This window comes from Pseudomonas sp. 9Ag, assembly GCF_902506445.1.
GTDB lineage: Bacteria > Pseudomonadota > Gammaproteobacteria > Pseudomonadales > Pseudomonadaceae > Stutzerimonas > Stutzerimonas stutzeri_AB.
In genome coordinates, this window is sequence record NZ_LR733836.1 from 2,619,792 (window position 1) to 2,676,758 (window position 56,967).

Annotated in this window: 51 protein-coding genes and 1 pseudogene (2 of these 52 running past the window's edge); 26 read left to right on the top strand and 26 right to left on the bottom strand. The window is 58.7% G+C overall.

Annotation, left to right across the window (positions count from 1 at the left end):
• A protein-coding gene (locus ALTERO38_RS11695; protein WP_159968494.1) for a VWA domain-containing protein crosses the window boundary here: on the top strand, window positions 1–450 show its end. 729 nt of this gene lie to the left of the window's left edge; the window shows 450 of its 1,179 coding nt (coding positions 730–1,179); its start codon lies beyond the left edge, outside the window; its stop codon occupies window positions 448–450.
• 36 nt (window positions 451–486) lie between these two features.
• Window positions 487–1,005, top strand: a complete 519-nt coding sequence (locus ALTERO38_RS11700; RefSeq protein ID WP_159968495.1) for a hypothetical protein — start codon at window positions 487–489, stop codon at window positions 1,003–1,005.
• Here the strand turns inward: ALTERO38_RS11700 and ALTERO38_RS11705 are convergent.
• Genes ALTERO38_RS11705 through ALTERO38_RS11715 form a run of 3 tightly spaced genes read right to left on the bottom strand, consistent with a single transcriptional unit; the run spans window position 980 to window position 2,807 of the window.
• Window positions 980–1,519 carry a DUF2937 family protein gene (locus tag ALTERO38_RS11705; RefSeq protein WP_159968496.1) on the bottom strand — a complete coding sequence of 180 codons (540 nt, stop codon included), beginning with the start codon at window positions 1,517–1,519 and terminating at the stop codon, window positions 980–982. The two genes, ALTERO38_RS11700 and ALTERO38_RS11705, sit on opposite strands and share 26 nt — an antisense overlap.
• Window positions 1,519–2,295, bottom strand: coding sequence for a class II glutamine amidotransferase (locus tag ALTERO38_RS11710; RefSeq protein ID WP_159968497.1), 777 nt, complete (start codon window positions 2,293–2,295; stop codon window positions 1,519–1,521). The genes ALTERO38_RS11705 and ALTERO38_RS11710 overlap by 1 nt, the downstream gene beginning before the upstream one ends.
• A gap of 50 nt (window positions 2,296–2,345) precedes the next feature.
• Window positions 2,346–2,807: an MFS transporter gene (locus tag ALTERO38_RS11715; RefSeq protein WP_159968498.1), complete on the bottom strand. Its 462-nt coding sequence runs from the start codon at window positions 2,805–2,807 to the stop codon at window positions 2,346–2,348.
• A 209-nt stretch (window positions 2,808–3,016) separates the two neighbouring features.
• On the opposite strand from ALTERO38_RS11715, the gene ALTERO38_RS11720 reads away from it, so the two are divergent.
• A complete protein-coding gene (locus ALTERO38_RS11720) occupies window positions 3,017–3,457 on the top strand; it encodes a universal stress protein (protein WP_159968499.1) in 441 nt (146 codons plus the stop codon).
• 31 nt (window positions 3,458–3,488) lie between these two features.
• Here the strand turns inward: ALTERO38_RS11720 and ALTERO38_RS11725 are convergent, their stop codons facing one another.
• Window positions 3,489–4,181, bottom strand: coding sequence for a hypothetical protein (locus ALTERO38_RS11725; protein ID WP_102834537.1), 693 nt, complete (start codon window positions 4,179–4,181; stop codon window positions 3,489–3,491).
• Window positions 4,182–4,314: 133 nt separating this feature from the next.
• Window positions 4,315–6,222, bottom strand: coding sequence for an ATP-binding cassette domain-containing protein (locus ALTERO38_RS11730; protein ID WP_159968500.1), 1,908 nt, complete (start codon window positions 6,220–6,222; stop codon window positions 4,315–4,317).
• A gap of 277 nt (window positions 6,223–6,499) precedes the next feature.
• On the opposite strand from ALTERO38_RS11730, the gene ALTERO38_RS11735 reads away from it, so the two are divergent.
• On the top strand, window positions 6,500–8,431 hold the full coding sequence (locus ALTERO38_RS11735) for a transglycosylase SLT domain-containing protein (RefSeq protein ID WP_159968501.1): 1,932 nt from the start codon (window positions 6,500–6,502) through the stop codon (window positions 8,429–8,431).
• Between the two features lie 98 nt (window positions 8,432–8,529).
• On the opposite strand, the gene ALTERO38_RS11740 is transcribed toward ALTERO38_RS11735, so the two are convergent.
• The 3 genes from ALTERO38_RS11740 to yegS form a co-directional block, all read right to left on the bottom strand.
• The gene (locus ALTERO38_RS11740; protein WP_159968502.1) at window positions 8,530–9,339 is read right to left on the bottom strand and encodes an MOSC domain-containing protein; all 810 of its coding nucleotides are present in this window, start codon (window positions 9,337–9,339) and stop codon (window positions 8,530–8,532) included.
• Between the two features lie 26 nt (window positions 9,340–9,365).
• On the bottom strand, window positions 9,366–10,298 hold the full coding sequence (locus tag ALTERO38_RS11745; RefSeq protein ID WP_159968503.1) for a chemotaxis protein CheV: 933 nt from the start codon (window positions 10,296–10,298) through the stop codon (window positions 9,366–9,368).
• Between the two features lie 123 nt (window positions 10,299–10,421).
• Window positions 10,422–11,351 (bottom strand): lipid kinase YegS, encoded by a 930-nt coding sequence (gene yegS, locus ALTERO38_RS11750; protein WP_159968504.1) that lies wholly within the window; start codon window positions 11,349–11,351, stop codon window positions 10,422–10,424.
• Between the two features lie 377 nt (window positions 11,352–11,728).
• Between yegS and ALTERO38_RS11755 the strand changes: the two genes are divergently transcribed.
• The 12 genes from ALTERO38_RS11755 (at window position 11,729) to tal (ending at window position 26,904) form a co-directional block, all read left to right on the top strand.
• The gene (locus tag ALTERO38_RS11755; protein ID WP_159968505.1) at window positions 11,729–13,165 is read left to right on the top strand and encodes an undecaprenyl-phosphate glucose phosphotransferase; all 1,437 of its coding nucleotides are present in this window, start codon (window positions 11,729–11,731) and stop codon (window positions 13,163–13,165) included.
• A gap of 159 nt (window positions 13,166–13,324) precedes the next feature.
• Window positions 13,325–13,762, top strand: a complete 438-nt coding sequence (locus tag ALTERO38_RS11760; RefSeq protein ID WP_159968506.1) for a low molecular weight protein-tyrosine-phosphatase — start codon at window positions 13,325–13,327, stop codon at window positions 13,760–13,762.
• Window positions 13,763–13,776: 14 nt separating this feature from the next.
• Entirely contained in the window at window positions 13,777–15,987 is a 2,211-nt protein-coding gene (locus tag ALTERO38_RS11765) for a polysaccharide biosynthesis tyrosine autokinase (RefSeq protein WP_148924948.1), read from the top strand.
• A gap of 169 nt (window positions 15,988–16,156) precedes the next feature.
• Window positions 16,157–17,215 (top strand): glycoside hydrolase family 5 protein, encoded by a 1,059-nt coding sequence (locus tag ALTERO38_RS11770; RefSeq protein WP_159968507.1) that lies wholly within the window; start codon window positions 16,157–16,159, stop codon window positions 17,213–17,215.
• Window positions 17,216–17,569: 354 nt separating this feature from the next.
• Window positions 17,570–18,826, top strand: coding sequence for a hypothetical protein (locus ALTERO38_RS11775; protein WP_159968508.1), 1,257 nt, complete (start codon window positions 17,570–17,572; stop codon window positions 18,824–18,826).
• Window positions 18,786–19,670 (top strand): glycosyltransferase family 2 protein, encoded by an 885-nt coding sequence (locus ALTERO38_RS11780; protein ID WP_159969697.1) that lies wholly within the window; start codon window positions 18,786–18,788, stop codon window positions 19,668–19,670. The genes ALTERO38_RS11775 and ALTERO38_RS11780 overlap by 41 nt, the downstream gene beginning before the upstream one ends.
• The gene (locus ALTERO38_RS11785) at window positions 19,660–20,421 is read left to right on the top strand and encodes a WecB/TagA/CpsF family glycosyltransferase (protein WP_102834549.1); all 762 of its coding nucleotides are present in this window, start codon (window positions 19,660–19,662) and stop codon (window positions 20,419–20,421) included. Before ALTERO38_RS11780 ends, ALTERO38_RS11785 begins: the two co-directional genes overlap by 11 nt.
• A 164-nt stretch (window positions 20,422–20,585) precedes the next feature.
• Window positions 20,586–21,617 carry a GDP-mannose 4,6-dehydratase gene (gmd, locus tag ALTERO38_RS11790; RefSeq protein WP_102834550.1) on the top strand — a complete coding sequence of 344 codons (1,032 nt, stop codon included), beginning with the start codon at window positions 20,586–20,588 and terminating at the stop codon, window positions 21,615–21,617.
• Window positions 21,618–21,898: 281 nt separating this feature from the next.
• Window positions 21,899–22,819 carry a GDP-mannose 4,6-dehydratase gene (locus ALTERO38_RS11795; protein ID WP_159968509.1) on the top strand — a complete coding sequence of 307 codons (921 nt, stop codon included), beginning with the start codon at window positions 21,899–21,901 and terminating at the stop codon, window positions 22,817–22,819.
• Window positions 22,820–23,368: 549 nt separating this feature from the next.
• Window positions 23,369–24,457 carry a polysaccharide biosynthesis/export family protein gene (locus ALTERO38_RS11800; protein ID WP_102834551.1) on the top strand — a complete coding sequence of 363 codons (1,089 nt, stop codon included), beginning with the start codon at window positions 23,369–23,371 and terminating at the stop codon, window positions 24,455–24,457.
• A 393-nt stretch (window positions 24,458–24,850) separates the two neighbouring features.
• Complete coding sequence (gene dusA, locus ALTERO38_RS11805) at window positions 24,851–25,855, top strand: tRNA dihydrouridine(20/20a) synthase DusA (RefSeq protein ID WP_159968510.1); 1,005 nt, start codon at window positions 24,851–24,853, stop codon at window positions 25,853–25,855.
• 122 nt (window positions 25,856–25,977) lie between these two features.
• Window positions 25,978–26,904 (top strand): transaldolase, encoded by a 927-nt coding sequence (gene tal / locus ALTERO38_RS11810; RefSeq protein ID WP_148924941.1) that lies wholly within the window; start codon window positions 25,978–25,980, stop codon window positions 26,902–26,904.
• A gap of 1 nt (window position 26,905) precedes the next feature.
• Here the strand turns inward: tal and rssC are convergent, their stop codons facing one another.
• Together rssC and rssB are read right to left on the bottom strand one after the other, a co-directional pair.
• Complete coding sequence (rssC, locus tag ALTERO38_RS11815; protein WP_102834554.1) at window positions 26,906–27,388, bottom strand: anti-sigma factor antagonist RssC; 483 nt, start codon at window positions 27,386–27,388, stop codon at window positions 26,906–26,908.
• Window positions 27,385–28,569: a two-component system response regulator RssB gene (gene rssB / locus ALTERO38_RS11820; protein WP_159968511.1), complete on the bottom strand. Its 1,185-nt coding sequence runs from the start codon at window positions 28,567–28,569 to the stop codon at window positions 27,385–27,387. The genes rssC and rssB overlap by 4 nt, the downstream gene beginning before the upstream one ends.
• A 204-nt stretch (window positions 28,570–28,773) precedes the next feature.
• Here rssB and ALTERO38_RS11825 point away from each other — a divergent pair, with 204 nt between their 5' ends.
• Window positions 28,774–29,073 (top strand): PilZ domain-containing protein, encoded by a 300-nt coding sequence (locus tag ALTERO38_RS11825; RefSeq protein WP_159968512.1) that lies wholly within the window; start codon window positions 28,774–28,776, stop codon window positions 29,071–29,073.
• 94 nt (window positions 29,074–29,167) lie between these two features.
• On the opposite strand, the gene ALTERO38_RS11830 is transcribed toward ALTERO38_RS11825, so the two are convergent.
• A complete protein-coding gene (locus ALTERO38_RS11830; RefSeq protein WP_159968513.1) occupies window positions 29,168–29,869 on the bottom strand; it encodes a VacJ family lipoprotein in 702 nt (233 codons plus the stop codon).
• Window positions 29,870–30,090: 221 nt separating this feature from the next.
• Between ALTERO38_RS11830 and ALTERO38_RS11835 the strand changes: the two genes are divergently transcribed.
• Window positions 30,091–30,360 (top strand): DUF4404 family protein, encoded by a 270-nt coding sequence (locus ALTERO38_RS11835; protein WP_102834558.1) that lies wholly within the window; start codon window positions 30,091–30,093, stop codon window positions 30,358–30,360.
• A 58-nt stretch (window positions 30,361–30,418) separates the two neighbouring features.
• Here the strand turns inward: ALTERO38_RS11835 and queF are convergent, their stop codons facing one another.
• The 3 genes from queF to ALTERO38_RS11850 form a co-directional block, all read right to left on the bottom strand.
• Window positions 30,419–31,249, bottom strand: a complete 831-nt coding sequence (gene queF / locus ALTERO38_RS11840) for an NADPH-dependent 7-cyano-7-deazaguanine reductase QueF (RefSeq protein ID WP_159968514.1) — start codon at window positions 31,247–31,249, stop codon at window positions 30,419–30,421.
• A 137-nt stretch (window positions 31,250–31,386) separates the two neighbouring features.
• On the bottom strand, window positions 31,387–32,166 hold the full coding sequence (locus ALTERO38_RS11845; RefSeq protein ID WP_159968515.1) for an ABC transporter permease: 780 nt from the start codon (window positions 32,164–32,166) through the stop codon (window positions 31,387–31,389).
• The gene (locus ALTERO38_RS11850; RefSeq protein WP_148924935.1) at window positions 32,163–33,095 is read right to left on the bottom strand and encodes an ABC transporter ATP-binding protein; all 933 of its coding nucleotides are present in this window, start codon (window positions 33,093–33,095) and stop codon (window positions 32,163–32,165) included. Before ALTERO38_RS11850 ends, ALTERO38_RS11845 begins: the two co-directional genes overlap by 4 nt.
• Window positions 33,096–33,355: 260 nt before the next feature.
• Between ALTERO38_RS11850 and ALTERO38_RS11855 the strand changes: the two genes are divergently transcribed.
• The 3 genes from ALTERO38_RS11855 (at window position 33,356) to ALTERO38_RS11865 (ending at window position 38,570) form a co-directional block, all read left to right on the top strand.
• A complete protein-coding gene (locus ALTERO38_RS11855; protein WP_159968516.1) occupies window positions 33,356–35,803 on the top strand; it encodes an acyl-CoA dehydrogenase in 2,448 nt (815 codons plus the stop codon).
• A gap of 283 nt (window positions 35,804–36,086) precedes the next feature.
• Window positions 36,087–36,494 (top strand): PA2817 family protein, encoded by a 408-nt coding sequence (locus tag ALTERO38_RS11860; RefSeq protein WP_148924933.1) that lies wholly within the window; start codon window positions 36,087–36,089, stop codon window positions 36,492–36,494.
• Window positions 36,495–37,259: 765 nt separating this feature from the next.
• Window positions 37,260–38,570, top strand: coding sequence for an MFS transporter (locus ALTERO38_RS11865; protein ID WP_102834564.1), 1,311 nt, complete (start codon window positions 37,260–37,262; stop codon window positions 38,568–38,570).
• Between the two features lie 113 nt (window positions 38,571–38,683).
• Here ALTERO38_RS11865 and arfB read toward each other — a convergent pair whose 3' ends face one another.
• Entirely contained in the window at window positions 38,684–39,097 is a 414-nt protein-coding gene (arfB, locus tag ALTERO38_RS11870) for an alternative ribosome rescue aminoacyl-tRNA hydrolase ArfB (RefSeq protein ID WP_148924932.1), read from the bottom strand.
• Window positions 39,098–39,232: 135 nt separating this feature from the next.
• On the opposite strand from arfB, the gene ALTERO38_RS11875 reads away from it, so the two are divergent.
• Window positions 39,233–40,276, top strand: coding sequence for a metal-dependent hydrolase (locus ALTERO38_RS11875; protein WP_159968517.1), 1,044 nt, complete (start codon window positions 39,233–39,235; stop codon window positions 40,274–40,276).
• Window positions 40,277–40,375: 99 nt separating this feature from the next.
• On the opposite strand, the gene ALTERO38_RS21810 is transcribed toward ALTERO38_RS11875, so the two are convergent.
• The 7 genes and pseudogenes from ALTERO38_RS21810 to ALTERO38_RS11905 form a co-directional block, all read right to left on the bottom strand.
• Window positions 40,376–41,248 (bottom strand): methyl-accepting chemotaxis protein, encoded by an 873-nt coding sequence (locus ALTERO38_RS21810; RefSeq protein ID WP_372239417.1) that lies wholly within the window; start codon window positions 41,246–41,248, stop codon window positions 40,376–40,378.
• Window positions 41,234–42,325: pseudogene (locus tag ALTERO38_RS21815) on the bottom strand (HAMP domain-containing protein); the annotation flags it as partial. The pseudogene ALTERO38_RS21815 and the gene ALTERO38_RS21810, both read right to left, overlap by 15 nt.
• A gap of 164 nt (window positions 42,326–42,489) precedes the next feature.
• Entirely contained in the window at window positions 42,490–44,271 is a 1,782-nt protein-coding gene (locus ALTERO38_RS11885; protein WP_159968519.1) for an ABC transporter ATP-binding protein, read from the bottom strand.
• Window positions 44,264–44,896, bottom strand: coding sequence for a DsbA family protein (locus ALTERO38_RS11890; RefSeq protein WP_159968520.1), 633 nt, complete (start codon window positions 44,894–44,896; stop codon window positions 44,264–44,266). Before ALTERO38_RS11890 ends, ALTERO38_RS11885 begins: the two co-directional genes overlap by 8 nt.
• A 56-nt stretch (window positions 44,897–44,952) precedes the next feature.
• Window positions 44,953–45,888 (bottom strand): rhodanese-related sulfurtransferase, encoded by a 936-nt coding sequence (locus ALTERO38_RS11895; protein ID WP_159968521.1) that lies wholly within the window; start codon window positions 45,886–45,888, stop codon window positions 44,953–44,955.
• Window positions 45,889–46,022: 134 nt separating this feature from the next.
• A complete protein-coding gene (locus ALTERO38_RS11900) occupies window positions 46,023–46,322 on the bottom strand; it encodes a BolA family transcriptional regulator (RefSeq protein WP_159968522.1) in 300 nt (99 codons plus the stop codon).
• A 15-nt stretch (window positions 46,323–46,337) separates the two neighbouring features.
• Entirely contained in the window at window positions 46,338–46,847 is a 510-nt protein-coding gene (locus tag ALTERO38_RS11905) for a DUF2059 domain-containing protein (RefSeq protein WP_148924925.1), read from the bottom strand.
• Between the two features lie 147 nt (window positions 46,848–46,994).
• Here ALTERO38_RS11905 and ALTERO38_RS11910 point away from each other — a divergent pair, with 147 nt between their 5' ends.
• The gene (locus tag ALTERO38_RS11910) at window positions 46,995–48,386 is read left to right on the top strand and encodes a class II fumarate hydratase (RefSeq protein ID WP_159968523.1); all 1,392 of its coding nucleotides are present in this window, start codon (window positions 46,995–46,997) and stop codon (window positions 48,384–48,386) included.
• 119 nt (window positions 48,387–48,505) lie between these two features.
• Here ALTERO38_RS11910 and ALTERO38_RS11915 read toward each other — a convergent pair whose 3' ends face one another.
• Complete coding sequence (locus ALTERO38_RS11915) at window positions 48,506–49,690, bottom strand: thiolase family protein (RefSeq protein ID WP_159968524.1); 1,185 nt, start codon at window positions 49,688–49,690, stop codon at window positions 48,506–48,508.
• 143 nt (window positions 49,691–49,833) lie between these two features.
• The gene (pap, locus tag ALTERO38_RS11920) at window positions 49,834–51,315 is read right to left on the bottom strand and encodes a polyphosphate:AMP phosphotransferase (RefSeq protein WP_045428234.1); all 1,482 of its coding nucleotides are present in this window, start codon (window positions 51,313–51,315) and stop codon (window positions 49,834–49,836) included.
• Window positions 51,316–51,497: 182 nt separating this feature from the next.
• Here pap and mnmC point away from each other — a divergent pair, with 182 nt between their 5' ends.
• Window positions 51,498–53,471, top strand: a complete 1,974-nt coding sequence (mnmC, locus tag ALTERO38_RS11925; protein ID WP_159968525.1) for a bifunctional tRNA (5-methylaminomethyl-2-thiouridine)(34)-methyltransferase MnmD/FAD-dependent 5-carboxymethylaminomethyl-2-thiouridine(34) oxidoreductase MnmC — start codon at window positions 51,498–51,500, stop codon at window positions 53,469–53,471.
• 53 nt (window positions 53,472–53,524) lie between these two features.
• On the opposite strand, the gene ALTERO38_RS11930 is transcribed toward mnmC, so the two are convergent.
• A complete protein-coding gene (locus tag ALTERO38_RS11930) occupies window positions 53,525–53,764 on the bottom strand; it encodes a DUF1127 domain-containing protein (RefSeq protein WP_159968526.1) in 240 nt (79 codons plus the stop codon).
• A 95-nt stretch (window positions 53,765–53,859) separates the two neighbouring features.
• Between ALTERO38_RS11930 and ALTERO38_RS11935 the strand changes: the two genes are divergently transcribed.
• A complete protein-coding gene (locus tag ALTERO38_RS11935) occupies window positions 53,860–54,714 on the top strand; it encodes a LysR substrate-binding domain-containing protein (RefSeq protein WP_102834578.1) in 855 nt (284 codons plus the stop codon).
• 27 nt (window positions 54,715–54,741) lie between these two features.
• Here the strand turns inward: ALTERO38_RS11935 and ALTERO38_RS11940 are convergent, their stop codons facing one another.
• A complete protein-coding gene (locus ALTERO38_RS11940) occupies window positions 54,742–55,215 on the bottom strand; it encodes a MarR family winged helix-turn-helix transcriptional regulator (protein ID WP_148924918.1) in 474 nt (157 codons plus the stop codon).
• A 221-nt stretch (window positions 55,216–55,436) separates the two neighbouring features.
• On the opposite strand from ALTERO38_RS11940, the gene ALTERO38_RS11945 reads away from it, so the two are divergent.
• Window positions 55,437–56,967: the 5' portion of an N-acetylglutaminylglutamine amidotransferase gene (locus tag ALTERO38_RS11945; protein ID WP_159968527.1), read on the top strand. Its footprint extends 242 nt past the window's final position; the window shows 1,531 of its 1,773 coding nt (coding positions 1–1,531); the start codon lies at window positions 55,437–55,439; its stop codon lies off the right edge, out of view.

Below are 56,967 nucleotides of genomic sequence, written 5' to 3' on the forward strand. Positions count from 1 at the left end.
ATGGATGCCCACGTGAAAGTCTGCGAGGAGCTATTTTCGGCCTGTAAGACCGAGTTCAAGCATCTCGAGTACTTCTACTTTCACAACTTCATCTACGAGTCAGTCTGGAAAAACAATTTCCGCCGCACCTCAGAACGCACCTCGACCCTCGATCTGCTGCACAAGTACGGCGCTGACTATAAGGTGGTGTTCGTCGGTGACGCGGCCATGGCACCTTACGAGATCACTCAGGCCGGAGGCAGTGTCGAACACTGGAACGAGGAAGCTGGCTACGTCTGGATGCAGCGCTTCATGGAGAAATACAAGAAGCTCGTCTGGATCAATCCTTATCCGAAAGACACCTGGGGCTATACCTCATCGACCGGAATCGTCCGCGACTTAGTTGAAGACCGCATGTATCCGTTGACCTTGAGCGGGCTGGAAGAAGGGATGAAGTTCCTGTCGAAATAGGCCGTTTCCGGTTAACCGTTGCAAGGATGCAAGTAAATGAAACAGCGTTGGGCGATTGCCGCAGTAACCGGATTTACGGCGCTCACCGCAGTTAGCGATCTCCGTTTGGTTATAGCGGTACTGCAGTCTAGCCACAACAGTTGGGCAGCAGCCCCATCGCATGCATTCTTGCTAGGCAACGGAGGGATTCTTCCTGCCCTGTGGAAAATGTCGTTATCTATGACCGTGCTGGCGTGGTGGTTACGCGCCCTGCTGGTGCCAGCGCACCGCCCGTGGCTGCGAATTGCCAATGGGATTTTCGGCGGCTGGCAGCTCGCTCAAGTCACGCTGATATGGCTCGGGGTTATCGGAATCCTGCTGCAGGTTGCCGAAATGCCCACGACCCTTCGCAACGTGAAGCTGATTGTGAGAGATACCGACCTGCTGTGGATCATACCTCTGACGCTGTGCCTGCCTGCCGCTCAGCTCGGTCTAGGGGAGTGGGCGTGCCGCGTAAGTAGGCGTGTCGAGCGAACTCAGGCGACCAATACTATCGCTTCGATGGAAGCGGGTTAGCCGTACGACGCCGGCGTCGATTACGTTGTGGAAACAGCGCCTGGCGAAGCAGTACGAAGAGACTTTCAACGATCCAGGCGAGCAATAGCGCACAGCTCAGACCCCAGGCGATCGCCTCGGGTGCCAGTAACACCTGGAACCGATAGTTATTCCAGACTTGCTGCCTGATCGCCTGGTCTGCACCTACCAGTACGTGCCAGGCCTGCACATACCAAGGCCCCTCCATGATCCGCCATTCGCGGTCGAGCAAACGCGCACGCTCGACCAACGCCGAAACACTGCGGGCATCGCTCTGGATCACCGGATCTTCGCTGGCGCGGTAATGCTCGACCAGTTCGTTGAGGTCACCTTCGAAAAATTTCCCGGCGGTGTCCTGAAACCCTGCCAGGCCTTGGTGGGCCTCCAGGCGACGCGCCTCGACCTGATTAGCATAGGCCTCAATGAAGCCCGGCACCTGAACGCCGACGAGCAACCCGAGGGCGAACAAGGTAAGCCGCAAATAGCTTCGCAGCATCACTGCACCTGCCCGCGTGCGACGCACTCGCCCAACCGCCACAGCGTCCATTCGCCCGAATGATGGACGTCCCACTGTTCATTGTCGGTCAACGGCTCGGTCGCCAGCACGGTCACGACGTCGTTGGGCGTCGTCTCGGCGTTGAAATCCACCGTCAGTTCGGCATCTTTCAGCTGAGCCGGGCCAAACGGCGCGCGACGGGTGATCTGCGCCAGCTTGGTCGAGCAGAAGCTGAACAGCCATTCGCCGTTGCTGAGCAGGCAGTTGAAAACGCCTTTGGCACGGTAACCGGCGCACGCATCGAGCAGATGAGGGATCAAGTCCTCGGCTGCTACCCGCTCGGGGAAGTCGCCGCGTATCTGATTGAGCAGGTCGCAAAATGCCGCTTCGCTGTCGGTATCCCCTACCGGCTGATAGAAGCCACGTGCTGGGCTGAAATTTGCTAGCTGCCCGTTGTGGGCAAAACACCAGTGCTGCCCCCATAACTCACGCACAAAAGGATGCGTATTGACCAGCGCGACCTTGCCCACATTGGCGTGACGGATATGGCCGATCACCACATGACTTTTGATCAGATAGTGCTGGACCATCTTCGCCACTTCCGACTCGCAGCTCGCCACCGGATCCTGAAACAGCCGCAAACCGCGACCTTCATAAAACGCGATGCCCCAACCGTCCTTGTGTGGTCCAGTACGTCCACCGCGTTGCATCAGTCCGGTAAAACTGAAGTGGATGTCGGTCGGTACATTGGCGCTCATGCCGAGCAGTTCACACATGCGCTATCTCCCGATTGTTCCTGCTGCGCCTGGAGGCGAGAAAGGTTGAGTCAGAGTCTGGGTTCGGTACGCGCCTGATAGCGGTTCGTTGGGCGGAGGTCCTCGTCATCGTCTTCCAGTCGCTCGCGCAGGGTACGAGGGTCCTCATGGCGCGATTGGCTCCCCTGCTGTCTCACTCGGCGTTCGAACAGCCAGCGTATGACCGCAAATATTGAGTAGATCGCGAATGCGACCAATCCGTAGAGCGCGAGGTCGGCCACGGCACGCCAGGCATTGCTGCCGACTTCGAAAAGCAGATCCAGCATGGTGATGGCGACCGCCGGGGCGAACAGCTCCTTGGCAGGGTCGACGATGGTCGGCGTCAGCAGCAGCACAGCAACAATCAGCCGCAACGGTTCGCGCAACCATCGCCACATAGGGCGAGTAATGCGCATCCAGACTAGCAGACAGCCCAGCGCGGCGACTCCGTAGGCAGACCAGGCGAGCAGATATTCATTGGCGAGTAGGAACATAACGATCTCTGTACAGACCGGAGGAAGCACCGGCATTAACGGCGGACATGATAACAGTGGTGAACCGCGGCACGGCTAGCTACCTGATGCGATGCACGCTGGCCATTACGCATCCAACGCCGTATAAACCCTGAAAAAAAACGCGTCGCAGCCCACACCGCGTGCCTAGAAGCCATACTTGTAGCAACCGACACTTCAGGAGATTCACCATGATCTACCAGCATATTCTGGTCGCCACCGACCTGAACGACGACTGTCACCCGGTGGTAGCGCGCGCCCAGGCGCTGGCGACAGCCAGCGGCGCAAAACTGGCGTTGATTCATGTCATCGAGCCCATGGCCATGGCTTTCGGCGGAGATGTGCCGATGGATCTTTCAATGCTGCAACAGCAGCAGTTCGATCAGGCCCGCGAGCGCCTGGCCGTATTCGCTGACCGCTACCCTGAGCTTACCGCGGACCAACGCCACCTGGCTTACGGCCAGCCCCGCCAGGAGGTGCACCGGCTGGCCAAGGAGCAAGGGTGCGATCTGGTCGTGGTCGGCAGCCATGGCCGCCATGGCCTGGCTTTGCTGCTCGGCTCAACCTCCAATGACATCCTTCACGGTGCGCCCTGCGATGTGCTTGCCGTGCGCCTGAAAAAACCCGAGTGAGCCCTCGAAACGGCCTGAACCGAGATCCGATTCAGGCCGTTTCGACGTTCTCATTGGCGCTCATCACCAATGGTCGGATCTTCTGCAGCTGGGTTTCCAGTGAATAGGTCAGGCTCGATGCCATTGAAAAAAAGGTCAGAAAGGCCTTGAGATTGGAGTCACCATGGCAGGTGTCATGGATACGCTGCCAGAACGCCTGGTTGACCAGCTGCAACTGCTGAAATGAGCGCACCAGTCCGCGCAGCTCCCAGTCGGCATGCCGCCCCTCGCGCAGATTGAAATACTGTTGCGCCAGATACAGTGATACAGCACGCAACACGAACTCCTGGTTGCTGGCAAACGGCAGGTGCTGATGGGCCATCGGTTTGAGCCGGCCGAGCACCGGGCAGGCGCTGGTGGCCATGATGACGCCAAGTAACGCTCGCAGGCCCTCCTCCAATCCCACGAGTTTGTTGTATTCCCGCTCCGGTGTGCGAACGCGCACATGCGCCTTGCGGATGGCGGGCAGGCCCTGGAAGTCTTCGATTACCTGATGCAGATCGACCGCAGCCGGGCAATGACTGTGCTGGTCGCGCTTCAGCGGACAGTTGTTGCACTGCTGATGATCCAAACGCGTCCACTTGGGCGCTTGTTTCGCGGCCTCGTGATCAAAGGCACGGTCCAGCTCGATCCGGTAACTGAATTCGTGCTCATCGTCGAGAATGATGCGGTATTCGATAGCCATCTATGCTCCGTCCAATGCTGCCAGATGTTCCGTTCAACTAGGTTCCGTCAATCAGCCGGACGTCTCATGCGGCATGCGCCTAGGCTGTACGCGGCTTTTTTCGAGCGTGCCGAAGCAGAAGCCGCCCGGCGTTTCAGCCTTCCAGCTCAGCCCAACGCTCTAGCAACTCATCGAGCTCTCGCTGCATCGCCTCAAGCTTCGCTATCGTTTCGCCGGTACGCTCGGCGCTCTGCTGGTAGAAGGTCGGCTGCGCCATCTCCTCCTGCAGCCCGGCAATACTCTTTTCGGCAGCATCGATCTTTCCTGGTAGCGCCTCGAGTTCGCGCTGAACCTTGTAACTCAGTTTCTTCTTCGCCGGAACGGGTTCGGCAGGTCTGGGTGCAGCCGCCGTGGTCGCCTCGGATTTGCTCTCCTTACCGTCTTTCGCCTCACCGACGCCGAGCAGCTTTACCGAGCCGCCCTGGCGCAGCCAATCCTGATAGCCACCGACATACTCACGAACCACGCCGTTGCCTTCGAACACCAGTGTGCTGGTCACCACGTTATCGAGGAATGCCCGGTCGTGGCTGACCATCAATACCGTGCCCTGGAATCCCAGCAGGACTTCCTCAAGAAGCTCGAGCGTTTCCACATCGAGATCGTTAGTGGGTTCGTCCAGGACCAGCAGGTTGGCGGGTTTGCTGAACAACTTAGCCAGCAAGAGCCGTGCCCGCTCGCCGCCCGAGAGCGCCTTGACAGGCGTGCGAGCGCGCTGAGGGCTGAACAGGAAATCCCCGAGGTAACTCAGGACATGTCGGTTCTGGCCATCGATGGTGATGAAATCGCGCCCCTCGGCTACGTTGTCGACCACGGTCTTTTCCAGCTCCAGCTGGTGACGCAGTTGGTCGAAATATGCCACTTCCAGCTTGGTCCCGGCTTCTACCGTACCGCTGGTTGGCTGCAGATCACCCAGCAGAAGTTTCAGCAACGTAGTCTTGCCGGTGCCATTTGCGCCGAGCAAGCCAATACGGTCACCGCGCTGCAGCACCATGGAGAAATCACGAATCAGCGACTCACCGCCAGGATGGGCAAAACTCGCATGCTCCACGACGATGACCTGCTTGCCGGACTTTTCAGCCGCATCAATCTGGAGATTGGCTTTGCCCTGGTGTTCGCGACGCTCGCTACGTTCAGCACGCAGCGCTTTCAGCGCCCGCACGCGGCCCTCGTTGCGGGTACGGCGCGCCTTGATACCCTGACGAATCCAGACTTCTTCCTGGGCAAGCTTCTTGTCGAACAGCGCATTGGCGGTTTCTTCAGCTGCCAGTTGCTGCTCCTTGTGTACCAGAAAGCTCGCGTAGTCGCCGTTCCAGTCGATCATGTGCCCACGATCGAGCTCCAGGATCCGGGTTGCCAGGTTCTGCAGGAATGCCCGGTCGTGGGTGATGAACAGCACCGCACCATTGAAGCCGGTGAGCGCCTCTTCCAGCCAGGCGATAGCGCCGATATCCAAGTGGTTGGTCGGTTCGTCGAGCAGCAGCAGATCCGGCTCGGACACCAGCGCCTGTGCCAGCAGCACGCGCCGGCGCCACCCACCGGACAATTCGGCGAGGGTCTTATCGGCTGGCAGCTGCAAGCGGCTCAGGGTGCTGTCGACCAGCTGCTGCAAGCGCCAACCATCTTTGGCTTCGAGCTCCTGCTGGACGTGCATGAGCTTATCGAGGTCAGCCTCGTTCTGAATGTTCTGGCTCAGGTGATGATAATCAGCGAGCAGCTGCCCCACGCCCGCGAGCCCCTCGGCCACGACATCGAATACGGTGCGCTCATCGGCGACCGGCAGCTCCTGAGGCAGCTCGCCGATTTTCAGTCCTGGCGCACGCCAGATCTCGCCGTCGTCCGGCAGCTGGCTGCCCTTGACCAGGCTGAGCATGCTGGATTTTCCGGTGCCGTTACGGCCGATAATGCACACCCGCTCACCCCGCGCAATCTGCCAGGACACTCCATCGAGCAATGGATTGTTGCCATAGGCGAGGGACACATCGGTCAACTTGAGCAGGGTCATGGCTATCTCCGGAAAACAGGGCGCGCATTCTAGCAGAAGGCAGCGGTCCGTCGGGCTCTGACGAACGCCGATCAACCTGCTTGAGGAAAGGTTATCGCCGACCATTTCAGCCTCTATCCGAGGGGGTCGGGGCAGTCTGGAACGGACGATGGCATGACGCTCGTCGGAAGTTTCGCTTTGACGGTTCCCAGCGCTTAATCCTCGTTTAACTGCTGGACCGGCCAAGCTAAGCTAGCCCCAAGAAATCCCCCTCCGTACCCCCGTTTTCGGAAGTCTCATGCGCGGTCGACTCTCCAGTGTTTGTTTGTGCCTTTTCTTCACCGTCGTCACCCTCGAAACCACTCAAGCCGCGAGCCTGCAGCAGCAGCGTCAGTTCTACGACGAAGCCAAGCGGGCTTTGGCCAAGGGCGATAGCGGGCCCTACCGGCGTTACGCCAACGCGCTGCGCGATTATCCGCTTGAGCCTTATCTGGCATATGACGAACTGACCGCACGGTTGAAAACCGCCAGCAACGACGAGGTGGAAAAATTTCTCGCCGAGCACGGAGATTTGCCACAGGCGAGCTGGATGAAGCTTCGCTGGCTGCGACTGCTGGCTGCACGTGGCGACTGGCGCCCCTTCGTCGCCTACTACGATCCAAAGATGAATTTCACCGAGCTCGACTGCCTGTATGGTCAGTACCAGCTCATCAGCGGGCAGAAAGAACAGGGCTATGCCACCGCCGAAAAGCTCTGGCTGGTCGGCAAGTCCCAGCACAACGCTTGCGATGCCTTGTTCGAGCGCTGGGAAGGCGCGGGTCAGCTGACCGAGGAGCTGCGCTGGAAGCGCGCCAAACTGGCGGTCGAGAGCGGCAACTATGGCCTGGCCAAGTTCCTGATCAAAAGTCTACCGACGCTGAAAGCGCAGGGAGAGCTGCTGATCGATGTCGCGCAGAAGCCACAGCTGCTCAGCCAGCCCGAGCGCTTTTCACCGGCCACCGAAACCATGGGCGATATCGTCTCGATAGGCTTGCGCCGGCTGGCCCGTGCAAACCCGGAGCAAGCCCTTGGACTGCTAGACAGTTACGCCAGGCGGATGTCGTTCTCGGCGGAGGAGAAGGTCTCCATTGCACGCCAGATTGGCCTTACGCTCGCCAAGCGTTTCGATCCCCGCGCGCTGAAAATCATGGCCGAGTACGACCCAGAACTGCGTGATGACACCGTTAGCGAATGGCGGGCTCGGCTGTTGCTGCGCCTGGGCCGCTGGGATGACGTCTATGCGCTGACTCAGCGATTCCCCGAGGAACTCGCCAACAGCAATCGCTGGCGTTATTGGAAGGCACGCAGCCTAGAACTGGCAAAGCCTAACGATAAGCAAGCCATCGAGCTCTACCAGCCGGTTGCCGGGGAGCGTGACTTTTACGGTTTCCTTTCGGCAGACCGCATCCAGGCGCCCTACAAGCTCAATCATCAACCGCTCGCACTCGACCCGAAACTGGTACAGAAGGTTCGCAATACCGCTGGTATTCGCCGCGCCATGGAGTTCCATGCGCGAGGGCAGATCGTCGACGGACGCCGCGAGTGGTATCACGTCAGCCGACTGTTCAGCCGCGACGAACTGGTCGCCCAGGCGAGACTGGCCTATGAGTTGGAATGGTACTTCCCGGCCATCCGCACCATCAGCCAGGCGAAGTACTGGGACGACCTGGACATCCGTTTCCCCATGGCACATCGCAGCAGTCTGGTAAACGCCGCGAAGGCGCGTGAGATTCACCCGAGTTGGGTATTTGCGATCACTCGCCAGGAAAGCGCATTCATGGCCGATGCCCGCTCTCACGTAGGTGCCTCGGGCCTGATGCAGCTGATGCCGGCTACCGCGAAAGAAACCGCCAGGCGCTTTGGCATTCCGTTGGCGTCGCCCCAGCAAGTGCTCAACCCCAACGTCAATATCCAGCTAGGTGCTGCCTATCTCAGCCAGATCTATGGTCAGTTCAACGGGAATCGGGTGCTAGCCTCGGCTGCCTACAACGCCGGTCCTGGGCGGGTTCGACAGTGGCTGAAGAATGCTCAACACCTGCCGTTTGACGTCTGGGTCGAAAATATTCCGTTCGATGAAACCCGCCAGTACGTGCAAAACGTCCTGACCTATTCGGTTATCTACGGGCAGAAACTCAATTCGCCGCAACCGCTGGTTGAATGGCACGAGCGCTACTTCGACAGTCAGCGATAGGCTGCGGATCCGACTTGATGAGCTGCGGCATGCGCCGCAGCCTTCAAATCGCCAGTCTTAGCCGTAGCGCAATTTTTGAGAGATTAGCGTTGTTCTGGCTACGCCTGCTCGAGCACTTCAACGGTCATACCAACCTGCAACAAGCCAGTGCCTTCGGCGATCAGATTCTGACCGAAGAACACGCCACCCTCCCCCTTGCGGTAGCCCATCAGCGTAGCCAGCGGCTCACGATCAGGGTTGCGCTCCCCGCTAAGGGGGTCGATGGTCGGAATGATGCAGCGCGAGCAGGGCTTGACCACGCGGAATGTCAGATCACCGATGCGGATGCGCCGCCAGCCATCTTCTGCGTAAGGCGCCGCCCCGGCAATCACCAGATTCGGCCGAAACCGGCGCGCGTCAAGCAACTGTCCGACTCGCGCCGATAGGTCGTCGAGTGACCGCTGGCCAATCAGAAGGAAGGGGAAACCATCACTGAACGCTGTGCGTTCACCTGGCCGTGCGTAGTCCTGATCGACCTGGATGCCACGCGAAGTCGGCAAATGCACCAGACGACAGGGATGATCAAGCAACCGCGTCAGCCATCCAGCCGCAGCGTCACCCGCATCGGGCACCCGTACACTTTCGCGCCAGATCAGCACGCCACGCTCAACGGCACCTTGCTCCGGAACCGCCACACGCAACGCATCCATCCCTGGCGCGGTCAACAGCAGCGCCGCATCGCCCTGCCAGCGGGCATCCAACAGGGCCATGCGTGGCAGCATTCGCTGGGTAAGGAATTTCCCGCTTGCAGCGTCCACTACCATCCAGCGCCGGTCACCGCACAAGCCAAGCTCGTCGCATCGTTCATGCTCCAGTAGCTCAGCCGAACCGGACTTGAGCGGAAAACGATACAGCGAGGCAAGGTGCATGCTGGGCCCTCTATTGGTCGATCAGGTCAGTGTTTTTCGTCCAGCAACAAACGTTCGCGGACGACGTCGACCAGTTTCTCCGGCTGAAACTTGGAAAGGAAGTTGTCGCAGCCGACTTTTTGCACCATTGCCAGGTTGAAGCTGCCAGAAAGCGACGTATGCAACACCACGTAGAGATCGCGCAGGCGAGGATCGTTGCGGATCTCAGTGGTGAGACGGTAGCCGTCCATCTCTGGCATTTCGGCGTCGGTGAACACCATGAGCAGACGATCCGTGAGTGCTTCACCGCTATCCGCCCAAGCCTTCAGTTTGTTCAAGCCCTTCATGCCGTCGCTGGCGGAGTGAACGGTGATACCCAGTTGGCTCAGGGTTTCACGCAGTTGCGCCAAGGCCACAGTCGAGTCGTCGACGCAGAGGACCTCACGCCCCCTGGCACGCTCAAGCACCGGATCGGTCAAACGCTCCGGTGCGATGCTGGTGTTGTACGGAACGATCTCCGCCAGGACCTTTTCCACGTCGATCACTTCGACCAGCCTATCCTCGACTTTGGTAATTGCGGTGAGGTAGTGCTGCCGTCCCGCCGTGGTCGGCGGCGGTAGCACATCCTCCCAGTTAAGGTTGAGGATGCGGTCGACACCGCCGACCAGAAAAGCCTGAATCGAGCGGTTGTATTCGGTCACGATGATGGTGCTGTTCTCGTCCGGCACCAACGGCCGCAAGCCTATGGCACGCGACAAGTCGATGACCGGCAAGGTTTGTCCGCGCAAGTTCACAACGCCGCACACCGAGCCGTGGCGGTGCGGCATCAGCGTCATCTTCGGCAGCTGCACAACCTCTTGCACCTTGAACACGTTGATCGCGAACTGTTGCCGTCCGGAAAGACGGAACATGAGAATTTCCAGACGGTTCTGCCCCACCAATCGGGTGCGTTGATCGACTGACTCCAGAATGCCGGCCATTGCGGGCTCCTTTGGCGAATAGGGACTAAGGAGCTATCGGCCGCAAACGTCCGGGCTTTATCCACCGGCAATAGAATTTATCTCCCGCCCGCAAGCACTGCTCGCATACGGAACCGCAAACGGTCAGGCGGATGGATGATCGTTCTCTATCAGCGGCTCGTCCCGCAGCAATGGGCTATCCACAGGAAGGTGCAAACGCAGTGCTCGCCGTTTCACGGAAAAATGCATCTGCTTTGCCGCGATCGGCTCGCCATCAAGATTAATACTGATTTCTTCTGGCGCTTCTACCTCGAACCAGGGTGCACGGGCTTTGACCGAGACGGTGTCTATACCCAGCAGACCGCCACTCAGCAAGGTGCCGAGGGTCCCGACCGCATCAGCCGGAGCTGGAACGATGCAGATGTCGAGCAGCCCGTCATCGATCGAGGCCTGAGGACAAAGCTGCTGCCCACCACCGGACTGGCGGCCATTACCGATGCCCAGCGCCAGAAACTCCCCCTCCCAGGTGAAGTCCGGCGCCACGAAGCGGCCCCAGGTGGCGCGCAACTCACTGAAGCGGGACAAGCCGGTCAGCAGGTACGCACTGCCGCCGAGAACCCGCTTCAGTTCCGACGATGTGGTGGCGGTCACCTTGGAGCCAAAGCCACCTGTCGCCATATTCATGAACAGTTCGCCGTTCATTTCGCCGACGTCTACCCAAACTGGCTCTCGATTCAACAAAGTGAGTGCATCGAACGGTGCGAGCGGGATTTCCGCCGCGTGGGCAAAATCATTAGCGGTGCCGAGCGGTAACACCGCCAAGCTCGCGTCAGAGCCACTGTCGAGCAACGCCTGCGCCATCTCACGCAGTGTTCCGTCACCGCCTCCCGACACCAGCGTCCGATATCCCGCCGCCAGCGCTTCACTGACCAAGCGCGCGGTGTCGCCTGGTTCCCACGTCACCCGCACCGCAAGCTCATTGCCTAACTTGCGCCATTCGGTAACGGCCTCTCTGACTTCTTCGTTGAGCCCTTGCTTCCCGTGGAGGACGAGCAATGCCTTGGGTTCATTCATGCCAATCGTTCCAGTCATCCGTATCGGTATGCGCAGATAGACCTGTTTGCACCGCATAAAGTTGTGAAGAGGCAACCGCACACGGGCTTAAGCCGAGCAACCAAAACGTTGACCACTGGTCAGCGCAGGGCACTGAAAAAAACGCTTAGATGCAACGACATGATCAATTTAACCCTGGCATATCAAGCACTTGCGACATGCATTTAATTCTTTCGTAGCGATAGGCTCTTTGCATGGTTTCGGTGAACTCATTTCCTGCAGGGCGGTCGGAGCTGTTGTCCAGGTGAAGGTTGCGATAGCGGCCTGCCATCAGAACCGCGGATCGCGGCGATCAAAACGAGTATTGAGCTAGCAATAGCCATAGGAAGGAGCCTTGTATGCGCTTACAGTCCGTTGGAACCCTTGAGTACGCCCACCCCAGCTTCGTAGATTATTTTCTAGCCAGCATTCGGCTGATTCATGGGCTGACCTCAGTGCTGCCGGGCGTTCTGTTGTTGCTATTTCTGCCACTCGACCTGCCCGCAGGCGGAGGCACATTCAGCACCTTCCTGATGTTTTTTGGCGTTATCAGCGTTGTCATCTTTCAATCGGTAGGCATCTACAGTGAAGAAGTCTTCAGCACGCTGCTGCGCTTCCGCACCATGCTCGTTGCCTGGGCTGCGGCTTTCAGCCTGATGATCTTCATGCATCAGGGGCTGGGCATGTTCGGCTACCTTGAAGCCAAACATCTGACCTTCTGGTTCGTCACCAGTGGCATCCTGTTCGGTGCCGAGCGACTGATGATGCTCGCCCTTTTTCGCCGACTGATGTCAAAAGGCGTTTACCTGCAGAATGCCGTAATTCTGGGCGGCACCGACAATGGTGTGCGCGTTGCCGAGTATCTGGCTCATCACCGCGATATCCGCACTGGCGTACTCGGTTTCATCGACGACCGCCTCGAGCGCCTGCCGGACACACTGGCTGATCTGCCGCTGCTGGGCAATACCCGCGACCTGGAGCAGATGATTCGCGAAGAAAAGGTGACTCAAGTACTGGTCGCCCTGCCCTGGTTTGCCGACAGCCGCATCGGCCAGCTGATTAACGAGTTGCGCAGACTTCCGGTCAACGTTCTGCTGGTCCCGGACATGGTCGCCTTCCGCCATGCCAACAAGCGCATTACCGAAGTCGGTGGATTGCCGACGCTGATTGCTTCCGACCTGCCGCTGCGTGGCTGGTCGCCAATGTTCAAGCGCATCGAAGACATCGTGCTCTCCAGCCTGGCTCTGCTGGCGGCGGCCCCGGTCATGCTCCTCCTCGCACTGGCGATCAAGCTCGATTCGCCCGGCCCGGTGTTGTTCAAGCAGAAGCGCTACGGCTACAACAACCGACTGATCGAAGTGTTCAAGTTCCGCTCGATGTACCACGCAAAATCGGACGCCAATGCCGAACGGCAAACGACGCGCGACGATGACCGCATCACCCGAGTGGGTCGTTTCATTCGCAAAACCAGCCTCGACGAGCTGCCACAACTGCTCAACGTATTCCTGGGCAGCATGTCCATGGTCGGACCACGCCCCCATGCGACCGCAACCAAGGCCGCAGGCGTGCTGTTTGAAGACGCTGTATCGGAATACTCCGCACGTCACCGCGTAAAACCCGGCATTACCGGCTGGGCGCAGATCAATGGCTATCGTGGTGAAACCGACACAGTCGAGAAAATCGAGAAGCGCGTGGAGTACGACCTCGATTACATCGAACGCTGGTCGGTCTGGTTCGACATCTACATCCTTGCCCGGACTGTCCCCGCCCTGCTGCTCAACAAGGACGTCTACTGACTGCCACACGCATTGACCAGCCCCAAACTGGCAACACGCCACATTACATGCGCGAGCGCAGCAGGAAGATTGAACTAATGAAGCGAGCCAACATCAGATTTGCGTTCTGCAACAGGCAGACCTGTTCGCCCACTAATTCAGGGCTACGAGGCTGAGTAAATGTTCCAGAACATATTGATTGTCTGTGTGGGCAACATCTGCAGAAGCCCCGCAGCCGAAGCATTGCTAGCCCGCAAACTCGAGGGCAAAGGCCTGACGATCAGCTCGGCAGGCATAGGTGCCTTAGTAGGCAACCCGATGGACAAGACGGCACATGAGGTGCTTAACGACCATGGAGTGGAACACACGGCTCACCGTGCGCGTCAGGTCGATAGCGAAATGCTTCACCGCGCAGACCTGATCCTTGTGATGGAGCAGAGCCACATCCAGCACATTCGTCAGATCGCACCCGAAGTACACGGCAAAACTTTTCTGCTGGGTAAATGGCTGGACGATACGGAAATCCCTGATCCCTACCGCCAGTCCAAGCCCGCATTCGAACATGTTCACAGCCTTCTGACCCAGTCCGTCGAAAGCTGGCTTCCTTACCTGAAATAGAAGAAGGAACTTCAATGACCACCATGCCCCGACCCATTTATGAAACAAAAGAGGACAAGGACATTGACCTGGCCCACCTCTTTGACACGTTTCTGAACAACCGAGCGCTGATTCTTACCATAACGGGGTTTTTCGCCGCGCTGGGGGTTGCCTATGCGCTGCTCGCGACACCGGTATATCTGGCCAGTGCAATGATCCAGATCCAGGCTAAGGGCGGCCTGCCGAGCCTCACCGACGTGGTCGGCACTGCTCCCGCCGTTTCGCCGGCGCAAACAGAGATCGCCCTGCTCAAATCACGCTCGGTCGTGGGTAGCGCAGTCGAAGATCTGAACCTCGATATCATCATCGAGCCTCACCACTTCCCGGTGTTCGGCGGTTATATCTTCCGTAGATTCGAGCCAACCGAGGAAGGTGAGCTGGGCTGGTATCCGGAAGGCTTCGAGTCCTATGCCTGGGGCGGCGAATCGCTGCGCGTCACCCAGCTGATCGTGCCAGACAAGATGCATGGCGAAGAACTGACACTGGAAGCGGCCGAAAACAACGGATTCATCCTGCGCGACACCGACGGCGAAGTGGTCGTTCAAGGCGTCGTTGGCGAGCCCATCGAGACCCCGGATTACGGCATCACCGTGGCGGAGCTTAATGCACGCCCGGGCACCACTTTTACCGTGGTCAAGAACCGCACCTACGCCACTACCGAGGACTATCAGAACCGCTTGAACGCTGGTGAGCGCGGCAAGCAGTCGGGCATCCTCAACGTGACACTGGAAGGGACCGATCCGGAAAAAGCGGTCAAGGTGCTGGAGGCGGTAGCCCAGCGCTACGTCGATCAAAATATTGCGCGCAATGCGGCCGAAGCGACCCAGAGCCTTGAATTCCTGAGCGAGCAGGTACCTGAGGTCCGCAAGAAGCTCGATGCCGCACAAACGGCGCTGAACGAATTCCAAACCGGCAACCGCTCGGTGGACATCTCTGCCGAAACCCAGTCGGTACTCGACCGCATTGTGGATCTGGAAAACCAGATTTCCGAGCAGAATCTAAAGCGCACCGAGATGGAGAGCCGCTTCACTCGTCAGCATCCTAATTTCCAGGCGCTGATGAACCAGATCAATCAACTGCAAGCGCAAAAGGCCGAACTGGAGAAGCAGATAGGCACCCTGCCCTCTACACAGCAGGAATTGTTGCGCCTCAACCGCGATGTCGAGGTGTCCTCCGAAACCTACTCGATGCTGCTTAACAAGACGCAAGAGCTGGATATCATCCGTGCTGGGACCGTGGGCAACGTTCGCATCGTCGACCACGCTGCGGCAGACATCGACGAGCCGATCAAACCCAACAAGCCGTTGATCGTCATCGTCGCTACGCTGCTTGGCGGCATTCTTGCTGTCGCCTTCGTCTATGTTCGTGAAGCTCTGAAGCGTGGCGTCGAAAATCCTGAAGAGATCGAGCGTGTAGGCATCCCGGTGTACGCAGCGATTCCGTTCAGCGAGAAACAAGGACTGCTGGAAAAACGCCTGGCCAATTTCAAGCGGGACAAGAGCAGCGCTTCGTATCTGCTTTCGATCAATGATCCAGCCGACTTGGCGACCGAAGCGATGCGCAGCCTGCGTACGAGCTTGCACTTCGCGATGATCGAAGCAAAAAACAACATCCTCATGATCACTGGACCAAGCCCAGCAGTGGGCAAGTCCTTCGTGACCAGCAACCTTGCCGCCGTCATCGCGCAGTCTGGCAAGAAGGTGCTGCTGATCGACGCCGACATGCGCAAGGGTTATCTGCACAAAGTCATGCGTTGCCAGGGTGAAAAAGGCCTGTCCGACATTCTGTCCGGCCGAATCACACTGTTCGATGCCATTCAGAAAACCCAGTTGAACAATCTGCATGTGATTACTCACGGCCAGCTGCCTCCTAACCCATCGGAACTGCTGATGCATGAGAACTTCTCGCGCTTCGTCAAAGAGATCAGCAGCATGTACGACCTGGTCATTTTCGATACGCCACCAATTCTGGCCGTAACCGACGCTGCACTGGTCGGCAGCCAGGCCGGCACCACCCTGATGGTGACGCGCTACGGGCTGAACGGAGTGAAAGAAATCGAGTTCGCCAAGCGCCGTCTTGAGCAGAACGGTCTCCTGGTCAAAGGCGTTATCTTCAACGCCGTAGTACGCAAGGCATCAACTTATAGCGAGTACGGTTACTACCAGTACGAGTACCAGAGCAAGTAACCCTTCTGGCTTTTGGAGTCCTGCAAGTTATCAGGCTCTGCCGCCGCTGCCCCCATTGCTACTAACCGAACCGTTCGCCTTGCACAAGGAGAACGGTTCGCATTATGCAATCGACTGAGCACTACAGAGCCGTCGAGTTGGTAGCGGCCCTTTGGAGATAAAGGTCATTATGGAACGTCGCCCCCTTTCTCTTTTATTCCGCACTGCAAGGTTATTAGCCGGCTTGTCTATTGCCGGGTGCATATCGGTCGCACAAGCGCAGCCCGACGATCACACAGGCATCGACTTGGTTGGCATTAACATGTCAGGCGCGAACTTCGCTCCTCACATCACACCCGGAAAAGTCGGCACCAATTATTTCTATCCGGAAGAAAAGCACTTCGAATACTACGCAAGCAAGAACATCCGCCTGATTCGGTTTCCGTTCATATGGGAACGCCTGCAACATGACCTTTACAAAGGCGTCAACTTTGATCAGATGCGGTTGCTTAAGCGGACGCTGGACTTCGCGGCCAAACATAACCAGAAAGTCATTCTGGATATGCACAACTATGGGCGGTACAAGGGCAAGCTGATCGGTTCGCCACAGGTGCCCTACGAGGCCTACGCAACTGTCTGGCGCAAGCTTGCGCAAGAGTTCAAAGACCACCCCGCGTTGCTGGGCTACGACATTATGAACGAGCCCCATTCCACAGATGGCCTTTGGCCTGGGGCCGCCCAGGCAGCAGTCGATGCCATCCGCCAGGTAGACATGGACACCTTGATATTCGTCGAAGGCGACCGCTGGGCTAGCACCTTTCACTGGCGCTACGTCAACGAGGACTTTCTGATCAACGATCCGGCAGACAAGATCATTTACGAGGGACACCTGTACCTCGACAAAGATTTTTCCGGGCGTTATGCCAAGGACGAAGTGGTCGACCCAATGCTGGGGGTGGAACGCGTTCGGCCGTTCGTCGAGTGGCTGAAGGAAAACAAGCTGAAGGGTTTCCTCGGCGAGTACGGTGTACCTGGGCATTCCGAATCGATGCTGATTGCCATGGACAATTTGCTTGGCTACCTCAACGAAAACTGCATGCCTAGCGCGTATTGGGCGGGCGGCCCGGGCTGGGGGAAATACGTGTTGGCTGTCGAGCCCATCGATGGCAAAGACAGACCTCAAATGGAGGTTTTGCAAAAACACATTTCCAATAGCTGCATGGAATACGGCCCTAAGCAGCAGCCTTGACAGACGCGTTGTCACCCTGCCTGTGGATGGCGGCATGGCCAGCGGCAAACAGTGTGAAGCCGTTCAGAAAGATTTCGATGAAATCTGAAAGATCGACGCAACCCTGCCGTCAGCCGCTTGTCCAAATTCGACCTTACATCGAGCGGCTTAATGCGAGGGGAACTCAAACACTCCTGCGGCTATCGAATCCAGTTGTTACTAGCTGACTGCCGGCAGCGAATTGACCGAGGCGCTTAAGCTATCAGCCAGACGTAGAGTGACGACGCACCGAAGGCATCAATGTGGAAATGCTAAAGCTTGAGTTTGTTGCGACGTAGTAAATCTGGAATGGAAATGCACCTAAGGACTCAGGTGATGACAAACATCAGCTCAAAATTTTTCTTTTTGCCGTTGACCGTGCTTGCGATCGTCTTGCACTTTTCGGTGTTTGGTGACAGTACGCACAACCCGATCGGCTTCAAGTTCCTGAACGAAGCCTATTTGGCCGTCTGTTTGGGATTGTCGCTACTGTTGATTCTTGCCAGCACCGAAGAGTCATCCAGAGAGTTCCGCATCCTGATGTATTACGCTTTCTACAGCGTTTTCGTATTCACTGTACTACCTGCAATCTTTTCGTTTTACACCTTTGGCCAACCCATCACTTACGGCCTGATCGAAGAACGCCGAATTCTCTTTACATTCGGCTTCGTCCCGCTGCTATTGCTTGCCAAGCACATCAGTACGCGCCAATTCGAACATGCATTCGTTTACGCCGCACTGATTGCAGTGGTCCTGTCCTGGTGTTTCAAGTTCGGGCTGGTTCCGGATCTGCGCGAGGAGCAAACGTCCTGGGATCGTCCGGACCGCTCATCCATCGGGCCCTTTTTGATCTGTTTCGCCTATTTCTATTGCATTCAGGTGTGGGCAAAAGGCAAATCGCCTATCAATGGTGAGCAGCGACAGCGAAAGCTGTATCTCATTCTTGCGGCCGTGCTGTTGCTGACCTTGGTCTTCGCCACGCAAACTCGTCAGCTAATTGTACTGTGCCTAGCATTCACGCTCTTCTCGTTGCGGGCCAAAGCAATCATTTGGGCTGCCTCGCTTTGCGTTCTGTTGTCCCCGCTGTTCTTTTATCCAGAGTTACTTGAAATTCTCGGTCTGAACGTGGAGTTCTACGAGAGCAGTTTGGACGGTGACGTGGAGGATGGTGTGAGGCCCCACACGATCGCATCCGTGTTCAGTCACTTGAACCTAGTTAACTGGTTGCCTAGCGGGTCCCTTTCGCTGATGTGGCAGGACGGTTTCATCCCCTACTTCGGCGAACACTTCTTCCTGTCAGACATCGGCATCATTGGCACACTGTTTCGCTTCGGTTTTCTAACGTTCCTGCTAGTGCCTCTGACCCTGTTCGTCTACCACCGTATTGCGCGCAGTATCAATTCCGAAATGGAGTTCACCTATGCAGTGATGCTGGCCTTCTTCGTGATATGGCCACTTAACGGTCTATTCGAATATACCCAACCAGTTATTTGCATGCTTTTCGTATTACATGCTCTACGGGCACGCCATCTTCGCAGCAAGGAACGAGTACATGAACGTCGCACTTATTCTCAACTACAAAGCTGCTACTGAAACGATCAGCTGCGCTGAAAGCCTGCTCGAACATTGCGCAACGATTGGCCATATCGTCATCATCGACAATGATTCGCAGGACGGCTCCGCCATCGCCCTTCAGAACTGGCTGGATGAAAAAGCCCATACGAACGTGACCCTGCTGTGTAACCCAGACAACAGCGGTTATGCGGGCGGCAACAACTACGGGTTGCGCTGGGCAATGGAGCATCTGCAGCCCGAATATTTCTGGGTCATCAATAACGACACCTATGTAGACAGTGATGCCTTCTCACCGCTATTGGAGGCATTGCAGCGTAACGACCGTCAGTTTGTTGGCTCGCTCGTATTGAGCGCCGACACGGGTCGGCTTGAGTGCTATGGCGGCGGAAAGCTCTATCCGATCCTAGGCAAAGCCCGATTACTCGGAAAAGATCAGAGCATCGAAGCGTCTCAACAGCAGCAACCTCAGCACGCTCCAGACTACATCATGGGCTGCAGCCTGGCCTTTTCGGCCGCATTGACTGAAGAAATCGGTTTGATGGATGAGGATTACTTCATGTATTTCGAAGAGGTTGACTGGCAGTACCGTGCCAGGAGCTTTGGTGTTTCAACGAGAGTGATCCCTGAAAGCCGTCTGTATCACTACGGTTCACTCAGCCTGGGTAGTCGATCAGCGTTCTATCACTACTATCGCAACCGTGCCGCCACCCGTTTCAACAAGCGTTTCTACGGCCCGGCATTCGCGATCGTTTCCGCGTTTCTGCTTTCGGCCGTTACAACTGTCAAGGAATACAAAAATCCCACCCTCGCCTGGTCAGGTATCAAGGGCGCCTTCAAGGGAGTAGCAATGAGTGTCGAGTGATACTAATGCGTTTGGAATAGACTTCTATTCCGGCAATAAGAAGACTTTATTGACCTGCATTCGCGAGGGCGTCAAGCAACCCTATTCGTTTGTGGTGACGCCGAATGTCGACCATCTTGTTCAGTTGGAACATGACGAACAGCTGCGTGACGCTTATTTCAAAGCACGCTGGAGAGTATGTGACAGCCGCATCCTGCTTTCGCTGTTGAGCCGTCTGGGCATACATCTGGATGAAGCTATTCCCGGCAGCGATTTGACACTCGACCTGCTCAAATGGGCGGACCGGGATCGGCTGCGCATTGTCCTGATTGGTTCAGCGACTTCCGAAGCCGACAAACTCAGAGCGCTCTATCCAGGCATTTCTCTTTATCACTACAACCCGCCGATGGGCTTCATTAAAAAACCGGAAGAAGTGCAGCGTTGCTTGCAGTTCGTTCGCGAAAATCCATCGGAGTTGGTTCTTTACGCCGTGGGTACCCCACGCGGTGAAGTCCTGGCTGCAGCCACCCAGCCCTACGAGCGCACGGGTATGGGCTTCAGCATCGGCGCCTCCATTTCGTTTGCAACGGGAACCATCAAGCGAGCCCCGAAGTGGATGCGCGAATTCAAACTTGAATGGCTGCATCGCATGTGCATGGAGCCCCGCAGGCTAGCCAAACGCTACTGGGCGGACGCGGTGTATATCGTGCCGGCCTTCCTGAGGGAAAAAAACTCCAGGCAGAAAGGCAGCCCAGCAAAACAGGAGTCTTGATCGAAGATTGCGGCCACCCTTCTGACATACCGAGCACCGGTACGCGGTGATCGGCAGTCAGTGAAGCTTACTTACCGATTAACTTCGCTGCCATTCAGTGCCTCGTGCTAGGCAGGAGCGAAGCAAGAGCACATCAGAAAACCTATCCTCGAACAGGGAAGAACATGAAAGCGATTATCACGGGTATCACAGGACAAGACGGCGCCTACCTTGCAGAGCTCCTTTTGGAAAAAGGCTATACCGTCTACGGCACGTTCCGCCGCACCAGTTCGGTCAATTTCTGGCGGATCGAAGAGTTGGGCATCGACAAGCATCCCAATCTAAATCTTGTTGAGTACGACCTGACGGACCTGTCTTCCAGCATTCGATTGCTTGAAAGCACCGGCGCGACTGAGGTGTACAACCTCGCCGCACAGAGCTTCGTGGGTGTTTCTTTCGAGCAACCGCTGACTACCCTTGACATCACCGGTGCAGGCGCCGTGAACCTGCTGGAAGCCATTCGTATCGTCAACCCCAAGATTCGCTTCTACCAAGCCTCGACTTCAGAGATGTTCGGTCAGGTACAGGCCATTCCACAGTCCGAAACCACACCCTTCTACCCCCGCAGCCCCTATGGCGTGGCCAAGCTTTATGCGCACTGGATGACAATCAATTACCGCGAGTCATACGGCATATTCGGCTGCAGCGGCATCCTGTTCAATCACGAGTCGCCGCTGCGCGGGCGTGAGTTTGTGACTCGGAAAATTACCGATTCTGTGGCCAAGATCAAACTGGGCAAGCTCGACGTGCTGGAGCTGGGCAACATTGACGCCAAACGTGATTGGGGCTTTGCCAAGGAATATGTGGAAGGGATGTGGCGCATGCTGCAGGCGGACGAGCCGGGCGTTTTTGTGCTGGCTACCAACCGCACCGAAACCGTGCGCGACTTCGTGACCTTGGCGTTCAAGGCGGTTGATGTCGAGCTCCAATGGGAGGGCTCCGGCGAACAGGAACAAGCCACCGATGCGGCAACCGGCAAGGTCGTTGTGCGGGTGAATCCTAAGTTCTACCGCCCAGCGGAGGTCGACCTGCTGATCGGCGACCCCCAAAAAGCCAAGGACGTGTTGGGCTGGGAACCTAAAACTACGCTAGAGCAGCTGTGCCGCATGATGGTTGACGCCGACATGCGCCGTAATCAGCAGGGCTTTTCGTTTTAAGGGCAATCGACTAGCAACGGCCGTTCTGATTCAGGCGCCTGCTGATATCCGAGCACCCCTGAGGTTAGCCTCGTCTAAAGTCAGCCGGCGCTTTGATTTCGGTGCGGTCTGTTGGTCGTTTCAGCAGTCGAGACAGACTCAACCGGTACACCGAGACAGCGCTGGCGTTACGGCACTGGTCGCCAACTGACGTCGACAGTAACCGCAACGCCATGCCCCTCGCCTATACCTGGGCCCTGCATCGGCTTTTGAAACTGGAAATTCATCCTATCGGGAAGATCATGCGTAAAGTGCTGATTACCGGCGCTACCGGTTTTACCGGGCGCTATATGGCAGAGGAACTCGCGGCCTGTGGCTACGAGGTTCATGGCCTCAGCTACCGCCAACCCGTCGGCGAACTGCCCGCGGCGGTCTCAGCCGTCCATTGCTGCTCGTTGAACAATGCTGAGCTGCTACGCGCGCTTTTGATCGAAATTTGCCCAACCTACGTCGTGCACCTGGCCGCGGTTTCTTTCGTCGCACACAGCGATGCCGATGCTATTTACACAGCCAACCTGCTCGGCACTCGCCACCTACTGGAAGCGTTACGTACCGCAGCAATCGAGCTTGAAGGCGTGCTGCTAGCCAGCAGTGCAAACGTCTACGGAAACGCAACCGAAGGTGTACTGGATGAATCCGCGCCCTTTGCTCCGGCCAATGACTATGCTGTTAGCAAAGCAGCCATGGAGTTCCTTGCCCGGCTGTACCAGGATCGTTTGCCGCTGATAGTCAGTCGCCCGTTCAACTACACGGGCGTTGGTCAAGCGGAGCAATTTCTCATCCCGAAAATCGTGTCGCATACGCGCCGTCGGGCCGCGGTAATCGAGTTAGGTAATCTGGATATTGCCCGTGATTTCTGCGATGTACGTCAGGTTGTCCATGCTTATCGACGCTTGCTTGAAACACCCGCCGCGGTCGGCCAGACAGTCAATATTTGCTCCGGATCTGCCTATACACTCGAGTACGTTCTCGAGCAGGCAGCTGCCATTTCCGGCCACCGCATGGAGGTCAGGGTCAATCCAGCGTTCGTGCGCAGCGCAGACGTAAAGAACCTGTTCGGTAGCCGAGCCAAACTGGATTCGCTGATTGGCGACATGTCCCGTATCGAATTGAAGGACACGCTGCGCTGGATGATCGAGCATTCCTCCGCGACAAATACCTGATCCAACCACTTGCCGTCAGGAATGTGGCCGTCGATCTCAAGTGATGGCAACGCCCGCTTTCGGGGGCTCACGTCAGCGGTGTCCAGTCAGCCTGATAGCAAGTTGACAGCCGCATTTAACCGGTCACGGCTGCTGGTTACCTCAGCGTTCGCTTGCTTTTGATCACCCTTTCGCCTCGTGCCGGCAAGCTCTGCATTACCAATTCATTTATGCACAATGGTCGTGAACCGCAGAGAAACGAAGCGGTCTATGGCTACTGTGAGCAACACGGCGTCGTTTTCCTATTAAGGAAGGACGCCAAGCAACGATTGAGCGGAACCTGCCCGGTGGCTCGATCCGACCTGGCCTCACAGAGGTCTGGAGGTATATCCCTCAGAGCTTGCAGTAGCGACACCCGGAACAGCAGAGATTGAATGCGTCTGTAGCACCGTCGAAATAACGTCGGCGACTGTCCATAGACAAGTCAGTGTTCGCTCGCTCCTTCAGCTAAAGGTGAATTGCGCTGTTTCACTTCGTAAAAACAACTATTCCGTCAAGGATGAAGAAACCATGAAACCATTATTTGCTCTCGCTTTCTCTTCCGTGCTGGTGCTACAGGGATGCGTCTTCTCGCCCGGCCAGCATCTGGATCCCGATCAGTTCAAGGACGGCGCAGAAACGGAAGACGGCACTGTCCAGCTGATGCGCATCACCCCTGAAATGCTCAAGGGAGAACTCTCCTCCGACCAGGGCACATCCAGCAAGCAAGAGCTGCTGAGCTTTAAGCCAGAGGCTTATCGCATCGGCGCGAATGACCTCCTCTATATCACCGTCTGGGACCATCCCGAGCTGACCGCTCCATCGGGACCACAACAGCAGCTGGACGCCAATGGTCGTCTGGTTCGCCCCGACGGCACCCTGTTCTACCCTTATATCGGTAACATCGAAGCAGCCGGCAAAACGATCGAGCAGCTTCGCTCCGATATCTCCAAAAGGCTGGCCAATTACATCGACAGCCCTCAGGTAGATGTCAGTCTGCTGCGTTTCGGTAGCCAGCGCATTGTGCTCTCCGGTGCATTCAATACTGCTGGCGAGGTCGAGGTGACGACCGCTCCGATGACCATCATGCAGGCTATTGGTCAAGCCGGTGTCGATACCGATACGGCGGACCTGTCCGGCCTGATGCTCAAGCGTGACGGCCGCGAATACATGCTTGATCTTGACGACCTGAACCGTCCGGACTCCTGGCTCCATAAGGTGTATCTGAAAGACGGCGACCAACTCCATCTGCCGTATAACGACCAGAAGAAGATCTATGTTCTGGGCGAAGTAGTGAACCCGCAAGCCATGACCTTCAAGGCCACCAGCCTCAACTTGATGGATGCTATCGGCACCGCGGGGGGTATTCGTCAAGACACTGCCGATGGCGAAGCGGTCTACGTTATTCGTGGCGCTGAAAACATCGCCACTGAAAAAGCCACCGTGTTTCAGCTGAATGCCGAGTCGCCTGCGGCATTTGCCCTGGCTCAACACTTCCCTCTGCAACCGCAGGATGTGGTGTTCGTCGGACCGGCAGGTATCACTCGCTGGAACCGCTTCATCAGCCAGCTGCTGCCTTCGGCTAGCGTCATTGGCACCGGGGCTGCGTTCAACCGGTAACAACCGCAGTCATCAGGTCGAGATCGGCCTGATCAAAACCGCAGTCAGCTTTAGAGCTACTGCGGTTTTTTATTGTGCTGCCGAACTCCCCGGGGCGCATATGTACGCTTAATCACTAGACCATTCAAGCGGCTGTACATCCGACCCCAATCAGCGCGTGGAACCTTGCCGTTATGGCTACGCAGCCGTGCGGCGCCGCACGGCGGTCTCACGCACCAGGACCCTGCTCTCCTGATAAACTTGCCGGCCATTTTCCGAGGCGATCGGTTAAGCAACCGCACCAGTCTCCTTCAACGCGCTCAGACAGTCGCTAGTCGCTATATCGCCACAGCCAACGGGCATAAGGTGTCGAAGCAATCGTAGCGCGCCCTAAACGCTCCGCCGGAAAGCCGCATGAACGCCAGCTACAAACCTGTCACTACGTCTCCGCAACTGTCGCGCCGGTTTTCCGTCGCACCGATGATGGACTGGACCGACCGGCACTGTCGGTATTTTCTGCGTCTGCTTTCACGGCATGCCCTGCTCTACACCGAGATGGTCACTACGGGCGCACTGATCAATGGCGATGCCGACCGTTTCCTGCGTCATGATGAGGCCGAGCATCCCTTGGCGTTGCAACTTGGCGGCAGTGTGCCAAGTGACCTCGCCGTCTGCGCAAAGATGGCCGAAGCGGCTGGTTACGATGAGGTGAATCTCAATGTGGGATGCCCCAGCGACCGCGTGCAGAACAACCTGATCGGCGCGTGCCTGATGGGCCATCCAGCACTGGTGGCCGACTGCGTGAAAGCGATGCGTGATGCTGTGGGGATTGAAGTAACCGTCAAGCACCGCATCGGCATCAATGGGCGCGACAGCTATGCCGAACTTTGTGATTTCGTGGGGCAGGTCCAAGCGGCAGGCTGCCGCAGTTTCACTGTCCATGCGCGCATCGCCATTCTGGAGGGGCTTTCACCAAAGGAGAACCGAGAGGTTCCACCCCTTCGCTACGATGTTGCGCAACAATTGAAGCGCGACTTTCCAGATCTTGAGATTATCCTCAACGGCGGCATCAAAACGTTGGATCAATGCGAAGCCCACCTGGAGCAGTTCGATGGTGTGATGCTCGGGCGCGAGGCCTACCACAACCCTTACTTGCTCGCGCAGGTTGATAGCAGACTGTTTGGCAGCGAAGAAACTGTCATTACCCGAGCCGAGGCATTGAGGCGCATGCGCCCGTATATTCAGAATCATCTTGATAGCGGTGGCTCGATGCATCACGTTACCCGTCACGTGCTGGGGATTGGCCAGGGTTTTCCAGGCGCTAGAAGGTTTCGCCAGCTGTTATCGGTCGACATCCATAAAACCAGAGAACCACTGGCGTTGCTTGAGCAAGCGACCGGATTGCTCGAGGGACACTGATACCAGTAGGGAACACGCGGCGGCATTTTCAATCCAACAGCTGCAACACCCGGACCATCGGATACAGATGGCGCGATGGCCACGGAAATCGAGTCATGACTACCAAAGGATAGAGCGCCCTTATGACGTCAAAGCTGGAACAACTCAAACAATTCACCACCGTGGTTGCCGACACCGGCGATCTCGACGCCATCGCCCGTCTTCAACCGGTTGATGCCACCACCAATCCTTCGCTTCTGCTCAAAGCTGCTGCACTGCCGCGTTATGCAGAGCACCTCAAGGACGCTATGTCCCGCTGTGGCGGTGATATTGGCCTCGGCTGCGACCTGTTCGCGGTCGCGGTTGGGCAGGAGGTGCTCAAGTTGATCCCGGGGCGGATCTCTACGGAGGTCGATGCGCGGCTTTCATTCGATACACAAGCCATGATCCAGCGGGGCGAGCGCTTGATCGGCCTATACGAGCAGGCCGGCGTATCCCGTGACCGCGTATTGATCAAGCTGGCCTCTACCTGGGAGGGCATCCGTGCGGCTGAGCAGCTGGAAAAATCGGGCATCCAGACCAACCTGACACTGTTATTTTCATTTACCCAAGCAGTGGCATGTGCCGAGGCCGGGGTGTTTCTGATCTCGCCTTTCGTCGGCCGTATCTACGATTGGTACAAAAAATCGGAAGGCCGCGACTATGTGGGCGACGAAGATCCTGGCGTGCAGTCCGTCAGCCGGATTTATGACTACTACAAGACGCACGGTTACAAGACCGTAGTAATGGGTGCGAGCTTCCGTAACGCGGGTCAGATCGAAGCGTTGGCAGGCTGCGATCGCCTGACGATCAGCCCTGAGTTGCTCAGCCAGCTGGCACAGGAAGAAGGCACGCTGGAGCGCAAACTCTCCCCCGGACGCGCCTCCGAGCCGCGCATCAGCATGGATGAAGGCAGCTTCCGCTGGGGATTGAACGAAGATCCGATGGCGACGGAGAAACTGGCCGAGGGAATTCGCCAGTTCGCGCGGGATCAGGAAAAGCTTGAAGCACTCCTGCCAACCAAGCTGTAGCTCAAGACCGCTCCAACGCTGTCACGAGGTCGCGAAACGCCTCGCGGTTCGATTCGTTAAGGCTCATCAGAATACGGTGAGCCTCCAGCACCTTGCCCTTTACGATCTCCTCGGACTGATCCTGGCTTGGCAAATCGGCCAGTTGCTCAGGCGAGGGCAGCGGCTGATCAACGATATTGAACACCTGATCGAAACCCATAGATTGCAACAGACGTGTGATGTCTTCATGGGTGGTAACCAATGTCGGCAGCATGCCGACCTTCTGCCGCGAAAGAATCGAAAGTTTGGCGAGCAGACCGAGCGTGGTGCTGTCGATGCTACGGCTTTCAGTGAGATCGATAACGATCGATGAGAAATTGCGCGAAGAGAAGATCTTCTCGATCGTTGCATCCAGCGCCGAGCAAAGCGTCAGTCGGATCTCACCGACGAACTTGAGCACGAACGTGCCGTTCTGCTCAGCGAACTGGATCTTACCCGTGCTCATGCAAGGTTCCTGCTCAATACCAACAACGCGATGTCATCGGGCATATCCTCCAGATCGGCTAGGCCCAACACCCGCTGTAGCCCCACCAGCGTACCGCCTGCTTCGCGAATCAATCCGGGTAGCCCGGCCTCTTTATCTTTGAGGGTCTCGCCGGGCAAAAGGTCCAAAATGCCATCGGAAAGTAGCGTAAGACTGAAAGACTCAGGCAGTTCGATATCGTAATTCTCGTAGGTGGCTTCGACGAACAAACCGACCGGCAAACCCTTTCCTTCGAGATATCTTGCAGCACCGTTGGCGTATAACACCGGCATTGGAAGGTGGCCGCCGATACTGTAATGCAGCACGTTGCGCTCCTGATCAATCACCCCGCCCAGCATTGTGACGTGCTTACCTAGCTTGCAGTTGATCAAGCCACGATTGATGTGATCGAGCACCTCGGACGGCTTAAAAGCGCGTAATGCTCTGCCCCGTCGAGACTCGTAGAGCAACCGCGTGGTCATGAATTTGAGCAGGACGGTGACGAACGCTGAAGAGGCCCCGTGGCCGGATACATCCGCCAGGTAGAAGCCGATGCGGTGCTCATCAACTCGGAAGTAATCGACGAAATCACCCGAGAGGTACAGAGAAGGAATTATCTGATGGGCGAACTGGAACTCGTCGAGGCTGCAGGGTGTGACCGGCAGCATATTCATCTGCACTTGTCGACCAGCATCCTGATCCTCCTGAAGAAGATGCAAGCTCGCCTGCAGGTCGCGGTTGGCCGTCTCCAGCTGTTCCCGGTAACGCCGGTTTTCCATACGCAAGCGAGACCGATCGAGGGCACGACGGACCGAGTGCTCAAGCATCGCCAGGTCTTCAAGGGGCTTGATCAGATAGTCGGCAGCGCCCAACCGCAGAGCTTCGACCGCATCACTCATCACACCGGCACCTGACACTACAATTACCGGCAGGTCAGCCTGACGCTCACTGATCAGTCGGATGAGCTCCAGGCCATCCATCTGCGGCATACGCAGGTCGCAAATCACTAGATCAGGGTGCTCCGCGTCGAACAGCTCCACCCCTCGCGGTCCGTTAGGCGCCTGCAACACCTTGAAACCACTGTCATCCAGATAGGCAGCCAGGCTGGCTCGCACCACATCGTCGTCATCTATGATCAGCAGCGTCGCGCTTGGGTTATGCATGTTCCTACCAGGCGGTATCGCCAGGATGATTGGCGAAAGCATCGGCCCTGCGCGAGCGCCGGGCATGGGATCGTTTCAAGGCGCAGACGGTACTCCCATACGATCGGCGTTTCAAGCCAGGCGCGGTCGCTCCGCCTGTCCTTTACAGGCCGAATTGACGGGCGTTATAAGAACTGGCGAAACAAGAACTCAGAGGACGAAACAATGACCCAGCGAGATCGGGACTACAGCGAAAAACGCGACTTCATTCGCATGAATATCGAGACAGCCATAACCCTGACTCAGGGTGACCACTGCTACGAGGCAACCTGCCTGGACCTTTCCAGCACAGGGATGCAGGTGGTCGCAGCGACGAGTTTGCAGATGGGTGACAAGGTCCAGGTGCACATTCCTTCGGAACACAGCGAACTGAAGGGACTGGATGCCGAAACAGAAGTGGTGCGGGTCGGTAAGCACGAAGACGGACGACAAAGCCTTGGGCTAGCGATCCTTTCAATGAAATGACTGTTGCTTAGGTAAAAACCACTTGGGAACAGCAAGGCTGTTAGAAACAGGCGGACCGCATTGGCGTTGGCCAATGCGGTCCGCAGTAGACCTATCAGAAATCGTCTTCGACCTGACCATCCTGCGTGCGGAATTCACGATTCTGCAGGTAGGCGTTGCGCACGAAGATGTACCTGTCGCCAGTAATCATTTTTTCCGCCGAGAGCAGACCGGCACGCATGTCCACCACATTGACGGCGCGGGTCACGTTGCGTGTCGGCACATGCTCGATATACGGATACGGCTGCAGGAAAGAGTCCGGCACGCGTCCAGCCGCATCGCGCACAGTGCTCGGCCCCAGCAGCGGCAACACGACATAAGGGCCACTGCCCAGGCCCCACGCGCCAAGCGTCTGCCCAAAGTCTTCATCGTTCTTCTGCAAGCCCATACGGGTTGCGACGTCGAAGAAACCCAGCACGCCGAAGGTGCTGTTGAACAGGATACGGCTGGTGTCGATGCCCGCGTCTCGAACCTTGCCCTGAAGCAAGTCATTGGTCAGCACCACAACATCGCCAAGATTGCTGAATACATTGCCGATGCCGTCTTCGACAAAATTTGGCGTGATCTTCTGATAGCCCTGCGCAAGCGGCTTGAGCGTATAGGTATCGACTTTATCGTTGAAGGTGAAGATCGCGCGATTCACGCCTTCCCAGGGGTCTTGCTCGGCGGCCTGGAGCGATGATGCGCCAAACACGGCCAGCGCCGTCACCACCGTTATCCTGAAGTAACCAACCCAATCCTTGCCGATGACTTGCATCGCGGCCCTCTCCTATTTCGAATGGGGGCAATTGCCCAACAAAGCGCCGCAGTATAAAGGGATAACGGCCAGTTCCGGCAGCGGGCAGACACACGGAACCCCTACGGATTTTTGCAGACTCATTGAGACTCAAAAGCAAGGACAAGCCCAGCACGCTGGTTTACCCTGCTCACATCAAGCGCTGGCGACTTTGCCGTACGACAAACCAAGAGGGTAGCAACATGCCGGAACATGATCTGCAGTCGCAGCTAGCAGAGCTGCGTAGTCAACTGGCCCAGGACACACCGCTTACTGAAGAAGAGCGCGCGTCGCTGCAGGTGATTGCCCATGACATCGAACTGCGACTCGCCAACGAAGACGGAGTCGACCATCAGAACGACTCGCTGGTCGACGGCGTCAATCTGGCCGTCGAGCGTTTCGAGGTCAGCCATCCGAACACGGCAATGACGCTGCGCAACATCATGCAGACCCTGGCGAACATGGGAATCTGAGCAAAACCTGCTCGGTCCACTCGAGCGTGAACGCGTTCACGCTCTCCTATCGCAGCGGTTATTGCCGAACCAGCCGGCTATTGCCCGGCGATACGGGCTGGGTACTGCGGTAGGGATTGATATCCAGCCCGCCGCGACGTACGTAGCGAGCATGCACGCTGAGTCGCTCTGGCATCAGCACGCGCTGCAAGTCGAGAAAGATACGCTCGACGCACTGTTCATGAAAGTCCGCGTGTTGGCGAAAACTCACCAGATAGGCAAGCAGGCTGCCGTGATCCAGCGCAGCGCCCCGGTACTCAATTACCACTGTGCCCCAGTCCGGTTGGCCGGTGACAGGGCAGTTGGATTTGAGCAGATGGCTGTAGATGCGCTCGTCCACCTGACGTTCAGGATTGCTGCTCAGCAGTTCTGGCCGCGGCGAATCGTATTGCCGGATCTCGATATCCAGATCATCGATACAGTACCCGTCTAGCGGCGCGATCCCGTCCTCAGCAACTTCATCCAACGTGCGCAAGCGAACGCCGACGGACTTACCCGCTGCGGCTGACAAGTCCCGCGTCATCACCTCCACAAGCGCTGCCCGACTCTCGAAGACCGATTGGTTCAGCGAGTTGAGATAAAGCTTGAATGACTTGGATTCGATGATGTTTGGCGAGTCGGCGGGAATGCTGAACTCACCAATGGCCACCACCGGCTTGCCGGATGGCAACAGCCAGGACAGTTCATAACAATTCCAAATGTCGACGCCGCCATAGGGCAAGGACTCGGCCGTCAGCCCAAGCTCGGCCCATTTGGGGGCACGCGGGATGGGAAAGAGCTGCTCGGGGCTGTAGGTCGCGACATAGGCGCTGGATTTGCCCAGCGGCGACAGTTCGGCGGGGTGCTGCATAGCGGGAACCTGTACGAAAAATGACCGCAAGTGTAGCGGTTCCCGTGTGGTTTATCACCGCGCCTGCTCATCGGGCCATTGGCTGCCCGTCAGATCAAGCGCAGCAACCTCGCCAATGGAAGTGCCTGGCGCGATGACTACTGGCGCATGCCTCGGCCACTTTTGAGCAAATGAATGCACAACAGGTACATGAGGACTGCCGCCACGGCCATGAAGCTGATCGCAATGCTTATACGGATGTCCGAAACCCCCAGAATGCCGTAACGGAACGCATTGACCATGTGCAGAATGGGGTTCGCCAGCGACAGTGTCTGCCAGAACGGCGACAGCAGGTTGATCGAATAGAACACGCCGCCGAGGTAGGTCAGCGGGGTCAGCACGAAGGTCGGAATGATTGAAATATCGTCGAAGTTGCGGGCGTACACCGCGTTGATGAAGCCGCCGAAGGCAAAGATCGTCGACGTCAATGTAATCACCAGAAGCGTCACGCCTAGATGATGTACCTGCAGATCGGTGAAGAACATAGACAGCAGCGTCACGATCAACGCTACCGCCAGCCCGCGGGTAATGCCGCCCAGAGCGAAGCCAATCAGGATCACATGAGGCGATACTGGCGAAACCAGCAGCTCTTCAATCGATCGCTGAAACTTGCTGCTGAAGAAGCTGGAAACCACGTTGCTGTAGGAGTTAGTGATGACCGACATCATGATCAACCCGGGCACGATGTACTGCATGTAAGTGAAGCCATCCATCTCACCAATCCGCGCGCCGATCAGGTTTCCGAAGATGACGAAGTACAGCACCATGGTGATCGCTGGTGGCAGCAGTGTCTGCGGCCAAATGCGCGTGTAGCGGCGAATTTCGCGGTGGACGATGGTCTGCAACGCGACCAGATTGGGCCGGAATTCTGCGTTCATTTGGCCACCTTGGGTAGGTTGTTTTCCACCATCGAAACGAAAAGCTCCTCCAGCCGGTTGGTCTTGTTGCGCAAGCTCAGCACCTCGATGCCCTGGGCCGACAGCATACGAAACAGGTCGGTCACGCCCTGGCTCTTGTCCACCTGCACCTCAAGGGTGTGATGGTCAACCAGGCGCGCCGGATAGCTGCCAAGCTCTGGCGGGACCAGCTGCGACTCTTTCAGGTCGAGCAGGAAAGTCTCGACATGCAGTTGCTTGAGCAACTCGCGCATGCTGGTGTTCTTGACGATCTGGCCGTGGTCGATGATGCCGATGTTGCGGCACAGCTGCTCGGCCTCTTCCAGGTAGTGTGTCGTGAGGATGATGGTGATGCCCTCACGGTTGAGGTCGGTCAGGAACGACCACATCGAACGGCGCAGTTCGATGTCCACCCCCGCGGTGGGCTCGTCGAGGATCAGCAAGCGCGGCCGATGTATCAGCGCTCGAGCAATCATCAGACGCCGCTTCATGCCGCCTGACAGCATGCGCGAGGACACGTCACGCTTGTCCCACAGCCCTAACTGGTTGAGGTACTGCTCGGCGCGTTCCTTGGCGACTTTTGCCGGAATACCGTAGTAGCCGGCCTGGGTGACAAGGATGTCGAAGGCCTTCTCGAACTGGTTGAAGTTGAACTCCTGGGGTACAACACCCAGGCAGCGTTTGAGGCCTGAAGGATCGCGATCAAGGTCGTGACCGAACACGTTGACCGTGCCGCCGGTCTTGTTCACCAGCGTGGAAAGGATACCGATGGTGGTGGATTTGCCGGCACCGTTGGGACCCAGCAACGCAAAGAAATCGCCTTCGGCAACGTCCAGGTCAATGCCCTTGAGGGCCTCGAAGCCGTTTCCGTAAACCTTGGTCAACTGCCGAATGGACAGAGCAGTAGTCATATAAGAACGCACACAACACAGAGAGATTCAAAGTAGATAAGGGCGCGCTGCGTCAATTGCAACGCCGAAATGCAAACCTCGGAGAACCACCAGGTCACACCAGGGTAAATAAACATGATGACCCGAAGCAGTCACTTCGAACTCGCTTGTGAAGGCTCGGTCATTATCTGATACCAAACGCGTCGTCCTGTCTCTTCACCCCGCTTGCTACAAACGCCTATGCTCAATTTGGACGCCATTCGCTCAACAAGGAAAACCATATGACCCTGCTCTGGCTGCTCGTATTACTCATCGGCATTGCCGTGATTGCCCATTTACGGGTTTCCCCCGTTCCGGCGTTGGCCATTGTTGCAGCGTATCTGGTCTTGATGGGCGCGGCCGACGAGACGCCGACCTGGTTGATGGTCATCCTCTGGCTCATGCTGATTGCGATCGCGGTGCCCTTGCTGGTCACCGACCTGCGTATCAAGTACTTCAGCGGCCCGATGTTCGACTGGTTCAAAAAAGTCCTGCCCCCTATCTCCGACACCGAACGCGATGCGATCGACGCCGGGACGGTCTGGTGGGATGGACAGTTGTTCAGCGGCAAACCTGACTGGGACGTCCTGCTCGGCTATCCAAAGGCCGTCCTGACCGAGGAAGAACAAGCTTTCGTCAATGGCCCGACAGAAACCTTATGCGCCATGGTCAACGACTGGGAAATTGGCCAGCGCATGGACCTTCCACAAGAAGCGTGGGATTACATCAAGGCCGAAGGATTCTTCGCCTTGATCATCCCCAAGGAATACGGTGGCAAGGGCTTCTCGGCCTACGCCCACTCGCAGATCGTGATGAAACTGGCCACCCGCAGTGGCGACCTTGCGACGACCGTCATGGTGCCCAACTCCCTCGGCCCGGCTGAGCTGTTGATGCATTACGGCACGGATGAACAGCGCAATCATTACCTGCCGCGCCTGGCCAATGGTACCGACATTCCCTGCTTTGCCCTGACCGGTCCCTATGCGGGCTCCGACGCTGGCGCCATGAATGACAGCGGTGTCATCTGCCGCGGTGAATGGGAAGGCGAAGAAGTACTCGGCCTGCGCCTGAACTGGGAGAAGCGCTATATCACTCTCGGCCCAGTCGCCACGCTGCTCGGTGTCGCCTTCAAGACGTACGACCCTGAGCATCTATTGGGCGATGAGGAAGAGTTGGGCATTAGCCTCGCGCTTATTCCGACCGATACTGTTGGTGTCGAGATCGGTCGCCGTCACCTGCCCCTTGGCGCTGCGTTCATGAATGGTCCGAACTGGGGCAAGGATGTGTTCGTGCCGCTCGAAGCTATCATCGGCGGACGAGACATGATCGGCAAAGGCTGGATGATGCTGATGAACTGCCTGTCAGTCGGGCGTTCGATTTCATTGCCAGCGACAGGCGCCAGCGCGGCCAAGACCTGCAGCTATGTCAGCGGCCGCTATGCGCAGATCCGCGAGCAGTTCAACGTGCCGCTGGCAGCCTTTGAGGGTATTCAGGAACCGCTTGCGCGCATCGGCGGCAATGCCTGGCTGATGGACAGTGCACGAATCCTGACGGCCAACGCAGTCGACCTTGGAGAAAAACCTTCGGTGCTGTCGGCGATTCTCAAATATCACCTGACCGAGCGCGGCCGCGAGTGCATCACCGACGCCATGGATATCCATGGCGGCAAAGGCATCATCATGGGCCCCAGTAACTACCTCGGCCGCATGTGGTTGTCTGCACCCATTTCGATTACGGTCGAAGGGGCGAATATCCTTTCGCGGAACCTGATGATCTTTGGCCAAGGCGCGATCCGCTGCCATCCGTTCGTACTGCGCGAGATGGAGCTGGTTCATGAGCCAGACCGCGACGCTGCAATCAAGAAGTTCGACGGGTTGCTGATGCAGCACTTCGGTTTCGCCGTCAGCAACACCGCCAGCACCCTGGTGCTCGGGCTGACGTTCGGCCTGTTCGGCAAGGCGCCAGGCAACGACCTGACCCGCCCCTACTTCCGCGCGCTGGATCGGATCGCCGCCGCGTTCGCCATGCTCGCCGACCTGTCCATGATGTTGCTCGGCGGCGAACTCAAGCGTCGTGAACGCCTCTCCGCGCGGCTGGGCGATGTGCTCAGCCATCTGTATCTGGCTTCCGCCGCGCTCAAGCATTATCACGACCTGGGCCACCCAATCGAGCAAGCACCGCTGCTGCGCTGGGCGATGGAAGACTGCCTCTGCAAGGCTGAGCAAGCCCTGGCCGATACGCTGGCGAATTTCCCCAACCGCTTGCTTGGCGGCGTGCTGAAGGTTCTGGTATTTCCGTTTGGTGCCCGCCACAAGGGGCCGTCTGATGCGCTTGATGCCGAAGTCGCCGCAATCCTCGGTCGCCCAGAAGGAGACCCGGCCTTGGAGCAGATTCTCGAGGGCGTCTACCGGCCACAAGGGCGCGAGGAAGCCTTGGGTGCATTGCGAGACGCGTTCGACACCCTGGCGGCATCGCAACCGCTGCAAAAGAAGCTGCACAAAGCGCTCAAGGCCGGTGATTTCCAACCTGCCGCCGGAGAGGACCCGATCAGCGCCGCACTCGCAGCAGGCGTACTCGATCCCGCCGAGGCAGAGCAGCTGACCGCTGCGGAAGCGGCGCGCCGCAAAGTCATCAGCGTAGATGATTTCGCCAAGGAGCCGCTTGAGCTACCCGAAGGCAAGACTCGCTAGCCCTGCCTGCTACCCAGTCCACTTGTAGGCTCTGCCAAGCGCCGCGCTCACGCGCGATGCTTGGCGAGTCGCTCCTCTCGGCGTCGCCTGCCGTCATCGGCCAGCACCGACTCAGGCGACGTTTGCGTACACGAGCAAGCCAACGCTCACCTTGGCACCAAGGGCCTTTGCGCAGCTATCCGACGTCCGTACCGAACCCAGCACCACGACCCGAGTCAACTAGACACGCCCCAATTAATCCGCGCGCCTTTATAATCGCGCGCCCAATCGATTCAGGTGAACCATGGCCAACCCTTATCACGATCACAACCTGGCGCTTCTGGCCCATCTGCGCGGCATCCTGCTTGCCATGGGTGAAACCGAACAGGTTTCGGAAGAAAGCCATGCGCTGTTTCTCGAGCGATTCGACGAACTGATCATGAACCTGCAGGACGTGCCAGAAGAGCGCCATATGGGTCAGGACATGATCTGCCAGGTCTTTCACCGCTACCCGCAGATTGCACATCTGGTTCCGCGCGACCTGCTCTGGTACTTCGGCGGTGATTGCCTGCACTTCATGCCGGACGAAGAGATCGAAATTTTCCAGCAGCTGGAAGAACGTCGCTATGAAGCAGAGCAGAACGACGAGCCGTTTGATTGGAATATGGAAAGGCAGCTGATGAGCATGCCTGAAGAGAGCCCGCGCCACTAAGTCGCCGCCCAACCTATACAGAAAACAGCGTCTACGACGAGGCGGATATCTTTGGTTTCGGTTGACCGGTGCTATAGCTGGAATGGCTTCGCGCAGCACTTTAAACACTACTCAGCCGACCTGAGCCCTGCCCGCCTTCTAGCGGATAACACCCCGTTTAGCCTGAGTCAGTGCTGTACCCAGCGTATTGCACAATGCGGACGTTGCTCTTTGCATTGATTGACGGGTTTAGCCCACAAGCGAAGCGCTCACCGGCTTTGTTCCGTCACCTGCAGCAGTCAACAGCCGCGACCGTTTTACCATCCGCCAGCTTAAGTCAGCGCCACGGCTAGAATCTGTCCGATGTGGCTACACGGCATCAGCCTCGCCCGCCGCTGAAATTGGCAGCTCTTGGAAATCCGGCCCTAGATGTCTGGCCGATTAGATGGATGCTCGACATGGCCCTGAACGGATAGCGTCGCGGGTGTCAGGACAAAACTGATTCCTTGAGCCAAGCTTGTAGCTCGACGGGACTCTCTGGCTGGCCTGAACGGAGAGCTGTCAACACTATTGCTCCAGCTCAGAGCTGAACGTCGCGGAGGGAATAAGCTCTTCGGGGAAAATCCGCTTCGTTTTGAATCCTCGGCCGAAAATGCTGCCCAAGCTGCATACGCAATGCGTCGACAATCAGATACTCAAGTGATTCAGTCACTTATGGATATAACGGCACGCCGCCCACTCTTGGCAGCCTGCCTTCACGGATAAATTGCTCAAGGTTGTTTTGCTATGACGTCGTTATTAGCCCCCATCAGCTCGCTGCTGGGTGGAGTTGCATTTCTCCTGCTCGGCCACGGATTGCTGAACACGCTGCTGACGCTGCGCGGCATTGAAGAAGGCTATTCCACCGGGCTGATCGGCCTGCTGATGTCCGGCTATTTCGCCGGCTTTCTCGTCGGCACCTGGTTGGCGCCTTCGCTGATCCGGCGCATTGGCCACATCCGCACCTTCGCTTTCTACGCCGCACTCGCCTCGGTCGCCGTGCTGCTGCACGTGCTGATCGTCAATCCATGGGTGTGGTTGGTGCTGCGGGTGATGTACGGCGTCGCCCTGGTCACGCTCTATATGGTGATCGAAAGCTGGCTCAATGCGCAGGTCAGCGGCGAAAAGCGCGGCCAGGTGTTCGCCCTGTACATGGCCGTCAACCTCGGCTCGCTGGCTGCGGCTCAGCAGTTGCTAAGCCTCGACAGCCCGATGAATTTCACGTTGTTTGCGCTTGCCGCGATCCTCATCTGCGCAGCCCTGATGCCGATTACCTTGACGCGTCAGGCACAGCCCGCGCAGCCCGACATGCCGGCTACAGACCTCCTGCAGCTGGCGCGAATCGCGCCATTGCCCTTGATGGCTGCGGGAATTTCCGGGCTGACCCTCGGGGGGTTCTGGGGCCTTGCGCCAGTCTATGCCTCGCAAACCGGTTTCGACGCCTCGGGCGTCGGCCTGCTGATGAGTATCACCATTCTCGGAGGCGCCGTTCTGCAGTGGCCCATCGGGCTGTTCTCCGACAAGCATGACCGCCGTCTGGTCTTACTCTGGGTCGTGGCAATTGCCGCGGTGATCGGCGGTTTGATCACTCCCTTGACCTCCGGTCCGCTGCTACTGGGAATGATGTTTCTCTGGGGTGGTTTGGCCTTCTCCATTTATTCGATCGCTGTCGCGCAGATGGTCGACCAGTTGCACCCCGACGAGATTCTGTCCGGTTCCAGCGGCCTGTTGCTGGCGAACGGTTTCGGCGCGGCCTTCGGCCCGGTGATAGCAGGCGGCCTGATGAGCTTTTTCGGGCCCAAAGCGCTGCCTGTGTTCTTCGCGGTCACCCTGGCGTTTCTGGCGCTGTATTCCTATTTCCGCGCGCGCCGCGTGTTCGATCTGGTGACCGAGCCGCACGGCCACTTCACGCCGATGCTACGCACCAGCCATACCGTGCTCGAGCTGATGCCGGATACGCCGGAGGGCGAGGTCGCCGAGGCGGACATCCTCGACCAAGGCCAGCAGCCCCTAGACGAAGAAGAAGTCGCCGAACCGCGCACCGGCACGCATTCTTAAGCAACTGACGTGGGTCCGCTTGCGCCAGGGATTGTGGCCCTTCGGCTCTGACCTGACACAGGGCCGGCCCAGCCGCATCCTGTCCGCTGGCGGGGCCGTGCTGCTGACGAGCGTCAGAAATCCACTTTGCCGCGTCCGGCCTTGATCGCACCACGCTTGGTCTTGCCTTCCAGGCGCCGCTTCTTGGAGCCCAGCGTTGGGCGTGTCGGGCGGCGCGCTTTTTCCACTTTCGTCACGCTACGGATGATCTCGGCCAGACGCTCCAGAGCATCGGCGCGGTTCTGCTCCTGAGTGCGGTACTGCTGCGCCTTGATCACGATCACACCGTCGCCTGTGATGCGGCTGTCGCGCAGCGTCAGCAAGCGCTCTTTGTAGAACGCGGGCAATGAAGACGCGTTGATGTCGAAGCGCAAGTGCAGCGCACTGGATACCTTGTTGACGTTCTGCCCGCCGGCACCCTGGGCGCGGATGGCAGTCAGTTCGATCTCGCTGTCGGCTAGTTGCACGTTGTTGGATATGTCGAGCATCGGTCCTACATCAGTTGGAATCGGAGGTCATTGTCCACAACAGGAGCCTCGCGGACATGTTTTTATATGATTTGGAGCCGCTACGGTACTGCCAGTTCGGCTACCGTAGCGCACTCGGAAAAGATGGAATCGCGCATGGACTCGATAACCCAAGCCCTTCTCGGTGCCACTGTGCAGGCGACCCTGCTGGGCCGATGGCAAGGCCGCAAGGCGCTGCTCTACGGTGCAGTGCTCGGCACCCTACCTGATCTAGATGTGGTCATCGATTACGGCGATGCCATCGCCGACATGACCTATCACCGAGGCTTCAGTCATTCATTGTTCGTTCTCAGTTCACTGGCCGTTGCGCTGGCTTGGCTGGCGCGTCGAATAAGGCCTGATCCCAATTACAGCAGCATGCGGCTGTTTCTCACGGTCTGGCTGGTGTTGGTGACCCATGTACTGCTCGACGCCTTCACCAGTTACGGCACCCAGCTGTTCTGGCCGCTGACCACGCCGCCGGTGGCATGGTCCAGCGTGTTCATCATCGATCCTCTGTACAGCCTCCCGCTGCTGCTGGCCGTGCTGGTTGGCATGATCGTCGGTGTGAAGGGCCGCAGCCCCCGCTGGGCTGCGAGCGCACTGCTGCTGTCGTCGCTCTACTTGGGCTTTACGCTCACTGGCAAGCAGATGGCCGAGCAGCGCGTGGAAGCGGCAATGAACGCACAGGGTATACAGGCCAGCCAACTGTTCAGTACGCCGACACCGTTTAACAGCCTGTTGTGGCGAGTCATTGTCATTGAAGGCGATCAATACTACGAAGCGCTGGTGAGCTGGTTCGATGGAGAACCACCTGAACTGGTGAGTATTCCTCGCGGCGAGCGGCTCGCCACAGCTCTTCGCGAATCGCCGCAGCATGCTCGCTTGCAATGGTTTACCGGCGACGTGCTCCGTTACGATGAGGTGGGAGGCCAGCTGCTGGTGACAGATCTGCGTCTCGGCATGACTGGTTTTCATCCATTCCGCTTTGCTCTCGCCGAGCGTAACGGCGCGGGCTGGGGGCTGATTCCCTACGTCGAGCGACTGCCCGCCGAACGCGGCGATCTTGACCGGCTCAAGCAGATCTGGCTGCGCATCTGGCAGCAACGGCCGGGCCTGCCGCTGGCAGAGTGGGCAGCAGACCTTAACCGGCCCGGCTGACCGCGACGCCTTCTCTACTGGGAAGCTCGCTGGTGTTTTCAGATCGCAATAAAAAAGCCCCGGCAGACCGGGGCTTTTTTTATTTCACGGGTGCAACCTTCAGGTACGAAAACGCGCCACCAGCCCCTGCAGCTCAACGCCAAGGCGCGCCAGCTCAGCACTCGCTGCGGCGGTCTGCTCGCTACCGCTGGCGCTTTGCTCGCCAATGTCACGCACACGAGTCACGCTCTCGGAGATGTTTTCCGCTACAGCGCTCTGCTGCTCAGCTGCAGCGGCGATCTGCTGGTTCATCTGCTCAATGGTTGAGACCGATTCGGTAATGCGACCGAGCGCACTGCCCGCTTCGTTCGCCAGGCCAACGGTGCGCTGGGTCAGGCTTCGGCTGGTCTGCATTTGCTCGACAGCCTTATGCGCCACCCGCTGCAGGTTGGCGATCAGCCCTTCGATTTCCTCGGTAGAGTCGTGAGTGCGACGAGCCAGGGCGCGGACTTCGTCCGCCACAACAGCGAAACCGCGGCCCTGCTCACCGGCACGGGCAGCCTCGATTGCGGCATTGAGCGCAAGCAGATTGGTCTGCTCAGCCACCGCTCGAATCACCTCGAGTACGGTGCCGATGCGGCCGCTTTCGGTATTCAGCTCTTCGATGGCGTGAGCGGAGTGCTCGACTTCGCTGGACAGGCTGCCAATCTGGCCGATGGCTTCTTGCACGACCCGATCGCCCTGGCGCGCCTGCTGGTCAGCCTGTCGGGCGGCATGCGAGGCCTGCTCAGCGTTCTGCGCAACTTCCTGAACGGTGGCCGCCATTTCGTGCATGGCCGTAGCAACCTGTTCGGTTTCAACCCGCTGCTTCTGCACGCCGGCGCTGGTTTGTGCAGTCACCGCCGAAAGCTGTTCAGCTGCGGTCGCTATCTGACCGACACCTCCACCAATGCGACCGATCAGGGTGCGCAGACTGTCGGTCATGCCGTACATGGCTTGCTGCAGCTGACCGAGCTCGTCGCGACGGGTGACTTTCTGCGACTGGGTCAGATCGCCTTCGGCCACCCGCTGAGCCAGCTGTACGGTATAACGCAGCGGAACGACGATCATGCGAGAGATTGCCGTGGCGGCCATTAAGCCGATCACCACAGCCAGAACGCTGATAACTCCGAGCAGCATATAGGCGCTGCGGCGCTGGTCCTGCATCGCCTCGGTTGCGCCAGCCAGCGCCTTCTCGGCTGTATCCAGGATGCGTTGAGCCTGAGCCACCATCGCCTGTTCCAGCGCGACGCGCTCGATCCGGTTGCTGCGGAAGTCACCGAATGCCTGCTGGTAGGTTGCCAGTGCGGCGAGCGCACCATCCATGGTGGTCTTCTGCTCGTCGTTGAGCCAGGTTTTCAGACTGCTGCCGATGGTTGTCACGTCCTGATAGGACTCGTTCCAGCTATCCACCGCGGCTTGAGCGCTATTAGCAATGAACATGCTTTCGAACGTACGCAGATCGAGGATGCGTTTTGTCAGGCCAGAAGCCGCTTCAGCGATGGTCAGCGGATCACTGCCTGTCAGACGGTCACCTTCAAGGCGCAACACACGCACCGCGTCGTACATATCCAGCTCGATGTACTCGAATTCCTCACGGCTTTTCTGCGCCGCCTCGGCCATGCGCTCCCGAAGCGCTATGCCCTTGTCGATCAACTGACCGTATTGGGTGAACTTGTCTGCATACTCTGCAGCATTACTGCGAATCTGCTGCAGCGCCTGCTGGTCTTCTTCGGGCACGCTTCCGGCAAGCTCGTCCAGTTCCTGATTGAGCTTGGCCAAGGTGCTGCGCAAGGCGGCAGCGGACGCGTCACTCCGAGTCAGCGCAAAGTCACGCTCCAGGCCACGGGCCTCAAGGACAGCGGCGTTGATCCGTAACAGCTGATTCATCTGATACGAACGGGTCAGAATCGAGTCCACAGCATAGAAGCCGGTTCCGGCGACTCCCAGCGTCAGCAACAGGACCATGGCAAAGCCGCCCAGCAGCTTCTTGCCTACGGAAAGGTTGGCGAATATATCGACGGACTGCATCTTAACTTCCTAGATAGATGAGATAGGCACAGCCATGAAGTCGGCAGGCTGCGACTAAAGTTGAACGCAAATTCTGATCATTTTAATCAGGCATTAATGGCACCAGGCCGGCCCGAGAAAGCAGCAGTGGACGGAAAGCCCCGACCCGCTAGGCAAGCACAGCTTCAATGCTGCTGGAGATGCCCGTAAAGCTTGGCATAGAGCCCTCCGTCGGCGATCAGCTGCTGGTGATCGCCCTGCTCCGCGATGCGCCCGCCATCGAAAACGAGCACCCGATCAGCCTGCTTCACCGCCGATAAACGGTGAGCGATGATCAGCGTCGTGCGACCTTGCAGGAAACGGTTGAGCCCCTGATGCAAGGCATATTCGGTGGCTGCATCCAAGGCCGATGTCGCCTCATCGAGAATGACCACCTTGGGCTCGGCCAGCACCATGCGCGCCACGGCCAGTCGTTGTCGCTGGCCGCCGGAAAGACGCACGCCCGAACGACCGACAATGCTGTCCAGCCCGGCTGGCAATTGGCGAATCGTATCAGCCAGCTGAGCGATTTCCAGCGCCCGCCAGCACGCCTGATCATCCCGTTCACGGCCCATCAGCAGGTTGGCGCGCACCGTGTCGTTGAACAGAGCCGGATGCTGCAGCACGACCGCGACGTTGTCGCGAACCGTGGCCAGGCCGATGTCCTGCACTTCGACCCCAGCGAACCGGATATGCCCGGCCTGCGGCTGATAGAGGCCCAGCAGCAACTGCACCAGCGTGCTCTTGCCGCCGCCGCTGGCGCCGACGATTGCGACTTTCTCGCCAGCCGAGATGGTCAGATCAAGCCCTTCCAGCACTGGCTCATCCTGGTAGGAAAAACACAGCCCCTGCACCTCGATTTCGACCGTTTCGCGGCCAACGAACGGGTCCTGACCGCCGGCATACTGCGGTTCATCGGCACGCGCCAGCAGCTGGTTGATACGGCTCAGCGCACCGCCTGCCGCATAGAAGGCGTATTGCAGATTGAGCAGCTGCTCAACCGGACCAATCATGAACCATAGGTAGCTGAACACCGCGAGCATCTGCCCGATGGACAGATCGGAGAACAGCACCGTGAGCATGGCCGCGGCGCGAAAGATGTCTATACCGAACTGAAACAGCAGACCGCTGGCGCGGTTGGAGGCATCAGTCTTCCATTGCGAAGCAACCGCGTGATCCCTGACCTCTCGGGCCTTCAGACCGAGGCGTCCAAGGAAGAAGCCCTGCCGGTTACCGGCGCGGACTTCCTGGATTGCATCCAGCGTCTCAGTGAGCGCCTGGGTGAACAGCGAAGTGCTGTCGTTTTCCAGCTTCTTCAGATGTTTGACCCGCTTGCCCAACTGCACCGTTGCGTAGATCACCAACGGATTGAACAGGAGGATCAACAGCGCCAGCTGCCAATGCATCCAGAGCAGGATCGCCGCCGTACAGATAATGGAAAGCACGGCGACCAACAAACGGCTAAGCGTCTCGCCGATAAATTTGTCGATCGTTTCCAGATCGGTGACCAGATGGGCCGCAACGGTGCCGCCACCCAGGCTTTCATACTCGCTTAGGGCGATTCGCTTGAGTCTTTCGATCAAGCGCACTCGGATGCGATAAACCAGATCCTTGGAGAGACGAGCGAACAGCCGGGCCTGCAGCACGTTGAAGGCCAGCGCCGATGCGCGCAGCAGCAGCGTCACGCAGAGCATCAGGCCGATATAGCCGACCGCCGTCTGCCATTCTGGCGGAAGAAAGTTGTTCATGATTTCGAGTGCTGCGTCGCCCTGTTTCAGCAGCACCTCGTCAACCAGCAACGGCAGCAGCAAGGGGATCGGCACGCTACACAGCGTCGCCAACACCGCGACAAGGTTGGCCAGCACCAAGGCTTTACGATGGTGCAGCGCGAGGCGGCGGATTTCGGCCCAGCTGAGCTGATCAGGCATTTATGTTGTGGTCCAGCCAGCGCGCCAATAATGGAGACAATGCCTCAAGCGGTTGAAATCCGTTGGTCACCAACGCCAGCTGACCATCGTGCTCAGCCAGCAAGGTCGGGAAGCCGGCAATGCCGAGATTGCGGGACCATTCGAAATCAGCGACGGTGGCATCGCGGGCGGCCTGAGAATCGAAGCGATCGGCGAACTCGATGCGCGGAACCCCGGCGGTTTCGGCCAGCTCAACCAGCTCCTGAGGCAGCGTGACATTGCGCCCTTCGACATAGAACGCGCGCTGAATCAGCCCGGCAAGACGCCAGGCGACCTGAGGATCAAGACTGCGCGCAGCAACCAGCGCCCGGCAAGCGGGCTCGGTGTCATAGACCAGCCCTTCGGGAAGACCCGCCTCGAAGTTGAAGGGCTGACCGCTCGCCTCGTGTACCGCATGCCAATAAGAAGCCGTGCGGTCGCGAGCGGTTTGATCCATCACGGTACGCTCCTGGCGCAATCCTCCGACGACGAGATCCGCACCTACCCCACGAGCCTGCGCCTGCTCGATCAGCGCCTGCACGACCGGCGCAAAGCCCCAGCACCATGAGCACATTGGGTCCATCACGTAGATCAGTCGGCTGCTCATCGGCGCTCCGGTTCTATCAGGTTGAAGCGCGTCTAGCGCGCCTCATGACTGTACGGTTAAACACCCGCCTTGCGATAGTTGTAGCCGATGGGGTGTGGCTGGTTGCGCTTGAGCGCCAGTTCGATCTGCTTCTGCCGCTCACGCGCACTGTGGCGCGTCTTTTCGCTGAGGTTATCCCAGCAGTGCGGGCAGCTGATGCCTGAAGCGTAGTGCTCGGATTGGCGGTCCTCCAACGAAATCGGTGTGCGGCAGGCGTGGCACTGGTCGAAGTCGCCCTCGGTGAGGTCATGGCGGACGGTGACGCGGTTGTCGAACACGAAGCAGTCGCCGCGCCAACGGGTTTCTTCCTGCGGTACTTCTTCGAGGTATTTGAGGATGCCGCCCTTGAGGTGATAGACCTCTTCGAAACCCTCACCGAGCATGTAGCTGGACGCCTTTTCGCAGCGGATACCGCCGGTGCAGAACATCGCGACCTTCTTGTGCTTGGCAGGATCGTAGTGAGCCTTTATGTACTCGGGAAACTCGCGAAACGACTTGGTTTTCGGGTCGATTGCGCCTTCGAACGTACCGATGGCCACTTCGTAGTCGTTGCGGGTATCGATCAGCAGCACTTCCGGATCTTCGATGAGCGCGTTCCAGTCCTTCGGATCGACATAGGTGCCGACGCGCTGGTTGGGATCGACGCCCTCCACACCGAGGGTGACGATTTCCTTCTTCAGCTTGACCTTGGTGCGGTAGAACGGCTGCTCGTCACAGTAGGATTCCTTGTGATCGATATCGGCCAGGCGCGCATCGGTGCCAAACCAAGCGAGCAAGGCATCGATCCCTTCGCGGGTGCCGGACACGGTGCCGTTGATACCTTCTTCAGCCAGCAAAAGCGTGCCTTTGATGCCACTGGCCTCAAGGGTTTCGAGCAGGGGTTCACGCAACGCGACGTAGTCCGGCAGGGAGACGAACTTGTACAGCGCCGCGACGACGATCTTCTGGGTCATGCGGGTATTTCCTCCAGTGGTCACCCACGCAAAGGGCGGACCGGGAATGCGAAAACGACAACGCCGGCGTGAGCCGGCGCGGCGCGCATTCTAGCAACAATTGCAGGACAGGCTTCAAGCCGCCCGGCAGCTGACTACTTATGTCCCCCGGCACAGACCGGGGACGCCGGTGCGACGCCCTGCTCGGCCCACTCTTGAGGGGTATAGGTGTGCAGGGCGAGTGCGTGAATCTGCGGCATCAGGTCGCCCATGGCCGCGTAGGCGCGCTGGTGGCGCTTGACCGCATTCAGACCGGCAAACTGTTCGCTGACGATCACCGCCTTGTAATGGGTTTCCTGACCACGGCTGTGCATGTGGCTTTCATCCAGCACCTGCAGATGCTGAGGTTGCAGTGCGCTTTGCAGCGCGTCTTGGATAAGGTCGATCTTGGGCATGCCGGGCGTGCTCCGTCAGGGTTTTTTCTGGGTATCAAGTTCGGCCGTCATTTCTGCCAGCAGTTTGTTCACCTGGGGCACGGCGCTTTCCAGCTTGGCCTGGGTGACCTGAGCCGAGCGTGCATTCAGCTCCGGCAGTTTGGTCAGCATTTTCTTGCCCAGCGCCGACTCGTAGAAGTCGTTCAACTGGGTCAGCTCCTGCTCGGTGAAGGTGTCGGTATAGAGCTTGATCAGATCGGGTTTGACTTTTTCCCAGCCGATCGCCTTGTCCAGCGCGGCATCCGCCTTGGACTGGTATTGCTCGAGAAGCGCGCGTTTGCTTTCCGGTGCCCGAGTCTGTTCAAAGCGTTGGGCGAACATCTGCTGCACCTGGCCGTAGACCGGCACCGACAGCCGATCGGCATTGACCAGTTCCAGAAAACGCTCGGCCTGAGTTGCGTGACTGGCGCTGTCCGCGCTGGCCTGACCACTGAGCAGCGCGATCGACAGAGCGCTACAAAGGCCGAATGTACGAAGCATGTGCATGAGATGATCCTTGGCGATCGTTGGGTGAGCCTCAATGGACACATTCTGCGCGCTGAGTTCCCGTCGCTCAAGGCACACTGCAGGCCAGATTGAACCTGTGCCCGCTGCCAGCGACCTAACAGGGATACCTCATTAATGGAGTACGGCATGACACGCACCGAAACCGACAGTCTGGGACCTGTGGAAGTACCTGAGCAGGCTTATTGGGGCGCTCAGACACAACGTTCCCTGATCAATTTCGCTATCGGTGAGCAGCGCATGCCGCTTGCCGTCTGCCATGCGCTGGCGCTGATCAAGAAGGCTGCGGCGCGAGTAAACGACCGCATAGGCGACTTGCCGCCGGACATCGCCCGCCTGATCGAACAGGCCGCGGACGAGATCCTTCATGGCCAACACGACGATCAGTTTCCGCTGGTGGTCTGGCAAACCGGCAGCGGCACCCAGAGCAACATGAACGTCAACGAGGTCATCGCCGGACGCGCCAACGAGCTGGCCGGTGGTGCGCGCGGCGGCAAGAGCCCGGTCCACCCCAACGACCACGTCAACCGTGCACAGAGCTCCAACGACTGTTTCCCTACCGCCATGCACATCGCCATTGCGCGGTCGATCCAAGAGGACCTTCTGCCTGCAATCGCCGAGCTGTCTGGCGGCATTGCTGAGCAGGCGGCGCGACACGGCGGGCTGGTCAAGACTGGGCGCACCCACATGATGGATGCGACGCCCGTCACCTTTGGCCAGGAACTATCCGCTTTCGTGGCGCAGCTGGACATTGCCGAACAATCCATTCGCCACGCGCTGCCTGCAGTCTATGAGCTGGCTCAAGGTGGCACCGCGGTGGGTACTGGGCTTAACGCCCCACACGGCTTCGCCGAAGCTATTGCTGCCGAGCTGGCCGCGCTGTCCGGCCTGCCGTTCGTTTCGGCACCTAACAAGTTTGCGGCCCTGTCCGGTCATGAACCTCTGGTTGCCCTCTCCGGCTCACTGAAGACGCTGGCGACCGCGCTGATGAAGATCGCCAACGACCTGCGTCTGCTGGGTTCCGGCCCGCGTGGTGGTTTCGCCGAGGTGCGTTTGCCAGCCAACGAGCCGGGCAGCTCGATCATGCCGGGCAAGGTCAATCCAACTCAGTGCGAGGCACTGTCCATGCTTGCCTGCCAGGTCATGGGCAACGACGTTACCGTTGGTTTCGCCGCGAGCCAGGGTCATCTTCAGCTCAATGTGTTCAAGCCGGTGATCGTGTACAACATGCTTGAGTCGATCCGGCTGTTGGCTGACGGTTGCCGTAACTTCAACACCCACTGCATCGTCGGCCTGGAGCCGGACGCCGGGCGTATGGCCGAGCATCTGGAGCGAGGGCTGATGCTGGTGACCGCGCTGAACCCGCACATCGGTTATGACAAGGCAGCCGAGATCGCCAAGAAGGCCTACGCCGAAGGCACTACCCTGCGTGAGGCGGCGCTGGCGCTTGGCTATTTGACCGACGAGGAGTTCGACCAGTGGGTCCGACCGGAAACCATGCTCGAATCCAGTCGCAGCTGAGCTGAGGCAGCGATCTGGCCGCGGGGTGGTCGGCTGAAGCCCACCCTACAAGCCTCGGTCGCCAGACTGCGGTAACAAAAAACCCGCGCCAGGCGCGGGTTTTTATTTATCTAACTGCCTCAGCGTACGGCTTCAAACAGCCCCGATGCGCCCATGCCGCCGCCCACACACATAGTCACCACGCCGTAACGCTGATTGCGGCGCTGCAGCTCACGAATGAGATGGCCCGCAGTCCGTGAGCCGGTCATGCCAAACGGGTGACCGATGGAGATCGAGCCGCCGTTCACGTTGAACTTCTCGTTGTCGATGCCGAGTGTGTCGCGGCAATAGAGGCACTGAGAAGCGAAGGCTTCGTTAAGCTCCCAGAGATCAATGTCGCTGACCTGCAGGCCGCGCGCCTGAAGCAGACGCGGAACCGAGAACACCGGGCCGATGCCCATTTCGTCCGGCTCGCAACCCGCGACGGTGAAACCACGGAAATAGGCACGCGGCTTCAGACCCAGCTCCAACGCTTTGTCCAGGCTCATCACCAGCGTCATCGAGGCTCCGTCGGACAACTGCGACGCGTTACCAGCGGTGACGGAGCCGTCATCCGCGAACACGGGCTTGAGCGACGAGAGGTTCTCCAGCGTCGTATCGGGACGGTTGCAGTCATCGCGATCAACCACGCCTTCATGTTCGGTGCGCTCGCCAGTGGCCTTGTCTTCAGTGAAGTAGCGGACGTTCATCGGTACGATTTCGTCCTGGAACAGACCTTCGGCCTGGGCCCGCGCCGTGCGCTGCTGGCTTTGTAGCGAGTATTGATCCTGTTGCTCGCGTGTCACGTTGTAGCGGCGCGCAACCATCTCAGCGGTCTGACCCATGCTGTGATACAGCCCAGGGACGCGCTCCTGCAGGATCGGATTGAAAAGATTGTCACTGTTACGGCTCTTGGCCGTCATGGTGATCGACTCGACGCCGCCAGCAACAATGACGTCGCTGCAGCCCGAGGCGATCTGGTTGGCCGCGATGGCGATTGATTGCAGGCCAGACGAACAGAAGCGATTGAGCGTCATACCCGCGCACTGAATGCCCAGGTTCGAGAGAACCGCCACGTTACGGCCGATGTTGTAGCCCTGAGCGCCTTCGTTGGAACCGGCACCGACGATACAGTCCTCGACCAGCTTGGGATCCAGGTCGTTGCGCGACAGCAGCGCATTGACGCAATGGGCCGCCATGTCATCGGGGCGGGTCATGTTGAACTTGCCGCGGAAGGACTTGGCCAGGCCGGTCCGGACGCTGTCGACGATCACTACTTCACGCATGGCATACCTCGAATGGTTTGGGCGGCCGCGACGGGGGCGACCGGCCTGTTGACGATGGGTCGAGCATAGTTCCGGCCCATTGCCAAAGGCGACGACCATTCAGCAGGGATATGGCCGGCCATTGTCTCCCTCCCTTTGCAACCTCAGCTGATCGCAGCGTCCAGCGCATCGTTGAGCGTTCGTAACACCTTGACCCGAGCGAAGCGCTTGTCATTGGCCTCCACCAGTGTCCAGGGCGCTATTTCGGTACTGGTGCGGTCGACCATGTCAGCTACCGCATTACTGTAGTCGTCCCATTTTTCACGATTTCGCCAGTCTTCCTCGGTGATCTTGAAGCGCTTATGCGGGGTATCTTCACGCTCCTTGAATCGCTCAAGCTGCGTCTGTTTGTCAATCGATAGCCAGAACTTCACCACCACCACGCCGGCATCGACCAGCTGTTCCTCGAACTCATTGATTTCGGTGTAGGCCCGCAGCCATTCATCCGGCGAGCAGAAGCCCTCGACCCGCTCGACCAGCACTCGGCCATACCAAGACCGGTCAAAGATGGTGAACTGCCCGCGGGCCGGGACGTTGCGCCAGAAGCGCCACAGCCAGGGTTGCGCCAGTTCGTCCTCGCTGGGGGCGGCGATCTGTATGGTGCGATACAGCCGCGGATCCAGTGCACCGGTGACCCGGCGAATGGCGCTACCCTTGCCTGCGGCATCGTGGCCCTCGAACAGGGCCAGCACCCCGCGCTTGCGTAATCGCGGATCGCGTAGCAGCTGACTCAGCCTCGCCTGCTCCTGCCCCAGTTGCTCCTTGTAGTGGTCCTTGCTAAGCGACTGGCGCATGTCGAGGCTGTCGAGCAGGCTTGCCTGGTCGAGATTCAGCTCGACGGTTGCCGTGTGCGGCTGAGTGAAGGGTTGGTCGGCGGCGTCCAGCGCCGAGTTCAGCCCTTCGAGCAACAGCCGGCCGGCGGTCAGGCTGCGGTATCGTTCGTCGCTTCCTTCAATCACGTACCAGGGCGCAAAGTCCCGGCTGCTGCGACGCAGGATCAGTTCACCGTGCTTGACGAACCGGTCGTAGGTTTTCGACTGCTGCCAATCCAGCGGGCTGATACGCCAGCTGTGCAGTGGGTCATCCTTGAGCGACTCAAGCCGCTGCTGCATGCGGTCCTTGGACAAGTGAAACCAGAACTTGAAGATCAGCATGCCCTCGGCGCAGAGCATCCGCTCGAAACGTTGAGCGCGGTCGATAGCAAGCTGAAGATCGGTCTTCTTGATTCGACGATGAACGCGATCCTCAAGCATCTTGCTGTACCAGTTACCGAAGAAAATCCCGGTCTGGCCTTTGGGCGGGAGCCGTCTCCAGTAGCGCCAGGCTGGAGGATGCGAAAGCTCTTCGTCGGTGGGCACATCGAAGCTATCAACGCGGATCAACCGTGGGTCCATCCATTCGTTGAGTAGCTTGATCGTCTCGCCTTTGCCAGCGCCCTCAATCCCATTGATCAGGATCAGCACCGGAAACCGCGCCTGCTCTCTGAGGCGGTACTGCGCGTGCAGAAGCGCTTCACGCAGAACAGGTACCTCTTTGTTGTAAATGTCCTTGTCGATGGTGTGACCGATTTCCGCGGACTCGAACATCTTGAACTCCAAGAAAGGATGCTGTGATGAACCCTAGCAGGCCGAGACAGCTGCAGTACTGATGTAGCACCGCCTGTTTGCGCTGGTGCGCAAGCTTGCACGCCTGTCGATGCGACAAAGCGCGCCCGCAGCAGGTTTCGCGCGGCTGCTAGAATCGCGGTCTTTCACCGCAGGAAACGTCGATGTCCGCCCCGCTCCACACCGGTTTTCAGCATGCCGAACTCGATTGGGACGAGAACGGCCAACCGCAATCCCGGCAGTATGGTGACGTGTACTTTTCCCGCGGCTCCGGCATGGCCGAAACCACCCACGTGTTTCTGCGACCCAATCGGCTGGCCGACCGTTTCGCTGCCCTTCACGCCGGAGAACGCCTGGTGATTGGCGAAACGGGCTTTGGCACCGGTCTCAGCTTCCTTTGCGCCTGGGCGCTTTTCGAGCGCACTGCGCCTGCCAATAGCGCCTTGCACTTTGTCAGCGTTGAAAAGCATCCCCTCACCCACGACGACCTGTGTCGTGCCCTGGCTTTGTGGCCGGAACTGCATGACCAGGCGCAGCAGTTGCTGGATCAGTATGTAGCGATCAACCCGGGGTTCCAGCAGTTTCGTTTTGGGCGGGTGACGCTGACGCTACTGGTCGGCGACGCGCTCGAGAGGCTCAAAGAGCTGGATGCGCGGGTAGATGCCTGGTTTCTCGATGGCTTCGCACCGCCAAAGAACCCGGACATGTGGCAGCCCGAGCTGTTCGAGCAGGTGGCGCGGCTGTCGGCTCCAGGTGCAACCCTGGCAACCTTCAGCAGCGCCGGCAGCGTACGGCGAGCACTCAAGGAAGCGGGCTTCGAGGTCAAGCGGATTCCCGGCTTAGGCCATAAGTGGGAAAACCTGCAGGGCCAGCTTGTCACGCCGCCAGAAACCCCGCAGACCCCTTGGTTCGCGCGCCCTTCGCATCAACCGGCGCAGCGCAAGGCGCTGGTGATTGGCGCAGGCCTCGCGGGTTGCGCCAGCGCCGCCAGCCTGGCGGCGCGCGGATGGCAGGTGGCACTGCTGGAACGGCACGACGATATTGCCCAGGAGGGTTCTGGCAACCCGCAGGGCGTGCTCTATTTGAAGCTCTCAGCGCACGGCACCGCGCTCTCGCAGCTTGTTGCCAGCGGCTTTGGCTACACCCGTCGGCTATTGCACAACCTGCAGCGCGGACAGGACTGGGATGCCTGCGGCGTGCTGCAGCTCTCCTTCGATCATAAGGAAAGCCTCCGCCAGGCGGCACTTTCCGACGCCTTCCCGCCCGGTCTTCTGCATGCGGTGCCGCGCGAAGAGGCCGAGCGGCTGGCGGGCGTAGCGCTGGACCATGGGGGGCTGTTCTATCCGGATGCCGGCTGGGCGCACCCGCCAGCGCTGTGTCGCTGGCTGATCAAGCACCCGTCGATCGAGTTGCATCGCCATCGGCACCCGCTCGAACTGCGTCGAAGCGGCGAGCAATGGCAGGCGCTGGCCGGCGATGAGCTGGTGGCCGAGGCGCCGGTCGTGATTCTGGCCGGCGCTGCCGATGCCAAGCGGTTCAGTCAAAGCGCCTGGCTGCCACTCAAGCGGATTCGCGGGCAGATCACCGCCCTGCCGGCGAACGAAAAAAGCGCCGCATTACGCACCGTGTTGTGTGCCAAGGGATATGTCGCCCCGCCACGTGAGGGTCAGCATACGCTAGGGGCGAGTTTCAATTTTGCCGAGGCCGATCCCGCGCCGAGCGCTGCTGAACATCATTCGAACCTGGACATGCTCAGGGAGATTTCCGGCGATCTGCATCAGCGCCTGGCCGTCGAAAGCTGCGACACGGACCAGCTGCAAGGACGTGTCGCGTTCCGCTGCACCAGCCCCGACTATCTACCCATCGTTGGCGCCCTGGCCGATCCGGAATGTTTCGCCGAGACCTATGCCGTGCTGGCAAAGGATGCCCGCCAGGTGCCCGATAAGCCATGCCCCTGGCTTGACGGGCTATACGTGAACACCGCCCACGGCTCGCGCGGCCTGATTACCGCGCCCCTGGCCGGGGAATTGCTCGCAGCCTGGCTGAATGACGAACCCCTGCCCGTGCCGCGTGCCATCGCAGAAGCCTGCCATCCCAATCGATTCCTGCTGCGCAAACTCATCCGCCGGACCGACTGACTGACCGCGATCGCCTGGCGCTCGCACGCCAGGCACGCGGCCTCGCCGTAGCACTAGCATCGACGAAACGGCTCGTCCCAAAACGGACGGGAAGTTTCGGTTTCGATATCGGCCCGGCTCAAGCCGATGTCCTTGAGCATCTCGTCGCTCAATGCCGCGAGCTGCTGACGCTGACGATACAACGCATGCCAGCGGGTTAACTGCTGCCAGACCGCATGCAACGACCGGCCGAATGAGTAATGGGCCGTTGTGCTTCTGACGCAAGGTTGAACGAACTCAGCATGGCTTTTCATCTGGGATACCTCCGAGTGGATGGCGTCAGTGTCCTGCCGGGCTTATGATCAATCCAACGAATGTTTCTGATGGCGTACATCTCGGAGATTGATGGATGGCCAATTACCCCAGTATCGATGCAGAGCTGCTGCGCAGCTTTGTGGCAATTGCCGATCACGGCGGCTTTACCCGAGCGGCCGAAGCCGTCAATCGCACGCAGTCGGCGATCAGCATGCAGATGAAGCGCCTGGAAGAGGATGTGCTGCAACGGTCGGTATTCGAGCGCGATGGGCGTCAGGTCAAGCTCACCGCCGAGGGCCAGATCCTGCTCGGTTACGCACGGAGAATCCTCAAACTGCACGGCGAGGTGCTGACGACTCTACGCGAACCGCACATGGTAGGCTCGGTGCGCATCGGCACCCCGGACGACTATGTAATGCGCTTCCTGCCGGGCATCCTGTCGCGCTTCGCGCAGGCCTATCCGCTGGTACAGGTGGAGGTGCATTGCGAACCGTCTTATCAGTTACTGCAGCGGCGCGACCTGGATCTGTCCATCGTCACCCGCGAGCCGGGCACCGAGATCGGTCAGCTGCTGCGCCGAGAGCGTTTCGTCTGGGCCGAAGCGCCTGGCTTCAACACCCATGAACAACGGCCCATGCCACTGGCCATGTTCAATACCGACTGCTTCTGCCGGGCCTGGGCCTGCAACGCCCTGGACAGCCTGGAAGTACCCTACCGGGTCGCCTATACCAGCCCCAGCCTCTCGGCGCTGATGGCTGTGACCAACGCGGGACTTGCGGTGACCGCGCAGCTGCAGAGCCTGGTGACAGCGGATATGCGCGTACTGGGCGAAGCCGAGGGCATGCCGGAGCTGCCTTCGTGCAGCATTGTCCTGCTGCGCAACGATCGCAACCAGTCTCAGGTCAGCGAGACGCTAGCGGAGCATATCGTCGAAGGTTTTCGTCTGTAGCGGGTCGGTCGATCAGCGCGGCGGCGGTTAGTCTTCCGATCCGCATATCGACGCGGCGCGCAGTAGCGCCGCGGTAATCCCGTGCTGCTCCCACTCCGGCAACGCCGAGAATCGCGCAACGAACTCGGGCGGTAACAGCGAAGGCGCCTGCTGTTGCAGTGCGCGCCCCTCGTCAGTCAATAAAAGCCACTGACGACGGCGGTCCTGATCATCCCGTTGGCGCAACAGCAGTCCGCGCTCAGCAAGGCGGTCGAGTTGCCCGGACAGCGTCGCTGGCGTCAGGCTGACGCGCTTGCTCAAAGCGCTGGCGGTCAGCTGCCGTTCGCTGGCCAGCACCTGCAGAATCATCAGCTGCACCGGGCTCAGCCCACCGAAACGCGCCAGTCGCTTGGCATGCATCTCGGCGTCTTGCTGCAACCGGCGCAAGGCCTGAAACAGAGACAACTCAAGGTTGCTCTCTGCCGCTTCAATAGTTTCAGATCGAATGTTTTTTTCGCTCATAGACAGTTAAATCGTGCCGAGTACGGTTTGACATGAAAGCACTATTTTTGTTTCCCTGTAAAACCTGACTGACGCAGCAGAGCGCGATTCAGGCCAGCCGAGGCGCCCCTTAACAAGCCCCTCAGCCACCGAGCCAGAGCGGTACACGCCCGTCTGAAATCCTGAACTTCGCGGTCCGAGCGTCAGTCACACTCCCCAACGGCAATACCGGTAAGGATCCTATGTGTGGCATAGCTGGCGAACTTCGCTTCGATAATCAACCGGCCGACCTGGCCGCGGTTGAACGCATCACCCAATCCCTGACGTCCCGTGGCCCGGACGCCTGCGGCTTCAACAGCCAAGGCCCTCTCGCTCTGGGTCACCGACGCCTGAAGATCATGGATCTGTGCGAGGCCTCTGGCCAGCCGATGATCGACTCGGCGCTCGGCCTGTCCATGGTGTTCAACGGCGCCATCTACAACTACCCCGAATTGCGCGCCGAACTGGAAGCATTGGGCTACAGCTTCTTCTCCGGCGGCGACACCGAGGTCTTGCTCAAAGGCTTTCATGCCTGGGGCGAAGCCCTGTTGCCCCGACTGAACGGCATGTTCGCTTTCGCCATCTGGCAGCGAGACGTGCAAGAACTGTTCATCGCGCGCGATCGTCTCGGTATCAAGCCGCTCTATCTGTCACGCACGGGCGAGCGCTTGCGCTTTGCCTCGACGCTTCCGGCGTTGCTCAAGGGCGGAGATATTGCTGGCGTGCTGAACCCGGTGGCTCTGAATCACTACATGAGCTTCCATGCTGTGGTGCCGGCGCCGGATACCCTGATCGCCGGAATCGAAAAACTGCCGCCCGGCACCTTCATGCGGATTGACGCCAGCGGCAAGAGCAGCCAACACCGCTGGTGGACGCTGGAATTCGGCGCATCGGAAGAAGAACAAGGCTACAGCTTCGAAGACTGGCAGGAGCGCACCCTGACCACCTTGCATGAGTCCGTTGCCCTGCGTCATCGCGCGGCGGTCGACGTGGGCGTTCTGCTGTCCGGCGGTGTCGACTCCAGTTTGCTGGTCGGCCTGCTTCGCGAAGCAGGCGCTGGCGATAACCTGCAGACCTTCTCCATTGGCTTCCAGGATGCCGGTGGCGAGCGTGGCGACGAGTTCAAGTACTCGGATCTGATCGCTCAGCATTACGGAACGCGTCATCACCAGCTGCGCATTCAGGAAAAGGAAATTCTCGAACAGCTACCCGCCGCGTTCCGCGCCATGAGCGAACCGATGGTCAGCCATGACTGCATCGCGTTCTATCTGCTCTCGCGTGAAGTCTCCAAGCACTGCAAGGTGGTGCAGAGCGGCCAGGGCGCAGACGAGCTGTTTGCCGGTTACCACTGGTATCCACAGGTGGACGGTGCCGAGGACCCGGTTGAGGCTTATCTCACAGCCTTCCGTGACCGCGGCTTCGAGGAATACGCCGATACCGTGCAGCAGCAGTGGGTCAAGGGCGACTTCTCCGGCGATTTCGTACGTCAGCATTTCGCCCAGCCCGGCGCCGACGCCGCTGTAGACAAAGCTCTGCGCATCGACAGCACAGTGATGCTGGTCGACGACCCGGTCAAACGCGTCGACAACATGACCATGGCCTGGGGCCTCGAAGCTCGAGTGCCGTTTCTCGACCACAACGTGGCCGAGCTGTCGGCAAGAATCCCAGCCAAGTACAAGCTGCCTGACGGCGGCAAGTACGTGCTCAAGGAAGCCGCGCGCAAAGTCATTCCAG

Bases quoted from the DNA above. Each gene is read 5' to 3' on its own strand.
- ALTERO38_RS11930 (WP_159968526.1), bottom strand. From the start codon at position 53,764: ATGAAAAGCCATGCTGAGTTCGTTCAACCTTGCGTCAGAAGCACAACG.
- ALTERO38_RS11895 (WP_159968521.1), bottom strand. From the start codon at position 45,888: ATGACCCAGAAGATCGTCGTCGCGGCGCTGTACAAGTTCGTCTCCCTG.
- ALTERO38_RS11860 (WP_148924933.1), top strand. From the start codon at position 36,087: ATGGCCAACCCTTATCACGATCACAACCTGGCGCTTCTGGCCCATCTG.
- ALTERO38_RS11935 (WP_102834578.1), top strand. From the start codon at position 53,860: ATGGCCAATTACCCCAGTATCGATGCAGAGCTGCTGCGCAGCTTTGTG.
- ALTERO38_RS11800 (WP_102834551.1), top strand. From the start codon at position 23,369: ATGAAACCATTATTTGCTCTCGCTTTCTCTTCCGTGCTGGTGCTACAG.
- ALTERO38_RS11710 (WP_159968497.1), bottom strand. From the start codon at position 2,295: ATGTGTGAACTGCTCGGCATGAGCGCCAATGTACCGACCGACATCCAC.
- gmd (WP_102834550.1), top strand. From the start codon at position 20,586: ATGAAAGCGATTATCACGGGTATCACAGGACAAGACGGCGCCTACCTT.
- mnmC (WP_159968525.1), top strand. From the start codon at position 51,498: ATGTCCGCCCCGCTCCACACCGGTTTTCAGCATGCCGAACTCGATTGG.
- rssC (WP_102834554.1), bottom strand. From the start codon at position 27,388: ATGAGCACGGGTAAGATCCAGTTCGCTGAGCAGAACGGCACGTTCGTG.
- ALTERO38_RS11755 (WP_159968505.1), top strand. From the start codon at position 11,729: ATGCGCTTACAGTCCGTTGGAACCCTTGAGTACGCCCACCCCAGCTTC.
- ALTERO38_RS11735 (WP_159968501.1), top strand. From the start codon at position 6,500: ATGCGCGGTCGACTCTCCAGTGTTTGTTTGTGCCTTTTCTTCACCGTC.
- ALTERO38_RS11775 (WP_159968508.1), top strand. From the start codon at position 17,570: ATGACAAACATCAGCTCAAAATTTTTCTTTTTGCCGTTGACCGTGCTT.
- ALTERO38_RS11890 (WP_159968520.1), bottom strand. From the start codon at position 44,896: ATGAGCAGCCGACTGATCTACGTGATGGACCCAATGTGCTCATGGTGC.
- ALTERO38_RS11915 (WP_159968524.1), bottom strand. From the start codon at position 49,690: ATGCGTGAAGTAGTGATCGTCGACAGCGTCCGGACCGGCCTGGCCAAG.
- rssB (WP_159968511.1), bottom strand. From the start codon at position 28,569: ATGCATAACCCAAGCGCGACGCTGCTGATCATAGATGACGACGATGTG.
- pap (WP_045428234.1), bottom strand. From the start codon at position 51,315: ATGTTCGAGTCCGCGGAAATCGGTCACACCATCGACAAGGACATTTAC.
- ALTERO38_RS11745 (WP_159968503.1), bottom strand. From the start codon at position 10,298: ATGGCCGGCATTCTGGAGTCAGTCGATCAACGCACCCGATTGGTGGGG.
- ALTERO38_RS11940 (WP_148924918.1), bottom strand. From the start codon at position 55,215: ATGAGCGAAAAAAACATTCGATCTGAAACTATTGAAGCGGCAGAGAGC.
- ALTERO38_RS11765 (WP_148924948.1), top strand. From the start codon at position 13,777: ATGACCACCATGCCCCGACCCATTTATGAAACAAAAGAGGACAAGGAC.
- ALTERO38_RS11720 (WP_159968499.1), top strand. From the start codon at position 3,017: ATGATCTACCAGCATATTCTGGTCGCCACCGACCTGAACGACGACTGT.
- ALTERO38_RS11885 (WP_159968519.1), bottom strand. From the start codon at position 44,271: ATGCCTGATCAGCTCAGCTGGGCCGAAATCCGCCGCCTCGCGCTGCAC.
- ALTERO38_RS11900 (WP_159968522.1), bottom strand. From the start codon at position 46,322: ATGCCCAAGATCGACCTTATCCAAGACGCGCTGCAAAGCGCACTGCAA.
- ALTERO38_RS11910 (WP_159968523.1), top strand. From the start codon at position 46,995: ATGACACGCACCGAAACCGACAGTCTGGGACCTGTGGAAGTACCTGAG.
- ALTERO38_RS11780 (WP_159969697.1), top strand. From the start codon at position 18,786: ATGAACGTCGCACTTATTCTCAACTACAAAGCTGCTACTGAAACGATC.
- ALTERO38_RS11905 (WP_148924925.1), bottom strand. From the start codon at position 46,847: ATGCACATGCTTCGTACATTCGGCCTTTGTAGCGCTCTGTCGATCGCG.
- ALTERO38_RS11830 (WP_159968513.1), bottom strand. From the start codon at position 29,869: ATGCAAGTCATCGGCAAGGATTGGGTTGGTTACTTCAGGATAACGGTG.
- ALTERO38_RS11855 (WP_159968516.1), top strand. From the start codon at position 33,356: ATGACCCTGCTCTGGCTGCTCGTATTACTCATCGGCATTGCCGTGATT.
- tal (WP_148924941.1), top strand. From the start codon at position 25,978: ATGACGTCAAAGCTGGAACAACTCAAACAATTCACCACCGTGGTTGCC.
- ALTERO38_RS11865 (WP_102834564.1), top strand. From the start codon at position 37,260: ATGACGTCGTTATTAGCCCCCATCAGCTCGCTGCTGGGTGGAGTTGCA.
- ALTERO38_RS11740 (WP_159968502.1), bottom strand. From the start codon at position 9,339: ATGCACCTTGCCTCGCTGTATCGTTTTCCGCTCAAGTCCGGTTCGGCT.
- ALTERO38_RS11700 (WP_159968495.1), top strand. From the start codon at position 487: ATGAAACAGCGTTGGGCGATTGCCGCAGTAACCGGATTTACGGCGCTC.
- ALTERO38_RS11730 (WP_159968500.1), bottom strand. From the start codon at position 6,222: ATGACCCTGCTCAAGTTGACCGATGTGTCCCTCGCCTATGGCAACAAT.
- ALTERO38_RS11760 (WP_159968506.1), top strand. From the start codon at position 13,325: ATGTTCCAGAACATATTGATTGTCTGTGTGGGCAACATCTGCAGAAGC.
- ALTERO38_RS11715 (WP_159968498.1), bottom strand. From the start codon at position 2,807: ATGTTCCTACTCGCCAATGAATATCTGCTCGCCTGGTCTGCCTACGGA.
- ALTERO38_RS21810 (WP_372239417.1), bottom strand. From the start codon at position 41,248: ATGTACGGCATGACCGACAGTCTGCGCACCCTGATCGGTCGCATTGGT.
- arfB (WP_148924932.1), bottom strand. From the start codon at position 39,097: ATGCTCGACATATCCAACAACGTGCAACTAGCCGACAGCGAGATCGAA.
- ALTERO38_RS11825 (WP_159968512.1), top strand. From the start codon at position 28,774: ATGACCCAGCGAGATCGGGACTACAGCGAAAAACGCGACTTCATTCGC.
- ALTERO38_RS11835 (WP_102834558.1), top strand. From the start codon at position 30,091: ATGCCGGAACATGATCTGCAGTCGCAGCTAGCAGAGCTGCGTAGTCAA.
- ALTERO38_RS11875 (WP_159968517.1), top strand. From the start codon at position 39,233: ATGGACTCGATAACCCAAGCCCTTCTCGGTGCCACTGTGCAGGCGACC.
- ALTERO38_RS11845 (WP_159968515.1), bottom strand. From the start codon at position 32,166: ATGAACGCAGAATTCCGGCCCAATCTGGTCGCGTTGCAGACCATCGTC.
- ALTERO38_RS11705 (WP_159968496.1), bottom strand. From the start codon at position 1,519: ATGCTGCGAAGCTATTTGCGGCTTACCTTGTTCGCCCTCGGGTTGCTC.
- ALTERO38_RS11725 (WP_102834537.1), bottom strand. From the start codon at position 4,181: ATGGCTATCGAATACCGCATCATTCTCGACGATGAGCACGAATTCAGT.
- ALTERO38_RS11850 (WP_148924935.1), bottom strand. From the start codon at position 33,095: ATGACTACTGCTCTGTCCATTCGGCAGTTGACCAAGGTTTACGGAAAC.
- ALTERO38_RS11770 (WP_159968507.1), top strand. From the start codon at position 16,157: ATGGAACGTCGCCCCCTTTCTCTTTTATTCCGCACTGCAAGGTTATTA.
- dusA (WP_159968510.1), top strand. From the start codon at position 24,851: ATGAACGCCAGCTACAAACCTGTCACTACGTCTCCGCAACTGTCGCGC.
- yegS (WP_159968504.1), bottom strand. From the start codon at position 11,351: ATGAATGAACCCAAGGCATTGCTCGTCCTCCACGGGAAGCAAGGGCTC.
- ALTERO38_RS11795 (WP_159968509.1), top strand. From the start codon at position 21,899: ATGCGTAAAGTGCTGATTACCGGCGCTACCGGTTTTACCGGGCGCTAT.
- queF (WP_159968514.1), bottom strand. From the start codon at position 31,249: ATGCAGCACCCCGCCGAACTGTCGCCGCTGGGCAAATCCAGCGCCTAT.